This window comes from Paenibacillus sp. JNUCC 35 (assembly GCF_058269095.1).
Map to the genome: position 1 here is coordinate 4,023,255 of NZ_CM177771.1, position 57,671 is coordinate 4,080,925.

Genomic DNA, 57,671 nt, shown 5'->3' on the forward strand with positions numbered 1-57,671 from the left:
CAAGAGTAGGCTCGACGCGTTTGGCTGCCGCTTCCGGATTGAAGCCCTGGTCATTGTTCGTGAAAATGTCGCTGCCGCCCTGGAAGATATCGTTGCCGCCAATCGTAAGCAAAATAAGATCCGCCTGCTTCAGCGCATCTGTCGTCTTTTTGCCGTCCCATTCCTTAAGCAGCGCATCGGTCGTGGCACCGGGAATAGCCAGATTATTCAGCACGTAAACGGGTTTGCCTGTCTGTTCCTCCAGCTTTTCCCGGAATCGTCCCACATATCCTTTGCCCGTACCGTCTCCGGTGCCCGCCGTAAGCGAATCACCCAGGGATACGAGCTGAATTTTATTTTTCCGGTCCAGTTCGTTCACGGCCGGCGTTTCTTTCGGAGCCGCTGTCAACTGCCCCCCGCCGGAACCCGGAGACAGAACATCCTTGACCGCATATCCGAAGCCTCCGGCAAACAACAGCGTGGAAATCAGGCCGGTCGTGCCGACAACAAACCATAACGTTCGCGATTTCATAGGTATAGAGGCCCCCTTGTCTTGTCCGTTCGTTCCTACTTAAAAGAGTATCCGTTCGTCCGTCTATTTGCAAATGGGGGAGCGGACAGGACAAAGCTTCGCACTGACATGATTTCTCTATTATAGAACACACGTTCTCAAATTTCAAAGGATATTTCGACCCCTCATGAACTATCCCTGGCAATGTTTTGAAAAATATGGTAATTTGATAAAGGTTTATTTCGTTTTTTATCTCTGATAGTAAAGGAAGAACCCATTTATGCATCTCGTAAAAGTACGGAACCGATTGACGGGCTTGTTGATGCTGGCTTTGCTGACAGGCGGCTGCTCCGCTCCAACTGTTTCGCCTCCGTCCGAAAGTCCTTCCCCGTCCCCTTATGCAGAAGGCCCCGAACAATTGATTGTGGAGCCGGCCGATCTTTTCGCGGGAGACGCCGCCAAATTCAGCCCTTTCCTCGGCAGCTACGCGGGCAGTGTATCGGTGCGCTACAAAGGCGTCAAAAAGCAGTTAAGTATCTCCTACAAGGTATGGGAAAACGGAAAGACATCCGAGACTCTGGTCTCTCAAATTTCGCTGCCTATGGGGGCCAGTAATGTAAATCCTCAAAAGGACTACAACGGCGAGTTCATCGTTTCGGTTCATCAGGTTACAGACGATAAAGATGCGGACGTCCTTCAATCCTATACCGTCACGGCCAGCCTTAAGGACTCGGGAGGCTCTTCGACTTCAAGCTTTAACGTACCCGTGAACCGCAAGCACTTTACCCAGTCCCATCTGTTAAAGCTCTATGAGAAAATTACGATTCCCGACTCCACCCCGACTGCCGTCTGGGGATTTGCGGCTTCGAACGCCGATGCCGTCACGTTTACTTCCGGAAAATCGCCGGAGGAGGAAGCCTCAAAAGCACCCTACGCTTTTGTGATGTACCTCACCCTGGAATAAGCGCGTCACGCTCACGCCGGAAAAAGAAAATCACGCCCGTTTGGACGTGATTTTCTTGGCCGGACCCTAGCCGTTCATCGGAACGTTGCCGGGCGAGGCTGGTTTGCTTTTGCCAGGCTTTAATGCGCGTGCCGCTTTGCGGTAAAGAACGGCGGCCAGCAGCGAGCCTAGCAAAGCGCTCAGGAAGCTGAGCAGCACATAGAGATTGTAAGCCGCCATACCGCCCGGCGCGGAAATTTTCAGCTTAAACGCCGTTAAAATCAGCGGGTGCATCAAATAAATGCCGAACGAGTAGGAGCCGAGCGGCAGCAGCCATTTCGCGGCGGACGGCAGTTTGTCCAGCAGCCATTTGCCGACTCCGAGCAGGACCACAGAGATAGAAGTCGCGTAGAACAGCATGGCGATAACATACCAGGTATTCTCGAACATCCGGTTATCGTACCGGTTAAGCAGGAACATCTCCACGTACGTTCCGCCGGACACCAACATAACGAGCAGGGCCCACGATACGACGCTTTTCATTTTTTGACGGAAGAAATCGTAATACAGTCCTATAAACCCGCCCGTCAGGAAGAAACTGAAATAGGTCGGCGACAGCGAAGGGTAATGATCGATAACCGCTACCCAATGGTTATAGGAATAGAAGCCCAACTGGATCAAAATACCGAGCGGAACCATCGAAACTCGAAACCATTTATACTTGGCGAGGAACATCAGCACCGGAAAAATCACATAAAACTGCAGGATAATGATCATAAAATAAAGATGATACCCCGTATCCGCCCACTGAATGTCCCCCAGAAACTCCCTCGCGTCCAGTTCTACGGGCTGTCCGGAAATCCACGGGTTGTATATATAATAAAAAAGAGACCAGATCAGATAAGGGACGACAACGCTCCATAACCGGCGTTTGTAAAATTGCACGGCCGTCTTCACGCTCCAGCTTCCCGAATACCGGTAGAACAGGACAAGTCCGCTGATCAGAATGAAGACAGGTACCGCAAATTGGCAGGCACGATTAAGGGTGAACAAAATGATCTGGGACCAACTTCCCTCGTCCGGAACGACCTGCCCTTCCCACGGATACACGGCCGCTTCGGTTGTCGAGTGGATGAGTACTACGGCCATAATGGCGACGGCACGCACGATGTCCATTTCAAAAATTTTCAGTTTACTCGTTTTTGTAGTTATCTGGCGGTTCAAACAAATCCTCCTTCACTCGTGTTCCATCCAATTAATTACCCTATCACGATTTGCCCCTTTCTGTCGAGAGAGAACGGTTAACATTCTTTCCCTCGAACAAAAAGAACTCCCGAAGGAGTTCCCTTGATTCATCTTCATGCATGCAGGCTCGTTAAATCGCATCCTGCAAAAATTTATATTGAGCCTGAATCAGCCCGTAATAAATGCCCTGATGCTTCATCAGCTCATCGTGATCGCCGGTTTCCATAATTGTCCCGTGATCGAGAACGATAATCTTATCCGCACCGCGGATCGTGGACAACCGGTGGGCTACCATGAAGGAAGTTCGGCCTTTCAAGAGCGTTTTTAACGCTTCCTGGATACGCAGCTCCGTCTCGGTGTCGATGCTTGCGGTTGCTTCGTCCAGAATGAGGATAGCAGGGTCCGCGAGCAGCGCCCGGGCAAACGAGATCAGCTGCCGCTGCCCCATCGAGAGCGCGTTCCCCCGTTCCTGAACCTCCGTATCGTAGCCGAAGGGCAGCTTCAGGATGAAGTCATGCGCATGAACCGCTTTGGCGGCCGCTTCGACCTCTTCATCCGTCGCGTCGAGCCGCCCGAAACGGATATTGTCGCGGATCGTTCCCGAGAAAATGAACGTATCCTGCAGGACGATTCCAATCTGGGACCGCAGACTTTGCAGCTTAACATCGCGTATATCCTTCCCGTCAATACGTACGCAGCCTTCCGTCGGATCATAGAAGCGGCAGAGCAGGTTAATGATGGTGCTCTTGCCCGAACCCGTATGACCGACAAGAGCAATGTTCTGCCCCGGCTGAACGTCCACATTGATATGGTTCAGGGCGGTCCGGCCTTTCTCATATTCGAATACGATATTCTCGAAGCTGACCTGCCCCCGGATCGGCGGAAGTTCGGCAGCGTTTTCTTTCTCGCCGACGGTCGGCTGCTCATCCATAAATTCGAAGATGCGCTCGGCCGAAGCCATGGCCACGAGAAGCTGCGAATACATTTGGACCATCCGGTTGATCGGCTCCCAGAAGTTCCCGATGTAGCTTGCGAAAGCAACCAGGAGACCGACCGTAATTTCCTCGGACTGAATCAGGCTCGCTCCGTACCAGAACAGGATAAAATACCCGATCGCGCCCGTAATCTCAATGATCGGCCCGAAGCTTTGGTTCAGCTTGGAAGCCCGGTTCCACGCCTGTTTGTTGTCCTCGTTCATCTGTTCGAAGAAGCGGATATTTTCCTTCTCCTGCGTATATGCCTGCGTGACCCGGATTCCTTGAATACATTCGTTGAGATGGGCGTTCAGACGGGACTGCTTGATATTAACCGTCTGCCACGAGCGTCTGACCCGTTTGCGAAGCTGGGACGAAACGATAAACATGAGCGGAACCGTAATAATAATCGCGGCTCCCAGTTTGAAATTGATCGTCAGCAGAATAATCACGATCCCGACAAGCTGGACACAGTCGATCATCATGTTGACGACACCGTTCGTGAACAAATCCTGAAGGGAGTTCACGTAGTTCGTTACACGCACAAGCACCGATCCCGCCGGCCGCTTATCGAAAAATTCGAAGGACAGCCGCTGAATGTGCCGGAACAGGTCGTGCCTGAGGTCGTAAATCACGCGCTGGCCGATTACACTCGTATACTTGATGCGGTATTTATTCGCCAGCCACTGGATGATATACACCCCGAGCATTAAAGCGACCATGCCGAATAAAAATTTAGCGTCCCCGCCGACATGAAGCGACGAATCGATCGTCGTACTGATGATAAGCGGGATCGACAGCTTCGTTACCGCTCCGACGATCATCATGACGATTACGATCGGAATAATCTGCTTGCTGTAAGGTTTCATGTAAACGGCAAGTCGTTTAAACTGCCCCCAGTCAAACGATTTCTCTAGCATCTCGTCGTCTTGGTAGACGAACCGTTCGCCGCTCCCGGCTCCTTTGCCGTTCACTTTCTCTTCGGACTGCCGCTGCCGGTTACTCATGGACTGCCGCCCTCCTTTGCTGCGCATCCGCCGCTCCCGCGACATCGGGATGATCCGAATATTGGATGCGGTACGTTTCCAGATAAGGGCCTTCTTGGCGGATCAGCTCCGAGTGAGTCCCTCTTTGCACGACGCGCCCTTTATCCAGCACGATAATTTCGTCGGCGTGTTTGAGTGAAGAAATACGGTGGGCGATAATAAACGTTGTCCTGCCCCGCATCACTTCCTTGAATCCCGCCTGGATTTCCTGTTCCGTCTCCATATCGACCGCGCTGGTCGCATCGTCCAGAATAAGAATTTTAGGATCTTTAATCAGAGCGCGAGCGATGGCGATTCTCTGTTTTTGTCCGCCCGAGAGGCCCATTCCCCGCTCACCCACGACCGTGTCGTAGCCAAGGGGCATCTCCATAATAAAATCATGCGCTTTCACAAGCTTGGCGGCGCGGATAATCTCGTCCATCGTAACGTCTTTGCGCCCGTACGCGATGTTGCCCTTGATCGTCGAGGAGAACAAGAACGTTTCCTGGAAAACCGTCGCGATCTGGCTTCGGAGACTTTCCAGCCGGATGTCCTTAATATCCATTCCATCCAGTGTGATCTGTCCGGTTTTCACGTTGTATGCCCGCATGAGCAGGGAAATAATCGTCGATTTCCCGGACCCCGTTCCGCCCAGAAAACCGATGACGGTTCCGGGAGGCGCGTTCAGACTGAGATCATGGATAGCGGCCTCCGCATCCGGATAAGCGAAAGTCACCCGGTCGAAGCAAACATGCCCTTTTACGGTATCGGGGTTCAGTTCGACTGCGTGCTCCCCGTCCTTCACATGAACGTACTGATGGAGAATTTCGAGAATTTTCTCACCCGACGCTTTGGATTGCGTATAGTTATTAATGTGAAATCCGATTCCCCACATAGGCCCGATGATATACCAGACGAGGCTGAAAAAAGCGACGAGTTCTCCCACGGACAGCGATCCAAGGATCACCATGTAACCGCCCACACCGAGCAGAATAACGGCACTCAGGTTCGCGATCAGCTCCATCACCGGGAAATACTTGGACCAGATCTCCGAAGTAATGACGTTGTTCGCCCGGTATTCCTCGTTGCGGAGCGTAAATTTCTCGACTTCGTAAGGTTCGCGGGCAAAAGATTTCACCGTCCGCACCCCTGTAATATTTTCCTGCACAGCCGTCGTCATATTGCTCATGGAAGCCCGGAGCGAACGAAAGGCCGGATGGATTTTTCCTTCAAAACGAATGGCCGCAAAAGCCAGAAAAGGCATCGTCAGCATCGTCAGAAGCGTCAGTTTCCAGCTGATTGAGAACATCATGACCATTCCGAAAAGGACCATCAAAAACACGTTCAGAATTTGCGCGAAACCGAAGCCGATGAAATTCCGGATCGCTTCAAGATCGGCCGTAAGACGGGACATCAGATCCCCGGTTCGGGCTTTGTCGTAGTACTGGAAAGACAAGTACTGGAGCTTCTCGTACATCGCCTCCCGCATGTTATACGCGACCCGGTTGCCGAGCCGCCCCCCGCTGAACCCGTGCAGAAACTGGAACAGCGCTTTCACCGCAATCACCCCTACTACGAATAGAGCGAGTACAGGGACCTGATCGTAGCGCTTCACCGCGATAACGTCATCAATGAGATAACGCAGCAGGTTCGGGTACACAAGCCCCAGGGCCGTCGTGCAGATCAAGCAAAAAATAGAAGCGAAAAGCAGCTTCCGTTCGGGCCAATAAAACCGTTTGAGCCCCTTAAAGACTTCCATAGCATCCTCCTGGACATGGGCCAAGTTCACCGAATTTTGAGCAAGGCTTTACCTAGCAAACCTTAATGAATCTTAACACCATCCCCGTAGGGCGGCAACGAGTGGAAAGAGGCTGAATTCCCCTTAACCCTTCATTTGTTCACGATTTAGACACCTGAGAGTTGCTATCCTTGTAAATCATCAAATTTCCCATCAATGAAAGCGGTATCATAACAAACCTAACTAAACCCGGATTTTTCTCTAATTCGTCTTTAAATGCGTGCCGTTACTTCTCCTTTTTATTGTAAAAAAAGAAAGACCTTCACCCGAAATTCGGTGAAGGTCTTTGTCTCTTACGATATGGCCGAGGGCGGACTGAGGACGGCAGAAGCTCTCTGACCGCCTAATACGCCTGCCTCAAGGCCGGTTTGCCTGCTTGCGGTACAATGCGGCCGGAAAAACCCTCCCTGGAGAAGGACAGGACGACCGTCGCAGTCGTTCGCCCCGTAACGCCCGGCCCGGCGTATCCGGACAAGCCAACCTCCTCCGTTCCCTGAAAGAGCAGAGCCGCGCTGAGCAGGACTCCTTTAAACACGTGCCTGCCTCAAGTCGAAAGCAGCCAAAGACGCCGGGCGATCCCGTTTCCTGTTAATGCCCGGCCGAAGCTTCTCCGCTCCGCGACGGAATCCATTTGGCGAGCTCGTCGCGCTTCGAAGCCAGCACACCGACATCCGTCCGCATTTGGAGCGCGTCTCTCATGCCTTCCAGATGCTCGCGGTAGCTCTCAAGATGTCTTTCTTCCAGCACCGCGAACGTTTCCGACAGATGTCCCGCATACAATTCCTTCAGCATCGCTACGGCGCTTTCTACAAACCGAGCGACCGGATCGTTCAGTCTGCCTTCAAGCTCCGCCCTGAGCTTGCTTTTTCCTTCGCCTTCGAAGAAATACTTGGCGTTCTTGAAATGAGCGGCAAGCACTTTGTCCGTTACATCGGGAGCTTCCAGAGGCAGCTTGTTATCCGGCGTGTCGAAAGAAACGGATTCGTACGCTTCGAATTCGTAGCTTTCCAGCAGTTTGCGGAGTCCGGTTCCCCACGATTCGTAAGTCCCTTTCGCAAGCTTGTTCAGAAACTGCTCGATCCGCAGACTGGTCGCCAGCACTTCCTGCTGAAGATCGAATTCGATCATCCGAAGGAGGTCGCGCCAGCTTTCGCGCAGGGCGGCTTTGGGGTCCCCGCCCCCTTCCCGGAAGGAAGCCGGGTTGAAGGAGGCGTTGTACAGCTCGCCGAACCGGTACATCGTCCGCTGCTTCACGTAATAGAGCAGCTCCTGGATTTCCTTGGCCAGTTCGCGCTGCACAGGCGCAGAGTCCGTATCCTTCAGGAGACGAACGGCCGCTTCCTCCGCACGCTCCAGCGCCTGTAAACGCGCTTTGCGAGCCTCTTCCCCCTGCTGCGCTCCTTCGATACGCTCCTGGAGAACATGCAGCGCCCGTTCAAGCTCCTGGTCGGCGGAGCGCAGCGAAATATCCGTCAGCTCCTCCAGCGTGAAGCGGATAAAGTCCTGTTCGAACGGAACAATGCCGGAAGCCCCCAGCTTTTTGTCGTCCCCGGACAACTTCCCTTCGGCGGCCAGATGGCTCGACACCGGGTAAATTCTCGGATGACGGATTCCGTGCTGGAGCAGGTTCGTTTCAATGTGACGGACAACGCCCTGCAGCTCTTCCTCGCTTGCGGCCAAATCCGCGGCATTGACAAGAAAGAACATTTTATCCAGTTCAAAGCTGTCTTTAACCCTTCCGAGCTGCAGCAAAAACTCACGGTCTGCCTGGGAAAAGGCATGGTTATAGTAGGTCACGAACAAAATCGCGTCCGCGTTCTTGATATAGTCGAAGGCGACGCCCGTGTGGCGCGCATTGATCGAATCCGCTCCCGGCGTGTCCACGAATACGATTCCCTGCTCCGTGAGCGGCGTGGAATAATGCAGCTCGATGTACTCGACGAAGCACGACTTGGATTCTTCCGCCACATAGCCGGCGAATGCATCCTCTCCGACTCTCTGCTGCGTTCCGAGAAGCGGGGCGGCATCGGGCCAGCCTTTGGCAACCGCTTTGAGGAACGTAAAGTGCGGCTTGCCCTTGGCCGTCACGCTTTCCGGCGTAAGCCCCCGGATCGCGGCCAGCGCCTCTTCCATGGCGGATGCCCGGACGCCCAGCACATCCAGGGAGAACAGCACGTCCTGGAGCATCACTTCCGCCGACTTCATCTGCACCTTGGCCGTTCCATGCGGCCAATCGGCCGTAGGCGGCACGATTTTGTTAATCGCCGCCGTCGTCGGATTCGGCGACACGGGCAGTACGCGCTTGCCGATCAGCGCGTTGGTGAAGGACGACTTGCCGGCGCTGAAAGCGCCGAACAAGGCGACCGTGAACGTCTTATGCCGCAGACGTTCGGCCTTCTCGCGCAGCGAGCGCACAATCGATCTCATCGACGGCATATCGCCGAGGAGATCCGCCGCTGCCGCGAGATCCTGCGCGCGGCGCTCCGCGCGCTTCGCGCCGCCGAGCTGCAGCCCGCCCGCGGCCGCCGCCGTGGCGCCGGAGGCGGCGTTGCCGCTCGCCGGGGCTGCGGACGCTCCGACAGCCGGAGCGTTCTGCGGCGCAGCGGCCGTGCCGCTTTCCCCGTCCGCGAGGCTGTCGCGATCCCCCGGCGCGGTATGCGCCGCACGCAGGATCGTCTCCATCTCGGACGTGTGCAGCACGCCGCTTACCGCGGCCTCTTCGCCGCGGTAAGCGGCAAGATCCGGCAGCTCGTACGCCTTCGCGTGCGGCCAGGAGGCCAGCGCACGCAGAGACTCCTCGCGGGCCGCCTCCTCGCTCTCGAAGCGATTCAGCTCGCGCAGGGCGCCAAGCCGCTCTTCCAGCTGCCGCAGATCGGGCGCCAGCTCGGAATCGAGCTGGACCGAGCAGCTGCCGGCAAGGCCGGCGAGCCGGTCGATCATGGCGAGCGCCGCGCGCCGCGCGGCCGTTTTCAGCTCCGCGGCCGTCTGGCGCATATACGTCATCGTGTATTCGTTTCCGAACACGGCTTCCGTGTTGACCTGCGAAGCGAGCCACGGAGACGTGATTTCCACGCTGAACGCGTCGATATCGGCCAGCAGTTTCTCGTCGGTCATGCCAATGCCGCTGTATGCTCTGCGAAGCGCATCCCTCAGATGCCAGTCCATCTGGGCGTGAACCTGCTCGGCGTAATCCTCGCGGAATACGTCCAGACGCCGCTCCACCTCCGCGGCCGTCTTTGCGGCCGCTCCGAAGAAGCCGACCTTGAAACCCGGCTTCCGGCTGAGCAAATATTCATGCGCTTTGTCGCGGGTTAGCGCGGGCGTTACATTCGCATTGTCGATGATCGCCGCAATCTCTTTCCTCAGCGAGTCCGTCAGCTGGCCGGGCAGCGACTGCGCTTCGTTCAGGCGGCGGGTCAGTTCCTCGTACTCGGCCAGTACTCCGGCCGACTCCTCTTCGTCCACACGCTCGCGCAGAACCGCTTTCTGCGGTTCGCTTTGCTCCCTCAGCCACTGGATATGCTCGCCGATCAGATGATCCGCCGCCGCGTCCACACTCGCTTCGCGAAGCTCCAGCTGCATGCCGATCAATCGGGACAGCAGCCATTTGAGCTTGCCGGACTCGTTGCGGGGATGGTCCGGCTGCTTCATCGTCACGAAGAACATTCCGTCCGGGTAAATGCCCCAGCTGCGGAATGCTTCCAGTGCGCTTTCTTTGTACGTGTCGAAAGAAAGCTCCTCTTCCCGGTGTTTATCGATTTGATTCACGATCAGATAAAGCGGCTTGCCGCGCTCTTTCATCTGTTTCGTGAAGGCCAGGTTTACTTCCGATTGAACATGGTTATAGTCCATGACATAGAAAACCGCATCGGCCAGATGCAGCGCCGACTCCGTAGCCATGTGGTGAGCCCCGTCCGTGGAATCGATTCCGGGAGTATCCAGAAGCACGGCGTGCTCCCCGAGAAAAGGCAGCGGATACGAAATACGAACTTCCTCGATATCCGTTCCGTTAACGCAGTAAGCGTCCAGTTCGCTCAGCGGAATCCGACGTATTCTCGCCTCTTCCTCGCCTTCGCTCCTCTGAACGACTTCCGCCCCTTCTTCCCCGCTCTCGATGCTTACGATATTCGCGCTCGTCGGAATCGGGCTGGAAGGCAGAAGCCGGTGCCCGCATAACGTATTGATCAATGTGGATTTGCCCGCCGAGAAATGTCCGCAGAACGCGAGGACGGTTTTCTCGCCGCCGAGCTTGTCTTCCAGTTGAATCAGCTTGCGTACCCGCGCGCCGTCGCCGGCCCCCTTCATTTCTTCCCGAAGGCGGCCGAATGCGCGGAGAACCTCGTCCTTTCTTTGCTCCATAAGTACATTCATTGAGTTTCTAATCTCCTTCTAATCTCCCATGCCATTGATATCGGTTTAAGTGTAATCCCGGGTGTTCCGGAAGTCAATTTCTGTTTATACGCAAAAACCCGTCCGTCGCGCACGGTAAACAACGCCGAAATATCGGCGTGTCCCTGGCGGACAGACGGGTAACCTGCTTGGAAGCCCGGTTGGTGCGGAGCTGAGCGGTTTAGGAAACCACTGCGCTCTCTTTTTCTTCCGGAAGGAAGATTTCAAAAACGTCGCCGTGTTGAAGGATGGTAATGTCGCCTTCTTTCACTTTCATGACAACCACTTCCGGTTTCGTTCTCATTTTTTCGAGATAGTTCTCAGGCACTTCGCCGGATTCGCTGACGATAACGCCTTGAATTTCTTTTTCTTCATTTTCGGAGAGCGGTGTGTTCATGATTGTCTCGTACAAATCGGAAAATAGTTCAAAATCTTTCGTGTAAACAGCTATGCATTTCATTTCTACTCATCCCTCACTACACATTCTTTTTAACTAGTTTTGCTTACTTTCTTGATTTTCATACGTTTTTTTCCTTCCGGGCAGATATCAAGCAGCGGGCAAATATCGCATTTCGGCGACTGCGCCTTGCAGTGGTACCTTCCGAAAAAAATAAGCCGGTGATGCGTCAAGGTCCATTCCTCGCGAGGCACTTTTCGCATCAATTTCTTCTCGACTTCGAGTACGGAGTCGTCCTTGCCCGCCAGCCCAAGCCGCTTCGACACCCGCTCCACGTGAGTATCGACGGCGATTGCAGGGACTCCGAAAGCATTGGAGACGACTACGTTAGCCGTTTTACGGCCTACACCGGGCAGTTCCACCAGCTGTTCGTGCGTGGTCGGAATCTGGCCGTCGTAGCGTTCGAGAATGAGTTGACACAGCTTCTGAATGTTCTTCGCCTTGTTGCGGTACAAACCGATGCGTCGGATGTCCTGCTCAAGCTCCTCCAGAGGGACGGCTAAATAATCTTCCGGCGTCTTATATTTTTGAAACAGCGTCTGGGTGACTTTATTCACGGTTTCATCTGTACACTGGGCGGAAAGAAGCACCGCAATGGTTAACTCGAACGGATTCGAATGGTTCAATTCGCAGTGCGCGTCTGGAAACATTTCACCAATCGTGTCCAAAATGTGCCTTACCTTCTGATTCATGAGTACCTCTTCTTCAATTCCCCGTTTTCCTTTTACAAGTGTAGCGGAATGTTTGTCAGGTTGCAATGGAAGGATGCAAACAAATGCGAACATTTTTCAAAAAGTTTTGGACAAAGAAAAAACCGCCCTCACGGAGAGGACGGTCAGGCAATCCTTACTTTTCCATTTCGATGATTTTGTTATCTACGATGTAAACCGTTACCGTCTCCCCTTTGTTGAAAGAGGAAGCGGTGAGGGTTTCGGAACCTTTGTGATAGTAGGCGCTGCGGTGGATATTGTAGCGCTCGGTAGAGCCGCTCGCATCGAACTGGATTTGGTTCACCGCGTACTCGTAGCTGCTGAACGTCTTGGTCATCGCAGCGGCTAACTGTACGTTGATTTTTCCGTTCGACTGCTTAATCACTTGGACGCGATCTCCGGCTTTTACCGCATTCAGGCCGATCAGGGTTGTCCCGTTCTTAACCACTGCATCCGTGCCGATGGTATACAGCTGGATTTTGCCCGTAGGCTCCTGAATGGTCAGCGTGCCGTTAACGGAATCCACATTCGTCACTTTTCCGCGGGAAGGAGCTACAATCTCCGCTCTCACGACGCTTCCGCCTTTATACGTCAAGTACAGATAGTCATCGGGCAAAATGTCCGTGGCTGTCGCCGACGTACCGTCGCTTCTGACAATCTTGGTGTCTTTCAGCGTAAACGTTACGCCGTTGTTGAGCTCGTCTACGGCCGTAACCTGCTGGGAGCTGTTTACATACTGAACCTTCACGAGCGTGGAACGGTCGACGACTACTTTCGTTACGCCCGCTTGACTATAATCGAGAGATGCCGTTACCAGATCCCCGATTTTAAGATCCGCGAGGGTTGCGCCGCTTTTGTTCGGAATTTCTACGGCCGGCGAGTACATTTTGAATGTAAACGACTGTCCGTTGTTCGCACGGATCGACATTTCGTTGGCCACCGTGCTGATTTGCGTGATCGTGCCGCTGACGTCAAGAGAAAGCTGAATCGCCGTCACCTTGTTCTTCGATACTTTCAGGTCGACTTTCTTGCCCTCCGTGAAGAGAGAAGCGAAGCCCGGATAGTTTTTAAACGACATCGACGTCCCGCCGTACGTAACGACCGTATTATCCGAGATCGTGTACGCACCCGGCGTCCCGTCCGCATGCTGAACGTTCAGCTGATTGTATTTCGAATCGAAACGGATAAACGTTGCGAACAAAAGATTGGAAATCGAGCGGTTCGTCACGGTGATTTTCACGATCTGGTCGTTCGCGATATCCATCGTCAGCTCATCATTTTCATACAGGTCATACAGACTCGGGGAACCTACGCCGTCGATCACCACTTGTACGTTGGCGGATAGTTTACCGGCGCCGAAGCTGCCGTCCGTTTCCTTGTAGAAGATACCCGTTTTATCACTGCTCAGGCTAGAAAAAGTACCTTTAACCGTTTTGCTGACGCCGGTTCTCGTTTTGATTTTGACCTGCGTGATTTGGCTGTTCTCAATCGTGTAGGAGATGGCGTCTCCCGCTTTGATCGCGGTTTTGTCCACGAGGCGGCTATCCGCATCTACGATCGTCGGATTTTTGGCCAGCGTGTACGACTCCGATTGTCCGCTCGTCAAGTCCACGACCGCTACGGTGTCTCCGTTCACGCTCTGAACCGTACCTTCGGACGTTTTGTTCACGGGCACTTCACGGACGACGACTTGGCTGTATTCCTTGCTTCCCGTGATGGAGTTGCGGCGGAGTTCCAGCTTGCTGCCCACCACGAGCGAAGACAGGCTGATTTCCTGGCCTTTGGCATCAAGCACCAAAGCTCCGCTGCCGATTTCGTACGCTTCGAAATTGTCCAGCGTAAGTTTGCGGTCCTTCACGTTAAGCAGCGTACCCGTAATCTTCTCGGAGCGGTCTTCGTCTTTGAGGACCTCGGCGTAATAAGCCGTTCCGCCCTGTTGGACGAGGGAAACCTGGTACGTGTACTTAAGCTCCGAAGAATTGATCGGGATGTCGTTCTTGTTTCCGTAGAAAACGGATTCCGGTGTCAATTTGTAAGAAGTGGTTTTCCCCTTCTCGTCGAAGATGCTGATTTTATCCGCGCTGACATGATTCACATAACCGCGAACGACGCGGGTCGACAAGTTCTTGCTGTGACGCTCGGCCCGGCTGAGGAACGTGGCCATCTGTGCGCGGGTGACTTCCCCTTTCGGACGGAAGGTTCCGTCCTCGAAGCCGTCTACGATTCCCAGAACGGTTGCCGCGCTAATGTAAGGCTTAGCCCAGCTGGAAATGTTCTTCAGATCGGTAAACGCCGGTGTGTCGTCCGTGAGACCGTTAGCCGTTTCCTGCTGTCCGATCGCCCGGATCGTCAGCTTCGCCACCCATTCGCGGGAAGCGGGCTTGCTGCCCCAGTTTTTCGAGCCGTCCTTTTCTTCATCCACGGAAATCAGCTTCTTCTCAATCGCGGCCGCTACATATTTCTGGGCGTAAGTGTCCACTTTCAGCGGGAGATTGTAAGACGTATTCTCACTAATGCTGGATTCAAGTCCCAGTGTACGGACAGCCATAATAATGACATCCTGCTGGGAGACGGAAGCTTCCGGACGGTAATTGCCTTTCTCGTCGCCCTCAACAATGCCTTCAAGCGCGAGTTTAGTAATATGTCTCAGTGCCCAGTGAGTGTTCACCACGTCCGGAAAATTCTTTTTAAGCTCCGCTGCAAGGGTAGCTTGTGTCGATGTCGAAGTGTCGGTCGTCTTGTTGTCCGCATAAGCCGGACTTAAAGAAATGCTGGAGGCGATCAAAGCGCCTGCCAGCAACATTGCGGTTTTATTCGTTTTCATACTTGCCCGTGTTCTCCTCTCGATTGCACGTTCTCTCTTTATTTGCGTTTAATCGGGTAAGGCAGATCCATATGGCCCATCAGGGATTCCACCTGTCCGCCGTCTTTCGTAATGTAGATGGCTTTCACTTCCGGGAACTGGAACACCGTTTTCTTCAGGGCATCCAGGAAAAACTGTTCCCCGCCAGAGCCGAGCTGTGCGCCTTCGCCCAATTTCAGGTCGAGCTTGAGCTCATCCTTCTCGAACTTAACCGACTGGAACGTCACGTCTTTAAAAAGCGGTACGGCTTGGGCATCGTCGCTTTTCTTCAAAGCTTCCAGGGCCGATTTATACTTGTCCCCTTCGGTTTTATAAGAAATTTTGACGTTCTTCTCTACCAGCTTCGTAAGATCCGGATCGCTGTAATAAGCTTTAATCTCAGTTTGTTTAGCCTCCGGTGAAGGAGATGGTGACGGCTTTACGGAAGTAGTCGGCTCAGGTGAAGGGCTGACGGTTTGCACCGGCGCCGGTGTGGAACCTCCGTTATTGCTTGCCAGAGGCTGCTGCTTCTGGCCGCAGCCTGAAGCGACCGCCAACACCAGAGACCCTACCACGATTCCCTGTACCCATAGTTTTTTCTTCATGCTACACCCACTCCTTGCTTATTACGAAATCTTCAAATACTCTTTGATGGCAGCTACGAAAGAGGCCGCGACTTTGTCCTGGAAAGCGGACGTGTACATAAGGGCTTCCTCCTGCGCGTTGGACAAAAATCCGACTTCGGCAAGCGCTGCCGGCATCTTCGTTTCTCTTACGACGTGCAGGTCGCCTTCTTTAACGCCCCGGTCTTTAAAGCCGGTTGCTTCGAGCAAATGCTTCTGAACGACGCTCGCGAAGGCTTTGCTGTCCGCACGCTCGTAATAGAAGGTCTCGGTACCGCCGGCTGTCGGAGTCGCCTTGTTAGCGTGGATCGAAAGGAACAGGTCGGCATCCAGGTTATTGGCAAATTCGGAACGGCCTTTCAGTGTGACAAAAGTGTCCGTGGAACGTGTCATATAGGTCTGGATGTTCGGTTCTTGCTCCAGCAGCTTCGCTACTTTATTCGCTACGGCCAGTACAAAATCCTTTTCTTTCTTATTGGTCAGGGAAACCGCGCCTGAATCGGTTCCGCCGTGACCGGCGTCAATAACGACTTTGTATTTGGTTTTACCCGGTTCCGGAGCTTTCAAAACTCCAACGAGCAGGTTGGCCTGTCCCGCTGCGGCGCTGATCGCAAGATCCGCTTTCGCTTTCATGTCAAGCGTAATTCTTACGGTAGCCGGATCGTTGTTGAAATTCGAAAATCTTACCTTCTCCACCATCGGATGCAGGGAAGGGACTTCTCCGACATTGTTGACGAGTTTGGCGGCGAGCGAGGCGTCAAGCTCCGTACCCGGCAGATCGATGACGATCCGGTCCGGCGAGGTAAGCTTGAATACGTTCGCCTGGGGGGACTTCTTGTCCGTTCCGACCAAAAGCTGATCCTTGGTCAGTTGGATCGTTTTCACAAGCACCTTATCCGATACCTGGCCGGGATTCGGCGTTGGCGTTGGTGTTGGCGTCGGCGTTGTGGGCGGTGTTCCCGCACCGGAGCCTTGTCCGCTCTTCGGGAAAATTTGTACTGTGCTGGTTTCTTGAACCCATTTGAAATCGTAGCCGATTTTCTGTCCGACGAACCTAACGGGAACGAGCACATTGCCCTTCACGTTCATCGGGGCGACCTCAAGTTGTTCAGCCCTGCTTCCGTTAACGACCGGAATGCGGTCACCGACTGTAAGCTGGATCTTCATGCTGTCACGAACAATAGTCGCGGTCTGCTTCGACTGATCCCAGGTCACCTTGGCGCCGAGTTTCTCGAAAATTTGCCGAATCGGAACCAACACATTACCATCCACGTTGAGCGGGTCCACTTCGGTTGTCAGCGTCTTGCCGTCCAGCACGATTTTAGCGGTTGGGGGGGACGTTGCACCGAAAGCCAATGAGGGCAGGAGCAGAGCGATCATGAGCAGCGTGGCGACAGTGGACCAAAGTTTCATCATACACCTCTTACACTTATTTTTCAGCGTTCGTCTCTTCTCGCCGAGTTGTCCGCCTCATCTCTATTCTACCAAATTATGCTACGGTCGGACAACGAGAGCATAGATTCGACGGCGCCGAACATAGAGTTAGACGCAGGTTTAATGCCAAAAGTTGCACTATTTCGCCTAATAACCTTGAAAATCGGCTTTTTTGAGGTAGTTTGATAGATTTAAAGAGATATATTGGAAAAGGGGGAAAACGGCGAAAAACCGTTCCCTGTGGAAGGGAACGGCTATTGGAAAAGAGGCGGACACGCCGTTTACAGATTCAGTGCAAGGCGTTCTTGATGCTGCGCTTCGTAAGCGGAAATTTTATCCGCGTGCTGCAGCGTCAGCCCGATATCGTCAAGCCCTTGAAGAAGGAATTGGCGGCGGTGCTCGTCAAGATCGAAATCAATCTTCAGACCGTGCTCGTCGGTCAGCGTCTTGTTTTCCAAATCGATATTGAGCTTGTAGCCCTCGTGTTTCGCCGTGCGCTGGAACAATTCTTCCACCTGTTCTTCGCTCAGCTTAATCGGCAGAATGCCGTTTTTGAAACAGTTGTTGTAGAAAATATCCGCGTAAGAAGGCGCGATGACGACTTTGAAGCCGTAATCGAGAATCGCCCATGGCGCATGTTCACGGGAAGATCCGCAGCCGAAGTTAGCGCGCGAAATGAGCACAGATGCTCCCTGGTAACGCGGCTTATTCAGATCAAAGGTCGGGATCACCTGGCCGTCCTCGGTGAATCTCCACTCGAAGAACAGAAATTGTCCGAAGCCGGTGCGCTCGATACGTTTCAAAAATTGTTTAGGAATGATAGCGTCTGTATCTACGTTGACACGGTCAACCGGTCCGACGAGTCCGGTGTGTTGTTTGAATGCTTCCATGATTGATTTCCTCGCTTCCTGTTATCTCGTTCTGGTTACGCTTCCTGCGGCACTTTGTACGTCCAGCCGCGCACGTCCGTGAAGCGGCCTTCGATCGCCGCTGCGGCGGCCATCTCCGGAGAAACAAGGTGCGTTCTGCCTCCGCGGCCCTGACGGCCTTCGAAGTTGCGGTTCGATGTGGATGCGCAGCGCTCACCCGGGCTGAGAACGTCCGGATTCATGGCGAGACACATGCTGCAGCCCGCATCGCGCCATTCGAAACCCGCATCGATAAAGATTTTATCGAGGCCTTCTTTCTCGGCCTGCAGCTTAACGCGGCCCGAACCGGGAACGACGATGGCGTTGACGTTCGCATTGACTTTGTAGCCGCTCGCCACGGCCGCTGCACGACGCAGATCCTCGATGCGGCCGTTCGTGCAGGAGCCGATGAATACGCGGTCGACGGTAAGCTCCGTCATCGGTGTTCCGGGCTCAAGGCCCATATATTCAAGCGCCTTCTCGGCCGCTTTACGATCGTTCTCCGTCGTCATTTCCTGCGGGTTAGGCACGCTGTTCGTGACGCCCGTGCCCATGCCCGGACTTGTGCCCCAGGTAACCTGCGGCACGAGGGAAGCGGCGTCGAAATCAACGACAAGGTCGTAGGACGCGCCTTCGTCCGTGGTCAGCAGCTTCCAGGCTTCGATCGCCTGGTCGAACGCCGCATCCTGCGGTACATACTGGCGGCCGCGCAGGTATTCGAACGTCGTCTCGTCCGGAGCGATCAGTCCCGCTCTCGCACCGGCCTCGATCGACATGTTGCAGACGGTCATGCGCTCTTCCATGGACAATTCGCGGATCGCCTCGCCCGTGTATTCGATGACGTAGCCTGTCGCAAAGTCCGTTCCGTACTGGGCAATGATGCCCAGAATAAGATCCTTTGCGGTCACGCCTACGGGCAGGGCGCCGTTCACGCGGACTTCCAGCGTCTTCGGCTTCGCCTGCTGCAGCGTTTGGGTAGCAAGCACGTGCTCGACTTCGCTTGTGCCGATCCCGAACGCCAGGGCGCCGAAAGCACCGTGCGTGGACGTATGGCTGTCGCCGCAAACGATCGTCTTGCCCGGATGAGTCAAGCCGAGTTCAGGCCCCATAACGTGGACAACGCCTTGATCCACATGGTTCAGGTCGAACAGGGTAACGCCGAAATCGCGGCAGTTCTGCGAAAGCGTGTCGATCTGCTGTTTGGAAATCGGGTCCTTGATGTTGAAACGGTCCTTCGTAGGCACGTTGTGGTCCATCGTGGCAAAAGTCAGCTCCGGACGGCGCACCGGGCGCCCGCTGAGACGGAGTCCTTCGAAAGCCTGCGGAGAAGTTACCTCATGTACGAGATGAAGATCGATGTACAGAATGCTCGGTTTTCCTTCTTCCTGGTAAATCACGTGGTTATTCCAAATTTTTTCGAATAATGTTTTTTTGCTCATGTCGCTCACCCCAGATAAAGATTCCGTTAATGAAATTGATAATCTTATGCTATCATTTCTTTCTTCATTGTTCCAAGATATAATAACTATAACCTTCATAGGTAAAACCAATAATAAGAGGAGCCTTCATATGGAACTTCGCCAACTGCAATACGCCGTACAAATCGCCCTGGAGCGCAACTTCTCACGGGCGGCTGAAAAGCTTCATATCGCCCAGCCTTCGCTCAGCCAGCAGTTATCCAAGCTCGAACGCGAAATCGGCGTTCTGCTTTTCCAGCGCAGCACCAACTCGGTAGAGCTGACCCACGCCGGTTCTATTTTTGTAGATAAAGCCCAGGCCATTCTCGATTCGCTCGAGCAGTTGAAACAGGAGATGGAAGATATCTCCCAGATGAAGAAGGGCAAGCTCGTTGTCGGAAGCATGCCGATCACCGGCTCTACGATCATGCCCTATGTGCTGCCCGTCTTCCAGGCCGCCTACCCGGATATCGAGGTCGTTCTCGTCGAAGAGACTTCCGCCAACTTGGAGAAATTGACGACCAGCGGCCAGACGGACATTTCCCTGCTCGCTCTTCCCATGCAGGAAGATTCGCTTGTCTACTCCCACCTTATGGAGGAAGAAATCGTCATCGCCTTTCCGCCAAGCCATCCTCTTGCCAAGCGGCACATGGAAAACGGGGAGCCTGTCACGATCTCCGAGCTGGAAAACGAAGCGTTTATCGCCCTCAAGAAAGGCCAGGGGTTCCGTAAAATCAACGTCGCCCTGTGTCAGGAAGCCGGCTTCACCCCGAATATCGTCTTCGAGAGTTCCAATATGGAGACAGTCCAATCTCTTGTCGCCGCCGGAATGGGCATCTCCTTCGTACCTTATCTGATCGCCAAAAGAACCCGCAGCGAGCTGTCTCCCGTTCACCTTCCGCTCCGGAATCATCCCTCCCGGACGCTGGTTATCGCCCATAGGCGGGGGCGTTACCTGTCGAAGGCGGCGGACGCCTTTATCGAGACGATTCAGGCGGTCATGAAGGATCAGGGCAGCTTCGAATAAGCCGACAAACGGAAGTCGTTCAAACTCCATTTGTTTCATCTCGTTCGCTGCCGGGTAGAAAAAAGTACGGCAGAATCAACAAGATAAAGGGGAGTGGAACCATGATAGGCTTCATTATTACCATTATAATGGCCGTAGTCATCGGGATTATCGGCGACGCGATCGTCAGAAGCAATATGCCCGGAGGCATACTGGGATCCATGCTGGCCGGTTTTGTCGGAGCGTGGCTCGGTTCTTTGCTTCTCGGCAGCTGGGGTCCCGAAATCGGCGGTTTCTCTATCATTCCGGCTATTATCGGAGCGGCGTTATTCGTTTTCCTGATCGGCCTTGCCAGCCGCGCTTTTCACCGCGCCAATGCTTAACCCGCGGAAACACTTCACATTTCTATAAATGTATCTTGTGTTTTAAAAAAATGATTTCAGGTAAAGGAGATGGATCATATGTCTAACGAATCCAAAGGTAATGGCGTATTGCTTGGTACTCTGGTAGGTGCAGGTGTAGGCGCGATCACCGCCCTTCTTCTTGCCCCTAAAACAGGCCGTGAAATGAGGGAAGACCTCTCGGTCAAATATTCCGAATGGATGGCGAAAGGTCAAGAACTTGCATCCGACGCCAAAACGAAAGTTGCGGATGTTGCCAGCCGTGTGAACGAACAGACCAGCAATCTGGTTGACCGTTCGAAAGATTTGGTCAGCAGCGCAGCGAATTCCACGAACCGCGCTCTCGACAATGTGAAAGAAATGAAAGAAGAGCGTACGGACCAAATGCTGAACAGCATGGACCCGTCCAATAAACCGATGAACTAAACCGCTTCGGGAACACCCATTGGAATTGTTCCGAGCATCGGCAGCCAGCTTCTCTGCGGAGAGCTGGCTGTTTTGGCGAAAGCCGCCCAGGAGCCGTTCAAACTGACTGAAAGAGGTGCATTCCGTATGAGACATTCTTCTCCCACCCGTGAGCGCCGAGTCCCTGGAGAGGTACCGATTCCTTCCCAGGAACCGAGCCGGAAGGAATTGGCGCTGGAACGCCTTGCTACCATCCTGGAACGCTCCGAGTATAAAGATGTGATCGAAAATTATCTCAATCCGCGCAAACGGGTTATCACGAATTTCACTGCCGGCCTGGCCAGAGGCTTGGGGCTGACGATCGGTACGACGGTTGTAGTCGCTCTGCTCGGCTGGATCGTTTCCCAGTTCCTATCCATGCCGATCATCGGAGAATTTATCGCGAAACTCGTATCCTACGTGGATATGTATAAATAAAACGAAGACTGCCAAGCCGGCTACCGGCTCAGGGCGGTCTTTTTATTTACGGCTATATCGTATAGACACCCATCCTTCCTTCCCTTTACACCCTAAAAAAAACAGCCCGGAAGCAGATGGCTCTGCCCCGGACTGTCGTTATTTTTATTACGCAAAGAGTGCATTCACTTGTTCCCTCTGCATCTCTTCGTTCAGAATTTTGCTGACCGGAATCGGATGTTTATCCGGCTTTACCAGGAAAGTCTCCTGCAGGTAAAACCCGTTTTCTTTCGCCTTGGCGTAGGTTTCACAAAAATGATCGGCTGCACGGACCGCACGGTAGAATTCTGAATACGTTTCCAAAATATTCCCATTGCCAAGCGGGTTCGTACTAGCACGTATACAAAGCTGATAAGTCGCTCCGTCAACTTCACGAACCAGAATCTCGCTGCCTTCACAGTCGATCGTATATTTGACTGTCATAAGACTCACCGCCTCCATTATAGTGGGAATTCATTTTAATTGGGTATGGTGATTATTTACCCATGTTCCCCTCTACTTGAAACGATTTCTTCCGACAACCGCCCGTCATCCAAAATGCGGATTCGCCCCTAACGGGGCGCGGCCGTTTATTTCAGATTGGAATTTTTGCTTTTCCCCTTGATAATGTCGCCCGTCCAGCCCTTCCAATGCAGCCAGCCGAGGACGACGATCGGCAAAGCCACAATGAGACCGAGAGCCAGATAATAGCCAGCCGTCCACTTCAGCTCCGGCATATTCTCGAAGTTCATGCCCCATATCCCCGCCAGCATCGTAGGCGGCGCAAATACAGCCGTAAAGACCGTCAAGGTCTTCGTAATCTCATTCCCCCGGTAGTTCGCAATACTCGTATCCAGAGCCAGCAGAGCCTCTACCTCTTCCGTATACAGCTTCAGTCGCGTCATAATCCTCTCGATTTTGATGCACGTTCTGCGGTGTTCCAATCCTTCTTCCATATTCTCGACAAACAACTCTTTGGTCGTCATCATCGTGTCTTTGAGCGGACGCACCCATTTAGTCATATCGAGCAGCTCGTGCCGGCGGTCAAGGATGCGGTCCAGCAGCTTGGAATTGTTTCTTTTTCTCATATGCTCCCCGACCTGGCGCATTCTTTTCTCATAATCCGTCAGAACATGGAGCAGCCGCTCCGCAATATAGCCCAGGATAACGAAAAGACCTTCAAGCGCATTCTTGGCACTCAATGCCTGTTCCCGGATCAAGTCCGGATCAAAGGGAGCCAACAGCTCTTCTTTGAAATTAATCGTAACCAGATGATCCTCGTTGACTAGAAAATGAAAGATCGGAGTGCCTTCCCGGCATTCGGAGTCAAAATCGTAATAGAAAGCTCCCTCCAGCAGCTCACTTCCTTTATTACGATATAAACGGGCCTCGAACGGTTCCGCTGCGGCCTGTTTCACGAGCGGCTTCAACTCTTCGGGCAGCTTATCGATCGCTACATGGATATCTCCGTCCTTATCATGCAGGTCGTGCCAAACCCAATTCGATGAAGATTCCAGCTCTTTATCTTCCATGTGCACCCTTCCTTTACTGGTATGATGTCATTAAAAAAGAACACGCTGTAACAACGTGTTCTTTTCTGCAGGTTCTATTGCTGCATGAACGAGTCAAGCTCCTTCACCCGGCTTGTTCTTCTCGAAATATTTGCGCAGCTTATCCAGCGCCCTGCGCTGAATACGGGATACGCTCATTTGAGAAACGCCAAGATCCTGGGCGATGGTTCTTTGCGAATATCCATCCACGTAAGCCAGCATCAGGACTTTCTGCTCCTCAGGCTTGAGGTGGCTCAGCGCCTCCTGCAAATCGAGTTTATTGTCGACATTGAGATACTCATCCACTTGAGTACCCAGTACATCGCCAATCGTCGACCCGTTCTCTTCCGTTGAAAGCGGCATGTCCAAGGACACATAATGATAGCATTCACGTCCGGCCAAAATTTCAATCGTTTCCTCGACAGTCAGACTCAGCTCTTCCGCAATCTCATTCACATTGGGGGATCGCTCCAGCCGCATCGTCAGATGATCGATCGCCTGCTGGATCTGAAATCCTTTTTCTTTAATCCGTCTCGGAACCTGAATATACCAGGACTTGTCACGAAGATAATTCTTCATGTGGCCGATAATGCTCTTCATCATATAAGCATCAAACTGCACACCGTGAGAAGGGTCAAACTGCTTAAACAGCTTCAACAGGGAGATTTGCCCGATTTGGATCAGATCTTCATACAGATCCGGACGGTTGCGGGACATCTTCGCTGCGGCCATTTTCACAGTAGACTCGTATTGAATAAGCAAAGAGGTAGCGATATCATTGCATTCGGTCTCCTGATACTGTCGAATCAGATCATGGATATGCTCCATCTCTTTCCTCTCGGATTGTAATTTCATACCATTTCCTCACTTTTGCTGACCAGCTTCGTTAAGATAACAACAGTCCCATGATCCCCTTTCACCTCTACATCGTCCATCAGGGCTTGCATGAGATATAATCCGAGGCCGCCGCTGCTCACTTCATCGAGTGATTTGTTGTGCAAAGAGTCGGCGGAACCCACTTTCGTGACATGATCAAAGCTGAGACCCTGATCCTGCACGATAATTTTAATGCCGCCGTCCACCTCTTCGAAATGAACTTCCATTTTGCCGCCCTGGCCCGGCTCGTAAGCGTGAACCACAACGTTGTTGCAAGCCTCCGAAACGGCGACTTTCATATCTTCGATATCTTCATAAGAGAAACCCATCTTGGAGCTGATTCCATAGAGCGTCAAACGGACGAGATCGATGTATTCAGCTTCAGCAGGCAGCGTTAAACTCACAGTACGATTTTTGGATTCCATAGACCCTTTTCTTTCCTTTCTTAGTTCACAGTATTCGCTACAGCCGACAAAAAAGGTGTTAGCCCCGTAAGGTCAAACAACTTCTGGACCTTGGGAGGGATATTCTCAACCGCAAAAGGCGCTTTTAAAGCGTGACGGGTTTTGATGATCGTAAGGATAACTCCGATTCCCGTGCTGTCGATGTATGTCAGTTCTTTAAGATTGAGAATAAGTTTGCGTCCCACATCTTGCACAAACGGGTCCACGTTTGTATTAAACTCGGAAGCCTTGGAAAGATCCAGCTCCCCGATCAGAGAAATAATGTTATCATCATCTGTAATTTGTTTTTCCATTCGGAATTTGTTTTCTTGCACCATTTATTTGTCCTCCTTAGTCAATGACCCACCATTTATAATACCTGCACATACTACTTACTTTACCCGCCCTAATTCCAAGTGAAACAGCTTTTTTATCTTTCTTGTTTTTACCAGCCCGCTTCGGGCTATTCTTTGTAAGAAGCCGTCTTACTTGACGGCTACGCTTTTGCTGTTCGTCGTGCGGCTCTGCTTCAATCTCTTCCACATATCGACCGCTACCGGAACCAGAGGCGCGATTCGGTTCACGATGCTTTTCGGAGAGTTCAGCTCTTTCTCCACTTTGTTTCTCATTGTATTCGTTACGGTAGCCGAGGTTTGGCGCACGGAAGTCGTAATCTCGCTTACCACATCCCCGACATTTTTAATGGTATAAAAGGTTTTGTCGAGCGCATGCAGCTTGTTGCGCACGTCCAGGCTAACCTCATTGGTATGACGAAGCAGTTCGTTTGCTTCCTGGCTTACCACCGTCACCTGCTGCTGAACTTGCTGAATGGTCTGGTTGGTCTGGGCAACGAGATCGGTAACCGACCGGAGTGTCTTCACCAGAAAAACGACGAGCACCACAAAGGCAATCGCAATAACCGCTAAGCTAATTTGCCATATCATAAGCTATCCCCTCCCTTATACGTGAACCCTGCTCATGAACCTGCCGAATCGACCGGCTTATCTCAGTTTTACCACCTGCCGGGCACTTTGAAACACCGGATATTCCGCTATAATTTGCCTTGTTTCGCCGGGGGTAGCTGCGGGTAATGAGCTTGTAGACACGACTATTCAGAGTTAAAGGGAGGAAATAAACATGGCTAAAACATCTACAGCTAAAGAAAAACAAACCGTAACTTTACTTAATAAACAAGTGGCAAATTGGGGTGTCATGTACGTCAAGCTGCATCAGTTCCATTGGTACCTCAAGGGCCCTTCGTTCTTCGTTCTCCATGTAAAATTCGAAGAGCTCTATAAAGAAGCCGATCTTTACCTCGACACGATTGCCGAGCGTATCCTTGGACTTCAGGGAAGCCCGCTTTCCACAACGAAAGAATTCCAAACGAATTCTTCTATCACAGAAGTTTCTCCGGAACGCAATGCCGGCCAAATGGTAGAAGCGCTAATCCAGGACTTCCGCACCATTACGGAAGAATCCAAGGAAGCGATCGAAACCGCCGAGAACGAAGGCGACCACGGTACGGCGGATATGCTGACTGAAATTTGCACCAACCTTGAAAAACACATCTGGATGCTGGAGTCTTACATAAACGATTAAGACTACCGCAATTGATCTGGTGAAGGAAGGAGGATTACCCATGGATCAAGACAAGAATGTCGACATCGAGCAGAGGCATATTGAGAAAAGATCGGATTCGAGCGCCGTCGCTTCAACTTTTATCAAATATGCGGCCTATCTCATCATTTTCTTTGGTTTCCTTTACTTCCTCGTTAAATATGTATTCCCTAAATTTTAATAGATCTCCTTCAATCAGCCTTCTTGCAAGGCTGATTTTTTGTGTCTCGTTACACGGGCTCTATCTTCGCCGTTCAGGTGTCTGACTTACCGACATGCGACGCTGCATCACGCCGGAGCTGTACGAAGTGCGATGCGGGCGTTATAACTCTCTGCTAGCTTTATCAGGAGTAGTTATTGGAACATCTCGATGACATAAAGAGTCTTACGCCTACTCCGGACGGGCTTCAATTGCCTTTTACTTCTCCCGTTCCTGTCACCGCCAGCCGCTGCGTTATCTGGTCCGGCAGCAGGATTGAGCTTAATCCAGTCAGGAAAATCGGCTCCAAATGGAAACAACAAAAAAACCCGCTTGGCGCGGGCCCGTTTCTACTACTTGGATTTCGATTAGATGAACCCTTATTCCGTAACGCTGGAGAAGAAATGAACCGATTTTAACTGACCGCTGTCAGGGTCTACAAACAATTTCAGCGCTTGACTATCCTGCTTATAGACCAGACCGTCCTCGGCCACCCAGTAGGGCTCTCCCAGCGTCTTTTCGAGCGCTTGCAAATTATTCGCCACCGGCTTGCCGTCGATATTAATCTGTTTGTGATCCGGGGTAACTTCTACATATTCAACCCCATATTCACCTACGGCAACGCTGCAATCCGGATACTCAAGAATTTTCGTTTCACCGAAAAATTCATCCTTCCGGATGGATTTCGGCTCTCCCTTCCGCTTCACAATCGTATTCACATCGTCGGATAAAGAGATGCCGTTTACGCGTTCCAGTTTGATGGAGCCGGAAGCCCTTACAGGCGTTTCTTCGGCCGGAACCACCGCCGGCTTTGCCGTGACCGTACCGTTAGCGTTAGCCGTCTTGTATCCCGCTATCTCCGTAATGGCGCCTCCAGCGCCAAGAACCAAAGGAGGTGCTGTCTTAGAAATGAGTCCGTCGTCCGCACCTGCGGACGCAGGCACCTCAAGTCCATGAGCGCCGCTGAAAAGCAGCGCACCGCCAAGCAGCGCCATCGTCAATGATTTCTTGTTCATCTGGAGTCCCTCCTAAGACGTATTGGGGTCATGAGCGGCTAAGGGATATTACAGAGTTATTGGCCCGCGACAGAAGCTTCAATCGCTTGATCCGCATAACTGGCATCATAGGCATAAACAAACTGACTGGGAACCGCCACGACCACAATGCGCCCCCGCGAAATTTCCTCTTCATAATAAGGAATCGCACTTCCCGCCAGCCCCAGCGAGATGAGCTTGGAGCGCATCGCCCTGCCGCTGCCGCGGAAAATAGTCGCCATCGTATAGGCCATTTGCTCTGCGGAGAAGCCGATACGGCTTGTATAACGCGGTCTCAGCATTTCCTCCGTGTCTACCGCTTCATCGGACAGCACGTGAATGCAGTGCGGTTCGCACCCGGCGGTTTGAAGCTGACGAATGACATCGCAGATTTCCTTCTCGCTGTCGACGACAATAATGGAATGGTTCACCTGAATATCCCCCTTAACCGATTCGCTGCTCGAGACGAGGCAGGTAAATTTTCGGAGCTTTGTCGTTGATCTTGTAAAGCACCTCATGATCTCCGACCACACTAATCGTTTGGGTCTCCGTCTTGCCTACCGTTACACCGTCGCACAATACGCTTCCCTCGCCGATAATGGCTTTATGGAGCTTTACGTTGTTCCCTATCCGGACATTCGGCATGATCACGCAGTCCGTCAGAACGCTGCCTTTTCCTATGTAAACTCCATGAGAGATTACCGAGTTCTGAACGTGACCGTACACGGCGCAGTTCTCGCTGATCAGGGAACGGTCCACTTTGGCCGTACGGTCGACGTGCGGCTTTGCGTTGGCAATCCGGGCCGTATACATCGGCCATTCCAGCTCGCTCATCAGCGGAGAACCGTTCAGCAGGTCCATCTGTGCCTGCCACAGGCTGTCGATGGTGCCGACATCTTTCCAATAGCCCTCATAGGAGAAGGAATGAACGCGAACACCTTCCTCGACCATCATCGGGATGACATCCTTACCGAAATCGTGGGAAGAATCCGCAGACATATCGTCGCGCTCCAGCACTTTTTTCAGGAAATCCCAGTTGAATACGTAAATTCCCATCGAAGCCAGATTGCTTTTCGGCTGTGCCGGTTTCTCTTCAAACTCGACAATGCGGCCTTCCTCGTCCGTGTTCATAATTCCGAAGCGGCTCGCTTCGTCCCAGCCTACCGGCTTAACCGCGATCGTCGCGACCGAACCGAGCTTTTGATGCTGTTCGATCATTTTGCTGTAATCCATTTGGTAAATGTGGTCGCCCGAAAGCACCAATACATAGTCCGGATCGTGCTTTTCGATAAAATGGCGGTTCTGATAAACCGCGTTAGCCGTTCCCGTAAATTCGTTGCCGATTACATGCTCCTGGTTCGAGCAAAGCATTTCGACGCATCCTTTGTCCGTTTCACTGAGCCAAGCTTCACCTGTTCCGATGTGCTGATGAAGGGATTCCGGTTTGTATTGGGTGACAACACCGATCGTGTCGACGCCGGAGTTGCGGCAGTTGCTGAGCGCGTAATCGATCATACGGTAGCGGCCCGCGAAATGAACCGCCGGTTTCGCCGTATTTTGGGTAAGAGCGCCCAGTCGGCGGCCTTCACCTCCTGCTAGTAGTAAAGCTACACTCTGTTTTCTCATCTCTGTCACCTGATCCTTTCGTAGTTGTCTATTTTCTTTTTTATTTTTTCTATAAGAAAGAGTTCTTGTTTATATCGTCCAAGTAAAACTTGTCTACCTTTAAATACCCCGTGCGGAGATTTCATAATCAACTTAATTTGATTTGTTCGCTTTTATTTGCACAATCTGTAAAACTATTGCTGTCATGGGAGTCAGCCCGTTTTAGGTCGCTTCTCTCTTATTCCCACCCGCCTCTATATCTCAGTAATACCAGTTCTTACACCGCCCCCCATCCCTTTGAAACCATAAAAAAGACAACAAAAAAAAGCCCCGCAAACCGCATTCTGCGCGTGTTTACGAAGCTTTGATCAAGCTCGGAGTTCTTCCGCCTGTATGGTAAAAACAAATTCGGTGCCTTGGCCCTCTTGTGAGTAGACTTCCACTTTGCCGGACATGAGCTCCACAAGATTTTGGCAAATGACAAGCCCTAAGCCGGTTCCTCCGTATTTCCGCGTCATGGAGGAGTCCACCTGTGTAAAAGGCTGGAACAGCCGGTTTCTTTTCTCGGCCGGAATGCCGATTCCCGTATCGCGGACCCGGAATTGAAGAATAATCCGGCTGCCGTTCCCGGTTTTTCCCAGATTCGTCACTTTAACCTTAATGCCGCCCGTTTCCGTGAATTTAACCGCGTTGCCGATCAGATTAATGAGCACCTGACGAAGCTTCAGCTCATCCCCGATGAGATGGGTCGGAACATTCTCCGCAAGTTCCCGTTCCAGTTTGAGGTCCTTCTTGCGGCATTCGCCGTAGAACAGATCCATCGTTTCTTCCATGCAGACGTCCAGATCGAACGGCTCGGTGTTCATCTCCATTTTGGAAGATTCGAGTTTGGTGAAATCGAGAATCTGATTGATAATATGCAGCAGCGCGGCACCGCTCCGCGAAATGGTATCGGCATATTCCCGCTGTTCATCCGAAAGCTCCGTTTCCAGGAGCAGATCGGTCATCGCCATGACCCCGTTCATGGGCGTGCGGATTTCATGGCTCATGAGCGCAAGAAACTCGGATTTGGCCCGGTTGGCGGATTCCGCCGCTTCTTTAGCCGTCAGCAGTTCCTGTGTCCGCATATTCAGCAGTTCCGACTGGTGCTGGAGCTTTTTTTGAACGAGATACAGGTTCACGAAGCCTTCGATCTTGGCTTTCAGCGTGTGAGGCACGAACGGTTTAACGATATAATCAATGGCACCGACGGAATAAGCCGCGAAAACATGCTCCTTCTCATGGGAAGCCGCTGTAATGAAAATAATCGGGATATCCTTCGATTTCTCCCGTGATTTGATCCAACGGGCCGTCTCGAAACCGTCCATGCCCGGCATCTGAACGTCCAGAACAATCACGGCGAAATCGTCGTGCAATAAACATCGAAGGGCCTCTTCACCCGAGCCCGCTTTTACCAGATGGTAGTTCTCTTCCGCAAGAACGGCTTCAAGCGCCAGCAAATTCTCGGGCTGATCGTCTACCATCAGTATTTTAATCGGTTCATCCAAGTTCACTTCGAGAAACCCCTTCCTCCAACTCGTCTCCTCATCTTATGCAGCGTCACTGCACCTTGCGGTAAATTTTGTCGGCTGTACTGACGGCTTCGTAAGCGGACGCGTGCTTGGTGAAAGTGATCGTCTCTTTATCGCCCAAAATCAGAAAACCGGACGGTCCCAGGCTTTCGTATATGAGTGTATGCACCTGGTTCTGGAGCTGCGTATTGAAATATATCAAGACATTCCGGCACAAAATCACATGGAACTCGTTAAACGAACGATCCGTAACCAGGTTATGCTGGGCAAAAACAATATTATCACGCAAAAAGGAATGAAGCGTAACGGAATCCTTCGAAGCCGTATAATACTTCGAGAAAGCTTCCTTGCCTCCGGACTGCAGGTAGTTTCTCGTATAGTCTTTCATGTTGCGCAGCGGATAGATTCCTTTCTCCGCCTTTTTAAGCACATCCTCGTTTATATCCGTCGCATAAATCCGGGTGCGGTCGTATAGCCCCTCTTCGTGCAGCAGGATCGCCATGGAGTATACTTCCTCTCCGGTGGCGCAGCCCGCATGCCAGATGCGGATCGCCGGATACTGGCGGAGCAGGGGAACCACCTTCTGGCGGAAGGTGAGGAACACCTCGGGATCGCGGAACATCTCGGTGACGTGAATCACCAGGTCCGACAGCAGGCGCTCCAGGCACTCCCGGTCGTGCAGAACTCTCTCCTGCAAGCCGGAGACCGTCGTCAGCTTCTCCGACAGAATGCGGTGCCAAATCCTGCGCCGGATAGACGGGTACGAATAATTGCGGAAGTCATATCCGTAAATGCGGTAAATGCCCTCGAGCAACAGACTGATCTCGATGCGTTCATGCTCGGCCTGCAGGCCGGAAAAAGTCGGCAGTTGATCTATAGGGTGAAAATTCGAATCCAATTGTCTCTCTCCTTCTCCTCCGAATCGATCCTGTGGCACGTCTTTTGATGTTTCTCATCAGAGGGTTCGCATTTGCTCCTTCTCTTACTTAAACAACCAAACGCGAATTAGAGACATTAACTGATCATTATTTATCGGTTTTGTTATATAATCCGACGCGCCGGCCTGTATACACTTCTCCCGGTCATCCCGCATGGCCTTCGCGGTCAGGGCGATAATCGGCAGATTATCGAATTGCGGCATGCTGCGGATCTCTTTCATAGCCTCATAACCGTCCATTTCCGGCATCATGATATCCATCAGAACGAGATCAAGATCCGGTTCCTTTGCAAGAATGGACAAAGCCTGACGTCCGGTCTCCGCAAACAGCACCTTCATATTGTACCCTTCCAGCAGGTTGGATAGTGCAAACACGTTGCGGATATCGTCATCGACGAGAAGTACCTTCTTGCCTGCAAACACCGCTTCGCTGCTGTGAAGACGCTGTAGAATCCGCTTCTTCTCCTCCGGCAGGGTTTCTTCCACCCGGTGCAGGAACAGCGCCGTTTCGTCAAGCAGCCGTTCCGGCGATTTCACGTTCTTGATGATGATGGACTCCGCGTATTTCTTAAGTCTCATCTCGTCTTTCTTATCGTATTCTTTTTCCGTGTAAATAACAATCGGCAGACGGCGAAGCTCTTCCTCGGCTTTGATCCGCTCCAGCAGATCGAATGCGGACTGATCCGCCAAGCCGATATCGAGAACCATGCAGTCGAAATGCCGCTCTCTGAGCTTCACGATCGCTTCATCCGCCGTTGTTGCCACTTCGATAAGGACATCGTCGTGGCGGATAAGTTCGATCAGATTGTTCATCTGGACGGGATCATCCTCTACAAGCAGGAGTTTCCGCAGATTTTGATCGATGAACCCTTCCAGCTCGATAAAGGCTTGCTCCAGCACATCCTTGCTGGAAGGCTTGCGCATGTAGGCTATCGCGCCCATAGAGAGCCCCTGATGGACTTCGTCGACGACCGACATCACGTGTACCGGGATATGCCGGGTCTCGGCATTGTTCTTGAGCTGGACGAGAATCGACCAGCCGTCGACGATCGGCAGCTGGATATCCAGGATGATGCCGTCCGGTTTATACTCTTTCGCCATCTGAAGGCCGATATCCCCCTGCAACGCGACCAGAGCCTTAAATCCGCGGCTGCGGGCCATGTCGACGAGCACGTTCATAAAGTGCACATCGTCTTCCACGATCAGCAGCACTTTATCGTTCTCGGTGATGCTGTCCCGATCGTCCTCCACCTCGCGCTGGACGGACTTCGGAGCCGGTTTAACCGGTACGGGCGCAGGTGCCGGAAGCTGCGGTACTGCGGACGAAGCGTCAGAGAGCGGCAGGGCCTGCTGCTCCTGTCCCGCGGCAGCCGCCTCGGCCGATCCTCCCACGCGCTCGGAATACTGCCGGTGCGGGATGAACAGCGTGAACGTGCTGCCTTCCCCTTCCCGGCTGCAGATTTCGATCGTACCGCCGAGGAGGCTCGCGAGCTGCTTGGAAATGGACAGCCCGAGTCCCGTTCCGCCGAATTGCCGGCTCGTCGTCCCGTCGGCCTGCTGGAACGCTTCGAAGATAATCTGCTGCTTCTCTTCGGCAATCCCGATTCCCGTATCCTTGACGGAGAAAGCAATTTGCGACTCTCCCTCCTTGACGGGATAGACATGCAAATGTACGGAGCCCTGGGACGTGAATTTAAAGGCGTTGGACAGCAGGTTCCGCAGAATCTGCTCCAGCCGCATACTGTCCGTATAAAGCATCCGTGGCACGCCGTTGTCGATCGTAATTTCAAAGCCCAGCGCCTTCTTGCGCGCGACTTGTTCAAACGAACGCTGGATCGTTTCCATGATATCGGGCACGAGAACATACTCGGCCTGGACCTCCACTTTCCCGGCTTCTACCTTCGAGAGGTCGAGGACATCATTGATCAATTTGAGCAAATCTGAGCCGGAAGAATGAATCGTCTCCGCGTATTCCACCTGCTTGTCGTACAGGTTGCTGTCTTTATTCTCCGCAAGCATCTGCGAAAGAATAAGCATACTGTTAAGAGGTGTACGCAGTTCATGCGACATATTGGCCAAAAATTCGGATTTGTATTTCGAAGCCATGGCCAGCTCGAACGCCTGCTTTTCCAGCGCTTCCTTGGCTTCCTCGATCTGGCGGTTAGCCAGCTCCGTCTCTTGAACCTGGGTCTGGAGCTGCTTCGTTTTGCGGAGCAGCTCTTCGTTATTCTGCTCCAGCTCCTCCTGCTGGGACTGCAGCAGCTCTTCGGACGCTTTCAGCGCCTTCGTCTGCTCCTCCAGCTTCTCATTGGAGGTACGCAGCTCTTCCTGCTGGGAAATGAGCTCTTCGGACTGGCTTTGCAGTTCTTCCGTCAATGCCTGCGACATGCGGAGGAGCTCCTCGACCCGTTCACGGGAACGGATACGGCCAATAGAGACAGCGAGATTCTCCGTCAACTGCTCCAGCAGATCCAGTTCTATCTCGCTGAGCATTTTCAGTCCGGCGAATTCAACGACGGCTCCGATTTCTTCCTCGGATACGACCGGCTCGACAACGAGATATTTCGCGTCCAACTGGCCGAAGGAGGAATGGATAGTCAAATACTTATCCACATCGTCTTGGACCATAATCCGCCGGCCGTCGGCGGCCGCCTGGCCGACAAGACCCTGACCGAGCGCGAATTCGGGAAGAAGATTGCCCTCGGGGTCTTTATCGAAAGCGTAAGCCGAGGACAGGACAAGCCTCGTCCTCATGCCCTCCCGCTCCAACAGATACACCGCTCCGAACGCGGCGCCGATCATACGGGACGCTTCCGAGATAAAGCTGTTCGTCAGGTCGTGCATGTTGGTCTGATCCTGCAGCAGCATGCTCATGTTCGCTACATTCGATTTCAGCCATGCCTGGTCTTCGTTCAGCTTATTGAAGGTCCGTTCGTTGTGCATCAGTTCTTCCAGGTCGTCGGCCATCGTATTGAAGACATCGGCAACTTTGCCGAACTCGTCGGTCGTCGTCACCTCCACGCGATAGCCTGGATCGAACCGGCCGTTGGCGAAACCTTTAATCATGCCGGTCAGCAGGGCGAGCCCTCTGGACAAGCTGCGCATGATCCAGTACATGATCCCGAGGCCGATGATCAGAGCGGCAACCGTCAGCACAATCGTCAAGAGCAGCGTTTTGCTGTTGGAAGCTTTAAATTCGTTAATCCCTTTTTGTACGTTATCGTCCAGATATTGCGTTAAATGATCCACGCTCTCCGTTACCTGATCCTGATAAGTCACGCCGATATCGGTTCTCAGTTTGTTCGCTTCCGCTACCTTGCCGTTTTCGTAAAGCTCGATCGCCTGATTCAGATAGGTCATAAAATTTTCGGTGCTTTTGACCGTCTCATAGGTAAGCTGCTTCTCCACATCCGAATCGGCGGATTTTTGGAGAGCGGTCACCCCTTCTTTCAGCTTCTCTTTGTAAGTGTTCGCTTTAGCCAGGTTTTCCTTGGCTCCCGGCTGATTAGGGTCTGAGTTAAGCAGCAGATTCGCCATATATTTGGCGATCGAATTGACGTCCGAGCGGGCCGTGTAGGCCAACCGTGTCTTGTTAAAGCGGTTGACAAACGCGCTGTCGAGGCTCTCGTCGATACTGCTTATCCGAGTCGTCCCGATTCCCGCCAGCACGAACATCAAGATAAACAAAAGCCCGAAGCCCGCCATGAGCTTTGTCGATATTTTCATAAAAGACTTCCCTCTCCCCTTTATAACTGTCTCTAGCAACCGGCCCTTTCTCAGGGAATATCGATCCAGATCAGACAAATATCATCCATATGATTGTTTTGGACTTCTTCGTCCAGCAGTTCATCCACTACCGCGTGAAGCCCCATATCCCCTTTTTGCTGAACCGCCGTGATAAGCCGCGTCGGCAGCTCCGTGTCGGCCTCTTCTATTTCCTCGAGAAGTCCGTCGGTATAAAGCAGAATCCGCGATTTTCCCGTGTAAGTGATCCGGCCGGGCTTGATATCCATTTCCTCGAAAAATCCGACCGCACAGGTTCCGTTCGTAAGGGGGACCGCCTCACCGCTGTCGTTCATAAGAAAGCCCGGCGGGTGACCGGCATTTACGTAGTCGATGGTTTTGTTCTTCGTATCTACCAGCATATAAATCGCCGTGAAATAATAGTTCAAATGATTCTGGTCGTTATGCAGCCGGTTCATATACCGGTTCAGTTCGGCAATTACAAGCTCCGGCGTCACAAATTTGGTAATCGTATCCCGGAGGACCGAGGAGATAAACATGCAGACAAGCGACGAAGAAATGCCGTGTCCCATAATGTCGAGCAGCATAACCCCGTAACGGTCGTCGTCGATGGGATACCAGTTGTACAAATCCCCCGCGAGCTCATAAGAAGGGTTATAGTACGCTTCGATTCGGATTTTCTCGGTTTCGATCGGCAGGCTGAGTACGCTGCTTTGAACGTTTTTGGCCAATTGCAGCTCGGAACGGATCCGGTTGTCGTTCTCTTTGTGCCAGTCTTTCTCGTATTTGAGCCGCAGGGCGGATTTAATCCGGGCTACCAGCTCGATTTTGTTGATAGGCTTGGTTACGTAATCGATCGCTCCCGCTTCCAGAGCCTCCGCCAGTTTAATGGAATCTCCCATGGCCGTGATGATAATAATCGGAATGTCTTTCAGTTCCTCGATCTGCTGCAATTTTTTGCAGGCTTCGATCCCGTCGATTTCCGGCATCATCAGGTCCATCAAAATTAAATCGATTTGTAAATCCGAGGAACTCGGATTGTCGATTTTCAGCATTTCAAACAGTTCCATAGCAGAAGAAGCGCGGTGCATATTGGAGTAGCCCGCGCTTTTCAATATTTTTTCGATCACAATAAGATTGACCGGATTATCGTCTACAATCATGATGCTCATTCCATGTTCTCCTTTTATAGTGGAATTCTTCTGTCTGTGATTCCTTGATCTACTTGGGAGTATTTTGTAACCAAAGCCGTCAGCGTCCACTTTCTTTCCGCACTATCGGGTAAAGCCGAAACGCGTCGGTCTGGGGGAATAAATCTACTACTACCGCACACTTTGTCTCCCGTGAGTATCGCCAGAGATTGCCGTGCGCCTGGAAACAAAGGCAGCTGCATATCTATCCTATTATATAAAATATCCTATTTAAAAGTAACCCAGAAAACGACTCTTGAATCAGGAAAGATTTGATAGTTCCTATGCAGGCGAATTTGTCAATAGCTTTGTTTCAACGAAAAGGCGGACGGTTAATAAGAGTCATGAACGACAGGCAAACAACCTGAACAACGAAGTCGCCGCGGCAAAAGCCAGAAGACAAGAAAGCTGCGGCTTAAACGATAAGGAGGAGAATGAACATGGAAACCAAAGTGAGACTTGCAGCTAACGAAGAACAAGCCCTGCGCGAGGTAAAAAATTTGCAGGCGGAAGGCTTTAATCTCGATGAAATTTACGTAATGACGCACGATAACGACCGTACCGAAGGCGTGGCGGAAATGACGAACACGAATGAAGTCGGTGTAGCGGAAGAAGGTCTAATGACGGCAGCCGCCAACTTGTTCCGTTCGAAAGGCGATAAGCTCCGCGCCAAAATGGAATCGCTCGGCCTGAGCTCTTCCGAAGCGGATACCTATGAGAAAGAACTTGACCGCGGAAAAATCCTTGTGATCGCATATGCGGACCGCGACGGTGACGGCTATCCTCACGACGGACGTCTTCGCGAAGATGAAACGACGCTCCCGCCTACGGGCATTTACATGAGCGGCCGCGATAACCAGAACAGCAATCTGTTCTAATCAAGGCATGCAGAATGTGGCCGTGAGGCCATATCGTACAGCCAATAACGACTTTCACACGACCGTACCAATAAAAAAAGACTATCGCTTAAAGGAGGGTTTCTCATGTTAAAATGGGCTATGATTTTTCTGATCATCGCAATCGTAGCGGGTATTTTCGGATTCTTCGGAATCGTCAGCGCCGCTGCCGGTATCGCCAAAGTCCTTTTCTTCCTGTTCCTCATCCTGTTCGTCATCACGCTGATAACAGGCCGAAGATCTTCCGTCTGACACCGGATTCCGGCTTTCATCCAACAACCGTCTCCCTTTAAAAGGGAACGATAAAAACGCAGTCCTTCATCTTGAAGGGCTGCGTTTTTTGGCGTTCGCTTTATTCGTAAACGGCAGGACGGCGGTCGGCGAATACGGGAATTTTACCGCGTACGGAGGCCACTTCGGCCAAATCGACTTCAGCGAAAATGATTTCTTCTTCTTCTCCGCCCTCGGCCAGCACCTGCCCCCAAGGATCAATCACCATGGAATGACCGAAGAATGAGGTTCCCTTGCTTTCTCCTACGCGGTTGCAGGAAACGACGATCATCTGATTCTCGATGGCGCGCGCCATCAGCAGTGTACGCCAGTGATGAAGCCGCGGATGCGGCCACTCGGCGGGCACGAAGAGCATCTGCGCCCCGTCCAGAGCGAGCTTGCGGGTAAGTTCGGGGAACCGGATGTCGTAACAGATGACGGCTGCGGCCGGAATCCCATCCAGATCGAAACTACCCCTTTGACTGCCAGCGGCAAGGCTCAAATGCTCGTCCATCAGCTGGAACAGATGAATCTTGGAATATTCGAGGATTTCCTCCCCGTTCCGGTTAAAACCGTAGACGGTGTTTTTAACTTCCTCGCCCTTCTTCTCCGCTACGGAGCCTCCGATAATATGTACCCCATGCTCTTTGGCAAAAGAGCCGAGCATCTCCCGGGTTATACGGCCCTCCGGATCGGCAAGTTCATGAATCCGGTCCAGGGCGTAGCCCGTGTTCCACATTTCGGGAAGCACGATAATATCCGGTTTTTGCGCGCCGCCGACCGCTTCCAGAAGAAGCTGCTCTACTTTTCGCCGGTTTACTTCCGGCTCCCCGATTGTAATATCCATCTGAATAAGCGCGAGACGGACTTTGTTCGGAAACGATTGCTGGTTATCCATTCGGGCACCTCCTAGTTTAGTCTGCCGGGTACGTCAGTCTGCTCTTATGATAGAGGATCGCCCCCCATAGATCAATTCTTTTCTTCCTGTCCTGCTTAGGGCATAAAGGGAACCGCACTCTCTTTCGTCAAACCATCGGAAGGAAAATACTGGACCCGCGGCGAAATTCATGTTCAACCATCCAATCAAGTAACGATAAGGAGAGATACCTATGAACTCGTCCCGACCTCTCAGCAGAAGAAAGCTGCTCGCCGCACTCGGCGCGGCTGGTGCCGTTATGGCTGCCGGTTCGCTTCCTTCCGCAGTCAAAGCGCGTGGAGCGGAAACGCTTATCCATAACGTAAAAGAATACGGCGCCCTGGGGCAGGGCTCCTACGGCGACACGGACTCCGCCGGGATTCAGAGCGCCGTTCACGCGGCCGCCCAGACCGGCGGCATCGTCTACATACCCGCAGGCCGGTATATCCTGACCAAGCCGGTTCAGCTGAAAAGCGGCATCCGGATTATGGGCGCGGGGATCAGTCAGACGACTCTGACAGCTACCGCCGGCTGCGCCTTCACCTCCCTGCCGCCCGCATCGGATATCGAAATCGCCAGCCTCTCCTTCCACGGCGGCAGTGCGCCCGGAGCTGTCGCTTCACCTGTCGAAGACAGCATCATTTCTCTGCTGCAAGCGAGCCATGTCAGCATCACGGACTGCCGCTTTTTCACCTTGTCCAGTCCGATCTTGCTCAGAAACTGCCACGCGTGCCGGGTCGATCACTGCGACTTCGAGCTTATTCTGGGCAATATACCGGGTAAACCGCATTACGGCACCGGCATTTACTGCAGCGGAGGCGAAGGCCACACCTTTTTCCGTAACACATTCAAAAGCGTAACGAACACAGCCGTGTATCTGGACGGAGGTTGTTCCCGGTCGGTGATCCAGTCTAATGACGTCACCTACATCGATCAGTACGCGTTCCTCGTCCAATCGGATCAGGCAGCCGAGCCTGCCGCCCGGAATGATATTATTTACAACCGGATCACCAATCTGGATGCCGCCAAATCGGGAATAACCGCCATTCTGCTGAAACGCAATGTCTCCGGCTGTGCCGTTTCCCACAATGAGATCACCGGTCTCGACGGGGACGGCATCAGGTTAGAAGGCGATCAGGAGTCCGGCAAGCTCCAGCCCGCGGACCATACCCTCCAGGGCAATGTGCTGAAAGGAATCAAAGGAAACGGAGTCGTGATCAGCAACGCGGTCCGTACATCGGTTCACGGCGGAACGTTCCGCAATCTGGGCGCAAGCGGCATCCACATCGAATCGAGGGGAGAAACCGGTTCTCGCGAAACCGCGGCCAGCGGCAATCTGTTCAGCGGCTGCAAAACAGCCGCCATCCGGATTTCCGGCAAGAAAAGCACGGGCAGCCTGCTCTTCGGCAACGGAGGAACCGGCAACGGGCAGAACGTTCTCGACGAAGGAACGGGAACCGTTAAAGACAGCTTTTAAACGGACAATTCCGAGTGGTATACATCCTTTTGAAATCATGATAAAGTAGGGGTAAATTTAGGATCATACCGGGTCTATCCCTAACGGATCAGCATGATGGAGGCAGTAAAATCATGAACGAAAACCTACAAACCGGCCGTTCCCCGCAGCCGGATCATAGCCAGTCCCCCTTAACGAACGCGCCTGTAAGGCCTTTGCAAATCGAAGCGGCGAGCCGCATGGCAAGCCTGCCTTCGCAATTTTTTGCGGGACTCGTCAAAAAAGCGAATGCCCAAATCGCTCAGGGGCACGATGTCATCAATCTCGGGCAAGGAAATCCGGATCGTCCTACCCCTTCCCATATCGTAAAATCTCTTCAGGAATCCGCGGAGAACCCGCTGTACCACAAGTACCCGCCCTTCAGCGGATACGGCTTCCTGAAAGAAGCGATTGCTACACGCTACCGGGAGGATTACGGCGTCACCCTGGACCCGGAGACGGAAGTGGCGATCCTGTTCGGCGGCAAAACCGGACTCGTCGAAATCAGCCAATGCCTGCTGAATCCGGGAGACGTCTGCCTTGTGCCGGACCCGGGCTATCCCGATTACTGGTCGGGCGTGGCGCTCGCCGGCGCCGAAATGGCCTTCATGCCTTTGCGTGAAGACAACGCCTTCCTGCCGGATTACGGCTCGTTGTCCGAGAACGACGTACGCCGGGCCAAGCTTATGTTCATCAACTATCCGAACAATCCGACCGCTTCTACGGCTTCCGAAGCCTTCTACGACGAAACGATCGCATTTGCCGCGAAGAACGGGATTGTCGTGGCCAGCGATTTCGCTTACGGCGCGATCGGATTCGACGGCAACAGGCCCGTCAGTTTCCTCGAACGGCCGGGCGCCAAGGAAGTCGGCGTAGAGTTTTATACGCTTTCCAAAACCTACAACATGGCCGGGTGGAGAGTCGGGTTCGCGCTGGGCAACCCGGACATTATCCGCATCATCAATCTGATGCAGGATCATATGTATGTCTCCCTGTTCGGCGGGATACAAGCCGCTGCCGCCACCGCTTTGACCGCTCCCCAGGACTGCGTGCACGAGCTCAGAGCCGTCTACGAAAGCCGCCGCAATGCGCTATTCGGCGCTCTGGACGAAATTGGCTGGGAAGCCAAGCCTTCACAGGGGTCCTTCTTCGCCTGGCTTCCCGTGCCCCGCAAATACAGTTCGGCTGAATTTGCCGATCTGCTGCTGAACGAAGCCAAAGTCGTCGTGGCGCCCGGCATCGGGTTCGGCACCCACGGAGAAGGGTACGTACGTCTCGGACTGCTTACAGGCGAGGAACGTCTGCGAGAAGCCGTCCGGCGCATCGGCAACCTGCATCTGTTCGACAAGTAATCCGCCGAAGCGGATCGGGCTCTCCTTCCGGAGAGCCCTTCTTTACAACCGGCGGCACGCGTGCTATCCTAGTAAGAAAACATCGAACGTTGTGATGGGAATAGTAAGGATAACCCGCTTTGCTTCAGAGAAAAGCTCCCCGGCTGAAAGAGCTTTGCAGCAGTTTTCCCGAACCCGCCCCGGAACGGTCAGCGACGAGCTGAACAGTCCCCTGCTGTTATCAGGGACAGAGATGGATGTGCATCTCGATTGGACCTTGTTTAGGTATGGCCCCTGTTCTCAAATGGTGCCGGCAGGTCCGTTCAGACGGCGCATCAACCGAAGGTGGTACCGCGGAAGCCCAGGCTTTCGTCCTTACGAGGACGAGAGCCTTTTTTGCATTCTTCCGTTCAGCTCTCCCTGCCATCCGGCCCGCGTTCTTTGAAGAAATTAAAGCAAGGCCAGAACCAATTGTATACTACACGGTCGTACAGACCGTTTTCTTAAGGAAGTGAACATATGCAGCAGCGAATCGTTGTGAAAATAGGAAGCAGCTCGCTTACCTCGGATGCCGGAGGATTAAACCCGGCTCCTATCGCCTATTTTGCCGCCGAGCTGGCCCGGCTTCAACAAAACGGCTTCGAAGTCGTACTCGTCACATCCGGGGCCGTAGCGGCAGGCTTCTCTTTTCTCGGCTACAAATCGAGGCCGAAGCTGCTTCACGAGAAGCAGGCGGCCGCTTCCGTCGGTCAGGCGCTGCTCATGCGCGCTTATCAGGAAGCTTTTCACCAATATGGTATCGGTGCAGCCCAGATCCTGCTCACACGGGACGATTTCACCAGCCGCAAGCGGGTCTCCAACGCGACCGCAACGATGGAAGAGCTGCTCCGCCGCGGCTTTATTCCGATTATCAACGAGAACGACACCGTGTCGGTCGATGAGATCAAATTCGGAGATAACGATACGTTGTCGGCTCTCGTAGCCAATCTGCTCAAAGCGGGTCAACTGATCATCATTACGGATACAGATGGCTTGTACACGGACGATCCCCGCAAAAATAAAGACGCGCGCCGGATCGAGCGTGTCGATGAAATCAACGATGAGCTTTACCGGATCGCAGGCGGGTCCGGCAGCTCCGTAGGCACCGGCGGCATGCGCTCCAAAATCGAAGCGGCCCGCATCGCCATGCGCGGGGGTATTCCCGTCTTCGTCGGACGCGCCACGGAACCGCATGATCTGAGGCTGGCCGCGGAGGGGAACGGACGGGGAACGTATTTCTCCGCCGCCGACCATACGCTGTCCATCAAAAAGCAGTGGGTCGGGTTTCACTCCGTTCCCCAGGGAAAAGTCACCGTCGATCAAGGCGCGGAGAACGCTCTCCTGTCCGGCGGCAAAAGCCTTCTGCCTGCCGGCGTTACCGCCGTCGAAGGCGACTTTCACCCCGGCGACGTGATCGAGGTGTGCGGCGAAGACGGCTCCGTGATCGGACGCGGCGTCGCCAATTACGTGGCCTGGCAGCTTCAGGCCGTAATGGGACTGGGCACCGGGGAAATCCAGCGCAGAGTCGAGGTTCCCCGCATCGAGGTCATTCACCGGGACGAGTGGGTCACTCTTCAAGCTTACCGCGCTTCGCAAAATACGTGACACCTGCGGCGGCCCCGTCCCCATCATATTGTGGACGCTGACGGGTTCGAACCGCCGTCCCTCTGTTACCGGACACATGCTCTCTCAGCCGAGTTGCTTCCGCGTTTTTCACGGACGCTTCCGCTGTTAGCCGTTAAATCCCGGAACGCCGGATTTCAGAATTCGGCTCCGTTATTTTTATTGAAAATGAAATCCAATCCTATTAGCCAAGGAGTGAGCCCCATGAGTGAAGTCAGACAAAAAGCAACCATCGCGAAAGAAGCTTCTTCCCGTCTCGGCAACTTAACTACCGGTCAGAAGAATACCGCCCTCTTAAGAATGGCTGAGTCCCTGGTCGCCGAACAAGACTCCATTATCGCAGCCAACGCCGAGGATCTGAAGCGGGGCGCCGATACCGGCCTCGGCACTTCCCTGCTGGACCGGCTGGCCCTCACGCCCGAGCGGATCGAAAGCATGGCCGAAGGGCTCCGTCAGATCATCGAGCTTCCCGACCCTATCGGCGATCAGCTCGAATCGTTTGCCCGGCCCAACGGCCTGCGCGTCGAAAAAATCCGCGTGCCGATCGGTGTAATCGGCATTATTTACGAAGCCCGTCCGAATGTGACCGTCGACGCCGCCGGACTTTGCCTGAAAACGGGAAATGCGGTCGTTTTGCGCGGTGGCTCTTCAGCGCTGCGCTCCAATGAACGGATCGTTGAAGTGCTGCAAGCCGCTCTGGCAGGCACGGACGTTCCTCCGGGCGCCCTGCAGCTTATTTCCGATCCCGACCGGGCCTCGGTTGATGAAATGCTGAAGCTGAACGGTCTGCTTGACGTGCTGATTCCCCGCGGCGGAGCTTCCCTCATTCAAAACGTGGTCAAAAACGCGACGGTGCCCGTTATTGAAACCGGAGCCGGGATCTGCCACACGTTCGTCGACGAATCGGCAAAACCCGAGATGGCCGAGAAAATTGCCATCAACGCGAAAGTGCAGCGCCCCTCTGTCTGCAATTCGATGGAAACGCTGCTCGTACACCGCAGCCACGCCGAGAAACATCTGTCCGACTTAGCCGGAAAGCTGTCCGCTCTGGGTGTCGAGCTGTACGGCTGCCCGCGGTCCCGCGAGCTGGCCCCTCAATTCAAAACGGCGGCCGACGAGGCTTGGGATACCGAATACAACGACTATGTCCTGAATGTCAAAGTCGTGGATTCCCTGGACGAGGCTCTCGCGCATATCCGTCGACACGGAACCATGCACTCCGAGTGTATCGTGACGGAGAATGAAGCTCACGCTTCCCGCTTCTTGCAGGAAGTCGATGCGGCGGCCGTTTATCACAACGCCTCCACCCGCTTCACGGACGGTTTCGAATTCGGCTTCGGCGCGGAAATCGGCATCAGCACACAAAAACTTCATGCGAGAGGCCCGATGGGACTTCCCGCGTTGACTTCCACCAAATACAGAATTTATGGCGACGGCCAAATCCGGGAATAATTCCTTGAATAAAGAGATCCGTTCCGTGAAGGAACGGGTCTTCCATAAACAGGAGAGTGAGACTTGTGAACAGCATAATTCATACTAAACGCATCGCATTTGTCGGTGCAGGTTCCATGGCTGAGGCTGTTTTACGCGGCCTCATCGAACGGGGAATCACGGCGCCCGGGCAAGTTTTTGCATCCAACCGGCAAAATGAAGAACGGCTGCAAGAGCTTAGAGAGCGGTACGGCGTCGAAGCGAGCTGTGACCCGGCGATCAAAAGAGAACGTATCTCGTCCGCCGACATCGTCGTGCTCTGCATGAAGCCCAAAGACGTGGAAGCTTCGTTCGACGAGCTTAAACCGATGCTTAACGGCAGCCAGCTGCTCGTGTCCGTCATCGCCGGGCTGACGATCCGCAAAATCGAAATTTTGCTGGATACCAAAATGCCGGTCGTACGGACCATGCCTAACACTTCGTCGACCATCGGCCTTGGCGCAACCGGCATGAGCTTCTCCGAAAGCGTGTCCGAGGAGCAGCAGGAGCTCGCGACAAAAATGTTCGAAGCCGTCGGAATGGTGACGGCCGTTCCCGAAGATTACCTTGAAATCGTAACCGGACTTTCCGGAAGTGGTCCCGCTTATGTATACTATTTTATGGAGGCCTTAATTCAGGCGGGCATCGCGGGCGGACTCGAAGAGAACGAAGCGCGCCGGCTCACCATGCAGACACTGCTCGGAGCCGTTCACATGGTGGAACGTACGGGAGAAGAGCCTGCGGAGCTCAGACGCAAAGTGACTTCCCCGAACGGTTCGACCTTGGCCGCTCTGCAGACGCTGGACCGCTACAAGTTCCCGGAAGCCGTAGCCGCCGCTGTTTTCAGCTCCGCAAAACGCGCAAAAGAAATGGGCGCCGAGATTGCTCCCCATATCCGTTAAGGCGTTCTGCCTCCTATTCTTCTCTTAAGCAGGTGATATGTTGTGAGTTCCTACTGTTTGGCGACTTACCGCTGTTATGACGATACAGCCGATTTTAACAAAAAAGCGCAGGGGATCGCGGTCGGTCTGACCGTCGGAAGCTGGACCGATCTGCCGGAAACCCGCAAAGCCCAGATGCAGCAGCATCTGGGTCATGTGGTCTCCGTCGACGTCCACGAGGCCGGGGAAGCTTCGCCCGAATCCAGGCGTTACGCGGATATCCGGATCGCATATCCGGATGTGAATTTCAGCCGGGATCTTCCGGCTCTGCTGGTCACCGTTTTCGGCAAGCTGTCCATGGACGGGAAAATCAAATTGACCGATCTGTCCTTTTCGGAGTCTTTTCTTTCGGCTTTTGCCGGACCCAAGTTCGGTCTTCAAGGCGTAAGGGATCTGCTTGGCGTACACGACCGGCCGCTTCTGATGAGCATTTTCAAATCCGTCATCGGCCAGGATCTAGAGGGGCTCGGGGAACAGTTCTACGCGCAGGCGGCAGGCGGCGTCGATCTCATTAAAGACGACGAGATCTTGTTCGAGAATCCGCTTACCCCTATCGAGAAAAGGGTAGCCGTCTGCATGGAAGCGTCACGCCGCGCATACGACGTGACGGGGCAGAAGCTGCTCTACGCCACGAATCTGACCGGCTCGACGTCCAAGCTGGCCGATCAGGCGAAGAAAGCGATCGAGGCCGGAGCGAACGCGCTTCTGTTCAATGTGCTCGCTTACGGATTCGATACGCTGTGCGAGCTCAGCGCCGACCCGGGTATCTCCGTGCCGATTATGGCGCATCCCGCTATGGCCGGTGCGCTTTATCCTTCCGCAGAGTACGGCATTTCCGCCTCCCTGCTGCTCGGCAAGCTGATGCGGGTAGCCGGGGCCGATCTCGTCCTGTTCCCTTCCCCGTACGGCTCCGTCGTAATGCCGCGTGAAGAGAACCTGGCGATCAAACAGGTCCTGCTAACGGAGAACTTGGAGCAGGACTATCTTTATCGGCATTCCGCGGCGGAAGGCCCTGAACATCAGCCGTCCGCTTCCGCAAACGTAAGCGCAGCGCTTAAAACAAGCTTCCCTGTCCCTTCGGCCGGAATCCATCCCGGACTTGTCCCGCTCATCCTGCGTGATTTCGGCACGGATGTCGTGGTTAACGCCGGCGGCGGGATTCATGGCCATCCCATGGGCGCCATTGCCGGCGGACAAGCTTTCCGGCAGGCGATTCAGGCAACGCTAGAACAGAAACCGCTTCAAGAAGCCGCTCAGCAGCATCCGGAATTGAAAGCCGCAATCGAAGCCTGGGGGGTTAAATCTTGAGTACCCGACAAAAGATCGTGTTCTGTGATTTCGACGGCACGATTACCGTTAGCGACAACATCGTAGCGATTATGAAACATTTCGATCCGCCCGGCTGGGAAGCGATCGTGAAGCGTCTCGTGGAAGAAAGGGCGATCTCCGTCAGACACGCGGTCGGTGAAATGTTCCGGCTGCTCCCTTCTTCCCGTCAGCATGAAGTGATCGAATTTGCCATCTCCAATGCGGTTATCCGCGAAGGTTTCGCCGATTTCGTTGCCTATTGCAGACAAAACGGCATCAAACTGCTCGTGACAAGCGGCGGAATCGACTTTTTCGTCTATCCGCTCCTGGAATCTTTCGATATTCCCCGTAAGCATATTTACTGCAACGGAAGTTCATTCGAAGGCGAGACCATCGAAATCCTGTGGCCGCACGCCTGTGACGAGCACTGCGGAGCGGACTGCGGAATGTGCAAAACATCGATTATCCGCTCGTATCCCGCAGACGACTACGAACGCATCCTGATCGGAGACAGCGTAACGGATTTTCAGGGAGCGAAGCTGGTAGAGAACGTTTATGCCCGCTCTCATCTGATCGAGCTTTGCGAGGAACTGAAGCTCCCTTACGTCCCTTTCGAAACATTCCACGATATTATCCGTGACCTGGAGGCGAAGATACAAGCATGACCGAATTGACCTTGGAGCAAAAACAGCACGCGTACGACGAACTGCGCGAGATTAAAGCAAATCTGGCCGCCCGCGGCTGGTTTCCTGCTACCAGCGGAAATCTATCCGTTCGCGTCGGCGAATTCACCCCGGAGAACTTCACGTTTGCCGTGACATCCAGCGGAAAGGACAAGTCTCTGCAATCGCCGGAAGACTTCCTTCTCGTCAATGAAAAGGGAACACCGGTCGAAGCGACCCGTTTGAAACCTTCCGCCGAAACCCTGATCCACTGTGAAATTTACAAGTATACGGGAGCAGGCGCCATTTTACATGTGCATACCATGTTTAACAACCTGGCCTCCGAGCTGTACGGCGAGGAAGGTTTTATCCCGGTAGAGGGAATTGAAATCATCAAAGCGCTCAACATCTGGGAAGAGGATGCCACAATCCGCATTCCCGTCCTGCCGAACTATGCCGACATTCCGAAAATCGCCGAGCTGGTGCAGGGAGCCATTGTTCCGCGCATTCCGGGGATCGTGCTGCGCAAGCACGGGATTTACGCCTGGGGCGCAAACGTGGCCGAAGCCAAGCGGCATCTGGAGGCGTTCGAATTCATGTTCGAATATGTATACCGCTGGCACCTTCTCAAGAAATAAGACGTGATTTCCGGCAGATAGGCCCTTTCTCCTGATTTGCCGAACGCGTCTGATGTTGCTTTTACAAGCGGGATGATATACTTCCCTAACAACACACAAAAACCCCCCGAAGGAATCTCATGAGAGACTCCAATCGGGGGTTTCTTGTTAGCGGGCTGCTTCAAGTGAAGCGGCGCGGACTAGCGGTTGCCTCTGAATTTTTGTGTAAATTCTTTCGCCTGCTCCACTGTCGTAATCCGGTTCCGGCTCCATTCCAGCAAAATGCGGTCCACATAGCGGAAATGGACTTTGCCCGCGAAAACGGCTTCTTTGAGAGCGGCCAGCACAAGCTCTTCCTTGTAGCCGTCACGGTCCAGCCAGCTCGTTATCGTTTCAAGCTCCATCGGAGTCAGCGGCCGGGCAAATTCCGCTTCGAAGATCGAATAGACGTCCTTTTCCCGTCCAGGCTGGGCTTCGGACTTCTGGGCCTCCGCCTGTCTGGCCGCTTTTTGAAGGAGATCCTCCGCATAGCAGCTCGCGATTTTTTCGTACATCGGCCTCAAATTGTACCGCTCGTACTGGATATCCGACACGCTGTCGATTTCCTGCTCAATCCGGAGCACGCCGCTGTTCACAAGCTTTTGAATCGCTTCGATCACTTGATCCTGCGGGGCTGTCATCCGGTCTTGAATCTCATCGTGCGTCGGGAAATCTTTCTTTTCATTCTCCTGGAAAGCCAGGATATGAATAAGCAGCATGACTTCAAGTTCGGACAGCTTCATCCGGTGATAATACCTCAAAAGCAGATGCGGAACGGCCACGGTTCCTGCTGTCATTCCTGCAAGGAGAGCCCGCTCTACCCGCTTGCGATCGTTATCGTTCGGTTTCAAATCCATCCTCCTCTTTCTAGCTCGGCCGGTGTGACCGGCCACCCCGTACGTAAAGGCTGCATGCCTTCCGTATTACGGGTACAGACGGTAAAGCAGACGCGGGAACGGAATCGTCTCACGCACATGCTCCAGACCGCAGATCCAGGCGACGGTGCGCTCCAGACCGAGTCCGAATCCGGAATGCGGAACCGTGCCGTATTTGCGCAGATCCATATACCACTGGTACGCTTCGGAAGACAGCTCATGTTCCTTGAAGCGCTCTTCCATCAGCTCGGGATCGTCGATCCGCTGGCTTCCCCCGATAATCTCGCCGTACCCTTCAGGCGCGATCATATCGGCGCAGAGTACGACTTCCGGACGGTTCGGGTCGGGTTTCATGTAGAAGGCTTTAATGCCCGTCGGATAATGCGTAATGAAGACCGGCTTCTCGTACTTCTCGGCGATAGCCGTTTCATGAGGAGCGCCGAAGTCTTCTCCCCAAGGGAATTCATGGCCCGTATCCTGCAGGAACTGAACCGCTTCATCGTACGTGATGCGAGGGAACGGAGCCTGAATTTTCTCCAGCTTGGAGATATCGCGGCCCAACGTTTCAAGCTCGCTGCGGCAGTTTTTCAGAACGGTTTGGACCACATGGGAAACGAACTGCTCCTGCACGCGAAGGCTCTCTTCGTGATCGACAAACGCCATTTCAGGCTCGATCATCCAGAACTCGATCAGGTGGCGGCGCGTTTTGGACTTCTCCGCACGGAAAGTCGGCCCGAAGGAATACACTTTCCCCAGCGCCATGGCGGCGGCTTCCATGTAAAGCTGACCGCTTTGGGTCAAATAAGCGTCTTCATCGAAATATTTCGTATGAAATAAATTCGTCGTCCCCTCGCAGGAGGATGGCGTCAAAATCGGCGGGTCGACAAGCTGAAAGCCCTTGTCATCGAAAAACTGCTGAATCGCACGGATAATCTCCGCGCGGATAACGAGAATGGCGCGCTGACGCGGAGCACGCAGCCACAGGTGGCGGTGATCCATCAGGAAATCGACGCCGTGTTCCTTCGGCGTAATCGGATAATCCTGGGTAATCTGAATAATTTCCACGCCTTCAACCGTCAGTTCATACCCGCTCTTGCTGCGCGGTTCTTCGCGAACCGAGCCCGTCACATAAAGCGAGCTTTCCTGGGTTAATTTCGAAGCGGCTTCCCAGACGTCTTCGCTCACTTCGCTTTTTACGACAACCGCCTGAATAAAGCCGGTTCCGTCACGCAGCTGCAAAAATTGAATTTTGCCGCTCTTGCGCTTGTTGTGCAGCCAGCATCCGATTCTTACGGATTCGCCGACATGGTCCTTGACTTCATGAATCGTACTCACACTGCTCATCTAACGTCTTCCTCCTTGGGTTGACATGGAAAGACGGCTCTATGGCCGTCTTCTCCCATCCACCTATTGTACTATAAACCAGTGGTAAAAAAAATCATTTTACCGCTTCGCTTCATGCAGCTGGTTCACCAGTTCAAACGTATCCCGCGCGATCATCCACTCTTCGTTCGTCGGAATGACCAGCACCTCTACCTTCGAATCGTCCGTCGAGATTCGCTTCTCGATTCCCCATCCGTTAATGTTGCGCTGGGAGTCGAGTTCAAGACCGAGATACGACAATCCCTCACATACCGCTTTGCGCAAAATAACGGAGTTTTCGCCTACGCCGGCGGTAAAAATCAATACATCGATGCCGTTCATCGCCGCCGCATAAGAGCCGATAAATTTACGCAGCCTGTACGTATACATATCGAAAGCCAGCTTCGCGTTTTTATCGCCACTGTCCATCGCTTCCGTAATTTCACGCATATCGCTGCTCAATCCGGAAATAGCCTGCAGCCCGCTGTGCTTGTTCAGCATGGAGTTCACTTCATTGAGGGACAAGTCCTCTTTGCCCATCGCAAATGTGACGACTGCCGGGTCGATATCCCCGCTCCGGGTTCCCATCATCAGGCCTTCAAGCGGGGTAAGTCCCATACTCGTATCCACGGATTTGCCGCCTTGAATAGCCGTGCAGCTTGCGCCGTTCCCGATATGGGCCGACACGATTTTAAGCTCTTCCAGCGGACGGTCCAGGAACCGGGCGGCACGCTCGCTCACATATTGGTGTGAGGTGCCGTGGAAGCCGTAGCGCCGGACTTTATGTTTGCTGTACCAGATTTTCGGGATCGCGTACATGTAGGCGTGAGACGGCATCGTCTGGTGGAAAGCCGTGTCGAAAACGACGACCTGAGGTACATCGCCCATATTCGCCTCGACCGCGTTAATTCCCAGCATGTGAGCAGGGTTATGGAGAGGCGCCAAGTCGAACAAGCGCTTGATCTCCTTCTTCACTTCTTCCGTGACGACAACCGAGGAAGAAAACGCTTCCCCTCCATGTACGATGCGGTGACCCACCGCATCGATTTCATGCACCGATTGTAAAACCCCGTGCTCTTTATGAACGAGCTTATCCAGCACTTTTTTGATCGCCGTCGTATGCTCGAGAATTTCGCTGACCTCACGGACCTCGGTCTTTCCTTCCGGCTCGTGGGTAAGAATGGCCGAATCCAGCCCGATCCGCTCTACGCGGCCTTTAGCGAGCACGGTCTCATCCTTCATGTTGTACAGCTGATATTTGACCGATGAGCTTCCTGCATTAATGACGAGAATATTCACATTCTGTCACCTTCCTTATCGTACCGGAAAAATCCTTCCCCGGTTTTAACGCCCAAATGTCCGGCATGCACCATCTGCTTCAGCAGGAAGGAAGGCCGGTATTTCAATTCGCCGAATTCGCGGAACATCCGGTCCAGTGCGGCCAGCACCGAGTCCAGTCCGAAGCGGTCCGCCATCTCGAGAGGCCCGTGCCGGAACTCGTAGCCTTTGCGCATCGCCAGATCGATATCTTCCGCAGAAGCCACACGCTCCGCGAGCGTATGAACCGCTTCGTTAATGAGCAGACAGATAAGCCGGGACGTGACAAAGCCGGGCGACTCATATACCTTGATCGCCGTTTTCTGAATCACATCTTCCACGAAGCGGCGTGTCAACATGTACGTATCTTCCGAGGTTTTCAGACCGCGGATAATTTCGACAAGGTCAATTTTAGCAACCGGATGTATAAAATGAAGACCGATCACCCGCTCCGGATGCTTAGTCGATGCGCCCAATTCCGTAAGACTGAGTGTGGAGGTATTGGAAGCCAGAATCAGATCCGGGCCGCAGATTTCGTCCAGCTTCCGGAACAAGCTCTTCTTAAGATCCAGATCCTCGGAAATCGTCTCAATCACCATATGGCAGGAAGGAAGCTCTTTCAGATCCGTCGTTTTATGAATGCGAGAAAGAATCAGCTTCTTTTCCGCGCCGGTAATAGCCCATTTCTCCAACTGTTTATCCAAACTCAGCTCGATCATGGCCCAGGAATGTTCCATTCTTTCAATATCTTTCTCAACCAGGACAACCTCCAGGCCTTTAGCCGCCAACATCTCGGCTATCCCCTGCCCCATCGTTCCTCCACCGATAACACCTATCTTTTTATATTGCATCCCTATTCTCCTCTTCGTCCGTTAATCTAGGGGTGTCGATTTTTATATCTCTTTTCAAGTCCATCATACACCGTTTTCATGCCTTTTTCATTAGTATACACAAAACTTTCAAAAGCAACTGAGCGATTTCGACAACTTTCGCAAGTTGTGAAAAAGGACACAGACAATCACGCTCCATTATACGGCTTCTTACCCGTTTAGAAATAGTGGAAATCTGGAAACTTTCAAACATACTATAAAGGAAAGTTGCTAGTTCATGCGTACAAAAATAGTTTTAAGATAGACTATTGCCCGGGCAATGGCAGCTTCATCTTTATAAATAATCGGCAGCGGATAGAGCACGCAATGCGGCACATATCCTTTCAAATTTATTCCAGACTAAAAAACCAGCCTAGCTGTAAAAGCCTAGACTGGTTCTCATTTGTATGCGGTTATTCGTAGGCCTTAAGCCAACACCGGCTCCAGATGTCTCTTGCTTCCTTCAAGAAGATCACGGAACTGCTGCCCGGAAATGACCTCTTCCTTGAGCAGAATATCGAGCGATTGCTCGAATACGATCCGGTGCTTCGTCAGAAGCTCTTTTGTACGGGCCATCAACTCATCAAGGATGGCATTGTTCGCTTCCATCAGCTTCTGCTGCGGAACCATTTTCAGATCGACGATGCCGAGAGACGTCAGGCCCGAAGAAATCATCGTGCGGACCATGTCGATGGACTTCTCGAAGTCGTTGCTCGATCCCGTGCTCCGGCCGCCGTAAATAATTTCTTCCGCAGCCGCTCCAGCCAGCGCGATCATAATCTGATCTTCGATCGCTTCCTTGGAGTACAGGTACTGGTCCTGCGGCGGGTTATGGCGCACATAACCGAGCGCTTTGCCACGGGGCCGCAGGGAAACCTGGGCTACGGAATCCGGACGCACCAGCTCCGCGATAATGGCATGGCCGAGTTCGTGATAGGCAACCCGGATTTTCTCTTCCTGGGTCGCTTCACGGTCCGTCTGTTCGCCCATCATGACTTTATCGATGGCCGCAAGCAGATCTTTCTGCATGACGGCATCCTGCTGGCCGCGCAAGGCGTAAATGGCCGCTTCGTTCAGCACGCTTTCAAGCTGCGCTCCGGAAAATCCGAAGGTCTGCTCCGCGATTTTCTCCAGATCCGCCGCTTCGTCCAGCGGTTTGTTCTGGGCATGAATTTTAAGAATGGACAGGCGTCCCTTCTTGTCCGGCAGCTCGACGTCGATATGACGGTCAAACCGTCCCGGACGGAGCAGAGCCGGGTCCAGCATTTCTTTGCGGTTGGTCGCCGCAATGATAAGAATGCGCGGCGTTGTATTTGTATGAATGCCGTCCATTTCGGTCAGGAGCTGGTTCAGCGTCTGGTCGTACTCGCGCTGCTGTCCGCCGTCGCGTTTGCCCCCGATCACGTCGATTTCATCGATAAAAATAACGGCGTTTTGTTTGTTTTCCTTCTGGGCTTTCGTTCTGGCTTCCTGAAAAAGGGTGCGGATCCGCGAAGCCCCTACACCGACATACATCTCCACGAATTCACTGCCGGAAGCGGCAAGGTAGACGGAATTCGTATGGTGTGCGGCCGCTTTGGCCATCAGCGTTTTCCCTGTTCCGGGAGGACCAGTCAGCAGGATGCCTTTCAGAGGGCGGATACCGAGCTTCTTCGTTTCTTCCTGTTTCACGAGAAAATCAAGCGCTTCGACAAGCTCTTTCTTGGCGCGTTCCTGACCGCCGATCTGATCGAAGCTGAGGTAGGAAGGCTGCCGGGATTTGCCGCGCGTACCGGCTCCCGCGCCGATTCCGATGCCGGAACCTCCGCGGCTTTTCATCATATAAAGAGCGGCTGTAATGAGGGCCGCTGTAAACAGCAAAGGGATAATGTTGACTTTAATAAAGGCAAGAAAAATGAAAAGTACCGGAGCAGCGCCAATCGCTATCTCTTTTCCGTATTTGCTCATTTAAACACCCCAACTTTTTCGGCATTTCGCGGCAGCACCACGTATTTGTGCTGATCCCCTTTTTGCAGATGAACGTAAACGTTCTGCTCGTCCATTTCGGTTTTCACGACCAAATTGCTGTCTTTGTCCGTTTTGTGCTTGTCCAGTGCCGTAGGTATATCGGCATAGTGACGGGTTTCCATCGCCTGGGCGACGTCGAACAACGCTTGCGCCCACCATTTATCTAGATCCGGAGATTCTTTTGTATTGACCGACAGTTTCACGTCACGGGAACCGATTGTCGAGGCTCCTTCTTTTGTAATGCGGCCGTACACTTCTCTTAAACTAGTGTCAGGTTTGAGGGACAGACGAATCGAAACTTCTTTATCATTATATGTGACCTGGGATTGCTCAACCCCCGGTGTTTCTTTCACGATATTGCCTAGCGGTTTTCCGATGGCGTAGGTCTGATAAGCGAACCAGCCGCCAAAAAGGAAAAAAGCGGTGATGACGACACTTAACAGGACGGGCAAGAGACGTATTTTACGCAACTTACGTCCCCCTTTCTATATCATTCGTATTTAGCAAATGCTATACGAATAGTATATCACAGTCCGTAACCCATGGGCAAAAAAAAAGGATGGAGTCTTTGACAAATTAACGAAATAAGCGAAAAGCCCACCCTATTGTAGGCTGAGCTTAAACGTATCTTCTAGTGCACCCGTCTTTAAATTATAATAATCGTAGAACGCCCGGTCCTGTTCGTCTTTATAAAAGACTTCCCAGACATACTTCCCCTTGAATTCGCCGGCGTTTACACGCAGAATATCCAGCTTAGGGTTTTTCTTCGCCATAATTCCGCGTACGGCTTCTTCCGTGATGTTCTCGGCCGTCATTTCCGTATGAATCTCGTCGATGGCCAGACCGGTGCCGTCCTGCTTGAGCGGCACCCAGACGATCAGCCCGTTGCCGAGCTTGTCCTCCCCGTATACGACTTCATAGGAGCGGGCTCCATGAAAAGCTTCCACCCGGTTAGCCTTGGTCATCGTCGTCTTCTCGTAAGCCGCCTGTACCGCCTGGGAGTTTGTTTCCCAATAGTTCGCCTGCACGTTCACGTAAAAGCGGTTAATGCCGAACCCCGAAGTCAGCACGACAAACAGCCCGATCCAAATGGCTTTTTTAAGCATTCCGTTCTCTCCTTCCTCCTGCTGAAGACTAGCTGCTCGTCAAACGGGCGAAGCACGATTCGAATTCCCGTTTAATCTTCTCTTCGTCAAGTGTCAGGCATTCGCGGCCGCGTACGATCCAGCTGCCGTCCACGCACACATCTACCACATCATGGGCGGATGCCGAATAGATGATGTGGGAAACATAATCCGTACGAGGCAGAAAATGAGGCTGGTCGATATCGAGCGCGATAAAATCGGCCTTCATGCCCGGCTGGAGCATACCGATATCGTCAAGCCAGATGGAGCGCGCGCCCATCGATGTGCCCATGCTTAAAGCGGCGGCGGCCGGCACGGCGGTCGGATCGCCGGATACGCCTTTGTGGATCAGGGCGGCAAGCCGCATTTCCTCGAACATGTCGAGGTTGTTGTTGCTGGCCGCTCCGTCCGTGCCTAGAGACACGTTTATGCCGGCTCTGAGCAGCTCAGGCACGCGGGCAACACCGCTCGCAAGCTTTAGGTTGCTCCCCGGATTGTGCGAAACCCCGACGTTGTATTTGGCAAGGACGGCGATTTCTTCGTCCGTCAGATGAACGCCGTGCGCAACCAGTGTCGGCCGCGTGAAAACGCCCAGTTTTTCCAGATGCTCGACTGGCCGTGCACCATACTGCTCCGCGTTGGCTTCTACTTCTTTTAACGTCTCGGACATATGGGTATGAATAGGCAGATCCAGATCGTGTGCGGCCTGGACAAAACGTTCAATGTAATCCGGCGGGCACGTGTAAGGAGCGTGCGGGGCCATCATCGTCGTAATGCGCCCGTTCGCGGCGCCGTTCCAGTCCTTGGCGAAAGCGATCGCTTCCCGGAGCTTGGCTTCCTGAACGTCGGCCGGACACAGTCCGATGACACCGCGGGTCAGGCGTGCACGCATACCCGAGTCGGATACGGCCTGGGCCACTTCATTCATATGGTCGTACATGTCGACAAATGTCGTCGTGCCGCCCTTGATCATTTCCAGGATGGCCAGAAGCGTTCCGTAACGCACGTCCTGCGCCGTGAATTTGCCTTCCATCGGCCACATTTTCTCCTCCAGCCATACCTGGAGGGCCAGATCGTCTCCGTAGCCGCGCAGCAAAGTCATCGCCGCATGGCCGTGCGTATTGACGAGTCCGGGCATGTAGAGCTTACGGTCCCCGCGAATGACTTCGTCATAAGTTTCCAGCGGATGCGGCGCATCCTTTCCTATATATGTAAGCTGATTTCCTTCCATAACCATACAGCCTTCGATTACGGGCGCGGCCGCGTCCCCTGTTACGAACAAACCGTTTATGATAATTGTTTTTTTCATCCGATAGCCCTCATTCCGTATAAAGTGCCGAAATCGGCAGTTATTCTTATCTTTTCAATGTACAACGTCACTTGTTTAAAATCAAGCCGAGCAAACAATTGAAAAAACGCTCAACCAGTGATTGCTTTCTGGGGAAATATTATGATATTTTTAAGTTTGTGAGTTTAAGCTACAAAATTCTACATACATTAAACTTAACTTCACGGAATCTTTACAATCGAATCACTAGGAGGAACCGTAATGGCATCGCTTTTTAGCAGTAAAAGAGGAGACGTCGATTTTTTAAACCTGCTCATACGGGCGGCAGAAAACACACTCCATGCATCCCAGATGTTCAGAAACGCGATGATGGGAGATAAAATTCCGGAAAACTTTTTCCAGATGATCAAAGACATCGAGAGCAAAGGCGATCAGATCACCCACGAAATCTTTAAAGAGCTGAACAAAGTCTTTATCACTCCGCTAGACCGTGAAGATATTATGGAGCTGGCTTCCAAGCTCGACGACGTACTGGACGGCATTGAAGCGACAGCAGCACGTTTTGACTATCTCAACATCAGCCAGACGGACAAGGTTATGCAGGAATTCTCCGCCGTGATCGTGTCCAGCTGCCAACATATGCTCGATGCCTTCAAGCTTCTTTCCAAAAAGAAGTACATGCAGATTCCTCAACATACGGTTGAAATCAATGCGCTTGAAAACGAAGCCGACCGCCTGATGCGCGAAGGCATCCGTGAAATTTTTATCACCAAACGCGATCCTTACGAAGATTTCAAGCTCAAAGAACTTTATGAACGTCTCGAACAGACCACCGATGCATGTGAAGACGTTGC

At 53.0% G+C, this 57,671-nt stretch carries 53 protein-coding genes (2 of these 53 cut by a window edge); 18 read left to right on the forward strand and 35 right to left on the reverse strand.

Going from position 1 to position 57,671, the window contains the following annotated elements; genetic code table 11:
• Nucleotides 1-511, reverse strand: the 5' portion of a protein-coding gene (locus tag AC2TF6_RS17960) for a GDSL-type esterase/lipase family protein (protein WP_326054922.1). The gene continues 299 nt to the left of window position 1, outside the view; 511 of the gene's 810 nt are visible here — the first part of the coding sequence; its start codon is at nt 509-511; its stop codon lies off the left edge, out of view.
• A 259-nt stretch (nt 512-770) separates the two neighbouring features.
• Between AC2TF6_RS17960 and AC2TF6_RS17965 the strand changes: the two genes are divergently transcribed.
• The gene (locus tag AC2TF6_RS17965; protein WP_491307918.1) at nt 771-1,454 is read left to right on the forward strand and encodes a hypothetical protein; all 684 of its coding nucleotides are present in this window, start codon (nt 771-773) and stop codon (nt 1,452-1,454) included.
• A gap of 66 nt (nt 1,455-1,520) precedes the next feature.
• On the opposite strand, the gene AC2TF6_RS17970 is transcribed toward AC2TF6_RS17965, so the two are convergent.
• The 12 genes from AC2TF6_RS17970 to leuC form a co-directional block, all read right to left on the reverse strand.
• On the reverse strand, nt 1,521-2,657 hold the full coding sequence (locus tag AC2TF6_RS17970) for an acyltransferase (RefSeq protein ID WP_491307919.1): 1,137 nt from the start codon (nt 2,655-2,657) through the stop codon (nt 1,521-1,523).
• Nucleotides 2,658-2,808: 151 nt separating this feature from the next.
• Nucleotides 2,809-4,659: an ABC transporter ATP-binding protein gene (locus tag AC2TF6_RS17975; RefSeq protein WP_491307920.1), complete on the reverse strand. Its 1,851-nt coding sequence runs from the start codon at nt 4,657-4,659 to the stop codon at nt 2,809-2,811.
• Nucleotides 4,652-6,436: an ABC transporter ATP-binding protein gene (locus AC2TF6_RS17980; protein ID WP_491307921.1), complete on the reverse strand. Its 1,785-nt coding sequence runs from the start codon at nt 6,434-6,436 to the stop codon at nt 4,652-4,654. The genes AC2TF6_RS17975 and AC2TF6_RS17980 overlap by 8 nt, the downstream gene beginning before the upstream one ends.
• A gap of 382 nt (nt 6,437-6,818) precedes the next feature.
• Nucleotides 6,819-7,010, reverse strand: coding sequence for a hypothetical protein (locus tag AC2TF6_RS17985; protein WP_491307922.1), 192 nt, complete (start codon nt 7,008-7,010; stop codon nt 6,819-6,821).
• Between the two features lie 53 nt (nt 7,011-7,063).
• A complete protein-coding gene (locus tag AC2TF6_RS17990; protein WP_491307923.1) occupies nt 7,064-10,846 on the reverse strand; it encodes a dynamin family protein in 3,783 nt (1,260 codons plus the stop codon).
• Between the two features lie 199 nt (nt 10,847-11,045).
• Nucleotides 11,046-11,324 carry a hypothetical protein gene (locus AC2TF6_RS17995; protein WP_009675599.1) on the reverse strand — a complete coding sequence of 93 codons (279 nt, stop codon included), beginning with the start codon at nt 11,322-11,324 and terminating at the stop codon, nt 11,046-11,048.
• Nucleotides 11,325-11,353: 29 nt separating this feature from the next.
• Nucleotides 11,354-12,013 carry an endonuclease III gene (gene nth / locus AC2TF6_RS18000; protein ID WP_042228337.1) on the reverse strand — a complete coding sequence of 220 codons (660 nt, stop codon included), beginning with the start codon at nt 12,011-12,013 and terminating at the stop codon, nt 11,354-11,356.
• Nucleotides 12,014-12,167: 154 nt separating this feature from the next.
• Complete coding sequence (locus tag AC2TF6_RS18005) at nt 12,168-14,855, reverse strand: S-layer homology domain-containing protein (protein WP_491307924.1); 2,688 nt, start codon at nt 14,853-14,855, stop codon at nt 12,168-12,170.
• 38 nt (nt 14,856-14,893) lie between these two features.
• Complete coding sequence (locus AC2TF6_RS18010; protein WP_009675537.1) at nt 14,894-15,478, reverse strand: GerMN domain-containing protein; 585 nt, start codon at nt 15,476-15,478, stop codon at nt 14,894-14,896.
• A gap of 21 nt (nt 15,479-15,499) precedes the next feature.
• Nucleotides 15,500-16,909, reverse strand: coding sequence for an N-acetylmuramoyl-L-alanine amidase family protein (locus AC2TF6_RS18015; RefSeq protein ID WP_491307925.1), 1,410 nt, complete (start codon nt 16,907-16,909; stop codon nt 15,500-15,502).
• 302 nt (nt 16,910-17,211) lie between these two features.
• A complete protein-coding gene (leuD, locus tag AC2TF6_RS18020; protein ID WP_491307926.1) occupies nt 17,212-17,820 on the reverse strand; it encodes a 3-isopropylmalate dehydratase small subunit in 609 nt (202 codons plus the stop codon).
• A gap of 35 nt (nt 17,821-17,855) precedes the next feature.
• Nucleotides 17,856-19,277, reverse strand: coding sequence for a 3-isopropylmalate dehydratase large subunit (leuC, locus tag AC2TF6_RS18025; protein ID WP_491307927.1), 1,422 nt, complete (start codon nt 19,275-19,277; stop codon nt 17,856-17,858).
• A gap of 130 nt (nt 19,278-19,407) precedes the next feature.
• Here leuC and AC2TF6_RS18030 point away from each other — a divergent pair, with 130 nt between their 5' ends.
• From AC2TF6_RS18030 to AC2TF6_RS18045, 4 genes are all read left to right on the forward strand, one after another.
• A complete protein-coding gene (locus AC2TF6_RS18030) occupies nt 19,408-20,322 on the forward strand; it encodes a LysR family transcriptional regulator (RefSeq protein WP_491307928.1) in 915 nt (304 codons plus the stop codon).
• A gap of 101 nt (nt 20,323-20,423) precedes the next feature.
• Nucleotides 20,424-20,684 (forward strand): GlsB/YeaQ/YmgE family stress response membrane protein, encoded by a 261-nt coding sequence (locus AC2TF6_RS18035; RefSeq protein WP_491307929.1) that lies wholly within the window; start codon nt 20,424-20,426, stop codon nt 20,682-20,684.
• Nucleotides 20,685-20,762: 78 nt separating this feature from the next.
• The gene (locus AC2TF6_RS18040) at nt 20,763-21,128 is read left to right on the forward strand and encodes a YtxH domain-containing protein (RefSeq protein WP_009675571.1); all 366 of its coding nucleotides are present in this window, start codon (nt 20,763-20,765) and stop codon (nt 21,126-21,128) included.
• A 126-nt stretch (nt 21,129-21,254) separates the two neighbouring features.
• On the forward strand, nt 21,255-21,584 hold the full coding sequence (locus AC2TF6_RS18045; RefSeq protein WP_491307930.1) for a DUF5665 domain-containing protein: 330 nt from the start codon (nt 21,255-21,257) through the stop codon (nt 21,582-21,584).
• A gap of 147 nt (nt 21,585-21,731) precedes the next feature.
• Here the strand turns inward: AC2TF6_RS18045 and AC2TF6_RS18050 are convergent, their stop codons facing one another.
• From AC2TF6_RS18050 to AC2TF6_RS18075, 6 genes are all read right to left on the reverse strand, one after another.
• The gene (locus tag AC2TF6_RS18050; RefSeq protein ID WP_009675559.1) at nt 21,732-22,046 is read right to left on the reverse strand and encodes a hypothetical protein; all 315 of its coding nucleotides are present in this window, start codon (nt 22,044-22,046) and stop codon (nt 21,732-21,734) included.
• A 146-nt stretch (nt 22,047-22,192) separates the two neighbouring features.
• Nucleotides 22,193-23,134, reverse strand: a complete 942-nt coding sequence (locus AC2TF6_RS18055; protein ID WP_491307931.1) for a magnesium transporter CorA family protein — start codon at nt 23,132-23,134, stop codon at nt 22,193-22,195.
• Nucleotides 23,135-23,227: 93 nt separating this feature from the next.
• Nucleotides 23,228-24,007: a sigma-70 family RNA polymerase sigma factor gene (locus AC2TF6_RS18060; RefSeq protein ID WP_103995048.1), complete on the reverse strand. Its 780-nt coding sequence runs from the start codon at nt 24,005-24,007 to the stop codon at nt 23,228-23,230.
• On the reverse strand, nt 24,004-24,453 hold the full coding sequence (rsbW, locus tag AC2TF6_RS18065; protein WP_218229859.1) for an anti-sigma B factor RsbW: 450 nt from the start codon (nt 24,451-24,453) through the stop codon (nt 24,004-24,006). Before rsbW ends, AC2TF6_RS18060 begins: the two co-directional genes overlap by 4 nt.
• 20 nt (nt 24,454-24,473) lie before the next feature.
• Nucleotides 24,474-24,809 carry an STAS domain-containing protein gene (locus AC2TF6_RS18070; protein ID WP_009675595.1) on the reverse strand — a complete coding sequence of 112 codons (336 nt, stop codon included), beginning with the start codon at nt 24,807-24,809 and terminating at the stop codon, nt 24,474-24,476.
• 147 nt (nt 24,810-24,956) lie between these two features.
• Nucleotides 24,957-25,415, reverse strand: coding sequence for a DUF948 domain-containing protein (locus tag AC2TF6_RS18075; protein ID WP_009675468.1), 459 nt, complete (start codon nt 25,413-25,415; stop codon nt 24,957-24,959).
• A 193-nt stretch (nt 25,416-25,608) separates the two neighbouring features.
• On the opposite strand from AC2TF6_RS18075, the gene AC2TF6_RS18080 reads away from it, so the two are divergent.
• Nucleotides 25,609-26,070, forward strand: coding sequence for a Dps family protein (locus AC2TF6_RS18080; protein WP_491307932.1), 462 nt, complete (start codon nt 25,609-25,611; stop codon nt 26,068-26,070).
• 40 nt (nt 26,071-26,110) lie between these two features.
• Entirely contained in the window at nt 26,111-26,269 is a 159-nt protein-coding gene (locus tag AC2TF6_RS18085; protein WP_009675476.1) for a hypothetical protein, read from the forward strand.
• A gap of 398 nt (nt 26,270-26,667) precedes the next feature.
• On the opposite strand, the gene AC2TF6_RS18090 is transcribed toward AC2TF6_RS18085, so the two are convergent.
• The 7 genes from AC2TF6_RS18090 to AC2TF6_RS18120 all read right to left on the reverse strand — a co-directional run bounded on the left by AC2TF6_RS18090 (nt 26,668) and on the right by AC2TF6_RS18120 (nt 36,350).
• Entirely contained in the window at nt 26,668-27,303 is a 636-nt protein-coding gene (locus tag AC2TF6_RS18090) for a hypothetical protein (RefSeq protein ID WP_491307933.1), read from the reverse strand.
• A gap of 56 nt (nt 27,304-27,359) precedes the next feature.
• Nucleotides 27,360-27,752 carry a general stress protein gene (locus tag AC2TF6_RS18095; protein ID WP_491307934.1) on the reverse strand — a complete coding sequence of 131 codons (393 nt, stop codon included), beginning with the start codon at nt 27,750-27,752 and terminating at the stop codon, nt 27,360-27,362.
• A 13-nt stretch (nt 27,753-27,765) separates the two neighbouring features.
• On the reverse strand, nt 27,766-28,947 hold the full coding sequence (locus AC2TF6_RS18100) for a glucose-1-phosphate adenylyltransferase (RefSeq protein WP_491307935.1): 1,182 nt from the start codon (nt 28,945-28,947) through the stop codon (nt 27,766-27,768).
• Between the two features lie 347 nt (nt 28,948-29,294).
• Nucleotides 29,295-30,479 carry a response regulator gene (locus AC2TF6_RS18105; protein ID WP_491307936.1) on the reverse strand — a complete coding sequence of 395 codons (1,185 nt, stop codon included), beginning with the start codon at nt 30,477-30,479 and terminating at the stop codon, nt 29,295-29,297.
• Between the two features lie 46 nt (nt 30,480-30,525).
• Entirely contained in the window at nt 30,526-31,395 is an 870-nt protein-coding gene (locus AC2TF6_RS18110) for a CheR family methyltransferase (RefSeq protein ID WP_218229856.1), read from the reverse strand.
• A gap of 84 nt (nt 31,396-31,479) precedes the next feature.
• Complete coding sequence (locus AC2TF6_RS18115; RefSeq protein ID WP_491307937.1) at nt 31,480-35,160, reverse strand: response regulator; 3,681 nt, start codon at nt 35,158-35,160, stop codon at nt 31,480-31,482.
• Nucleotides 35,161-35,210: 50 nt separating this feature from the next.
• Entirely contained in the window at nt 35,211-36,350 is a 1,140-nt protein-coding gene (locus AC2TF6_RS18120) for a SpoIIE family protein phosphatase (protein ID WP_491307938.1), read from the reverse strand.
• A 458-nt stretch (nt 36,351-36,808) separates the two neighbouring features.
• Between AC2TF6_RS18120 and AC2TF6_RS18125 the strand changes: the two genes are divergently transcribed.
• Together AC2TF6_RS18125 and AC2TF6_RS18130 are read left to right on the forward strand one after the other, a co-directional pair.
• A complete protein-coding gene (locus AC2TF6_RS18125; protein ID WP_009675603.1) occupies nt 36,809-37,246 on the forward strand; it encodes a YflT domain-containing protein in 438 nt (145 codons plus the stop codon).
• Between the two features lie 105 nt (nt 37,247-37,351).
• Nucleotides 37,352-37,516 carry a DUF1328 domain-containing protein gene (locus AC2TF6_RS18130; protein WP_042228371.1) on the forward strand — a complete coding sequence of 55 codons (165 nt, stop codon included), beginning with the start codon at nt 37,352-37,354 and terminating at the stop codon, nt 37,514-37,516.
• Nucleotides 37,517-37,616: 100 nt separating this feature from the next.
• Here AC2TF6_RS18130 and AC2TF6_RS18135 read toward each other — a convergent pair whose 3' ends face one another.
• Nucleotides 37,617-38,432, reverse strand: a complete 816-nt coding sequence (locus AC2TF6_RS18135; protein ID WP_491307939.1) for a carbon-nitrogen family hydrolase — start codon at nt 38,430-38,432, stop codon at nt 37,617-37,619.
• Between the two features lie 211 nt (nt 38,433-38,643).
• Between AC2TF6_RS18135 and AC2TF6_RS18140 the strand changes: the two genes are divergently transcribed.
• From AC2TF6_RS18140 to mtnB, 8 genes are all read left to right on the forward strand, one after another.
• Nucleotides 38,644-39,927 (forward strand): right-handed parallel beta-helix repeat-containing protein, encoded by a 1,284-nt coding sequence (locus AC2TF6_RS18140; RefSeq protein WP_491307940.1) that lies wholly within the window; start codon nt 38,644-38,646, stop codon nt 39,925-39,927.
• A 113-nt stretch (nt 39,928-40,040) separates the two neighbouring features.
• A complete protein-coding gene (locus AC2TF6_RS18145; RefSeq protein WP_491307941.1) occupies nt 40,041-41,297 on the forward strand; it encodes a pyridoxal phosphate-dependent aminotransferase in 1,257 nt (418 codons plus the stop codon).
• A 498-nt stretch (nt 41,298-41,795) separates the two neighbouring features.
• Nucleotides 41,796-42,920 (forward strand): glutamate 5-kinase, encoded by a 1,125-nt coding sequence (proB, locus tag AC2TF6_RS18150; protein ID WP_491307942.1) that lies wholly within the window; start codon nt 41,796-41,798, stop codon nt 42,918-42,920.
• Nucleotides 42,921-43,142: 222 nt separating this feature from the next.
• Nucleotides 43,143-44,390, forward strand: a complete 1,248-nt coding sequence (locus AC2TF6_RS18155; RefSeq protein ID WP_491307943.1) for a glutamate-5-semialdehyde dehydrogenase — start codon at nt 43,143-43,145, stop codon at nt 44,388-44,390.
• Between the two features lie 65 nt (nt 44,391-44,455).
• Nucleotides 44,456-45,310, forward strand: a complete 855-nt coding sequence (gene proC, locus AC2TF6_RS18160; RefSeq protein WP_491307944.1) for a pyrroline-5-carboxylate reductase — start codon at nt 44,456-44,458, stop codon at nt 45,308-45,310.
• Nucleotides 45,311-45,352: 42 nt separating this feature from the next.
• Nucleotides 45,353-46,657: a 2,3-diketo-5-methylthiopentyl-1-phosphate enolase gene (locus tag AC2TF6_RS18165; RefSeq protein ID WP_491307945.1), complete on the forward strand. Its 1,305-nt coding sequence runs from the start codon at nt 45,353-45,355 to the stop codon at nt 46,655-46,657.
• On the forward strand, nt 46,654-47,322 hold the full coding sequence (locus AC2TF6_RS18170) for a 2-hydroxy-3-keto-5-methylthiopentenyl-1-phosphate phosphatase (RefSeq protein WP_491307946.1): 669 nt from the start codon (nt 46,654-46,656) through the stop codon (nt 47,320-47,322). Before AC2TF6_RS18165 ends, AC2TF6_RS18170 begins: the two co-directional genes overlap by 4 nt.
• Nucleotides 47,319-47,957 (forward strand): methylthioribulose 1-phosphate dehydratase, encoded by a 639-nt coding sequence (mtnB, locus tag AC2TF6_RS18175; RefSeq protein WP_218229848.1) that lies wholly within the window; start codon nt 47,319-47,321, stop codon nt 47,955-47,957. Before AC2TF6_RS18170 ends, mtnB begins: the two co-directional genes overlap by 4 nt.
• Nucleotides 47,958-48,136: 179 nt before the next feature.
• Here the strand turns inward: mtnB and AC2TF6_RS18180 are convergent, their stop codons facing one another.
• From AC2TF6_RS18180 to AC2TF6_RS18215, 8 genes are all read right to left on the reverse strand, one after another.
• Entirely contained in the window at nt 48,137-48,826 is a 690-nt protein-coding gene (locus AC2TF6_RS18180) for a DnaD domain-containing protein (RefSeq protein WP_405079455.1), read from the reverse strand.
• Between the two features lie 72 nt (nt 48,827-48,898).
• Nucleotides 48,899-50,194: an asparagine--tRNA ligase gene (gene asnS, locus AC2TF6_RS18185; protein WP_009675554.1), complete on the reverse strand. Its 1,296-nt coding sequence runs from the start codon at nt 50,192-50,194 to the stop codon at nt 48,899-48,901.
• 99 nt (nt 50,195-50,293) lie between these two features.
• Nucleotides 50,294-51,511, reverse strand: a complete 1,218-nt coding sequence (locus tag AC2TF6_RS18190; protein WP_491307947.1) for an acetate/propionate family kinase — start codon at nt 51,509-51,511, stop codon at nt 50,294-50,296.
• Nucleotides 51,508-52,380, reverse strand: coding sequence for a 3-hydroxyacyl-CoA dehydrogenase family protein (locus AC2TF6_RS18195; protein ID WP_009675546.1), 873 nt, complete (start codon nt 52,378-52,380; stop codon nt 51,508-51,510). Before AC2TF6_RS18195 ends, AC2TF6_RS18190 begins: the two co-directional genes overlap by 4 nt.
• 444 nt (nt 52,381-52,824) lie before the next feature.
• The gene (locus AC2TF6_RS18200) at nt 52,825-54,345 is read right to left on the reverse strand and encodes an AAA family ATPase (protein WP_491307948.1); all 1,521 of its coding nucleotides are present in this window, start codon (nt 54,343-54,345) and stop codon (nt 52,825-52,827) included.
• Complete coding sequence (locus tag AC2TF6_RS18205; RefSeq protein ID WP_491307949.1) at nt 54,342-54,875, reverse strand: hypothetical protein; 534 nt, start codon at nt 54,873-54,875, stop codon at nt 54,342-54,344. Before AC2TF6_RS18205 ends, AC2TF6_RS18200 begins: the two co-directional genes overlap by 4 nt.
• A 132-nt stretch (nt 54,876-55,007) precedes the next feature.
• Nucleotides 55,008-55,511 carry a cell wall elongation regulator TseB-like domain-containing protein gene (locus AC2TF6_RS18210; protein WP_491307950.1) on the reverse strand — a complete coding sequence of 168 codons (504 nt, stop codon included), beginning with the start codon at nt 55,509-55,511 and terminating at the stop codon, nt 55,008-55,010.
• Between the two features lie 28 nt (nt 55,512-55,539).
• Complete coding sequence (locus tag AC2TF6_RS18215) at nt 55,540-56,838, reverse strand: amidohydrolase (protein ID WP_491307951.1); 1,299 nt, start codon at nt 56,836-56,838, stop codon at nt 55,540-55,542.
• A 240-nt stretch (nt 56,839-57,078) separates the two neighbouring features.
• Here AC2TF6_RS18215 and AC2TF6_RS18220 point away from each other — a divergent pair, with 240 nt between their 5' ends.
• Nucleotides 57,079-57,671: the 5' portion of a DUF47 domain-containing protein gene (locus tag AC2TF6_RS18220; RefSeq protein ID WP_009675522.1), read on the forward strand. The gene runs 37 nt beyond the window's last position; only the first 593 of its 630 coding nucleotides appear in the window; the start codon lies at nt 57,079-57,081; its stop codon lies off the right edge, out of view.

Excerpts from the sequence above, each read along its gene's own strand:
- AC2TF6_RS18055 (WP_491307931.1), bottom strand. The coding sequence starts at position 23,134 with ATGGAAGATAAAGAGCTGGAATCTTCATCGAATTGGGTTTGGCACGAC.
- AC2TF6_RS18030 (WP_491307928.1), top strand. The coding sequence starts at position 19,408 with ATGGAACTTCGCCAACTGCAATACGCCGTACAAATCGCCCTGGAGCGC.
- AC2TF6_RS18195 (WP_009675546.1), bottom strand. The coding sequence starts at position 52,380 with ATGCAATATAAAAAGATAGGTGTTATCGGTGGAGGAACGATGGGGCAG.
- AC2TF6_RS18100 (WP_491307935.1), bottom strand. The coding sequence starts at position 28,947 with ATGAGAAAACAGAGTGTAGCTTTACTACTAGCAGGAGGTGAAGGCCGC.
- AC2TF6_RS18075 (WP_009675468.1), bottom strand. The coding sequence starts at position 25,415 with ATGATATGGCAAATTAGCTTAGCGGTTATTGCGATTGCCTTTGTGGTG.
- AC2TF6_RS18145 (WP_491307941.1), top strand. The coding sequence starts at position 40,041 with ATGAACGAAAACCTACAAACCGGCCGTTCCCCGCAGCCGGATCATAGC.
- rsbW (WP_218229859.1), bottom strand. The coding sequence starts at position 24,453 with ATGGAATCCAAAAATCGTACTGTGAGTTTAACGCTGCCTGCTGAAGCT.
- AC2TF6_RS18035 (WP_491307929.1), top strand. The coding sequence starts at position 20,424 with ATGATAGGCTTCATTATTACCATTATAATGGCCGTAGTCATCGGGATT.
- AC2TF6_RS18155 (WP_491307943.1), top strand. The coding sequence starts at position 43,143 with ATGAGTGAAGTCAGACAAAAAGCAACCATCGCGAAAGAAGCTTCTTCC.
- AC2TF6_RS17980 (WP_491307921.1), bottom strand. The coding sequence starts at position 6,436 with ATGGAAGTCTTTAAGGGGCTCAAACGGTTTTATTGGCCCGAACGGAAG.
- AC2TF6_RS18015 (WP_491307925.1), bottom strand. The coding sequence starts at position 16,909 with ATGAAACTTTGGTCCACTGTCGCCACGCTGCTCATGATCGCTCTGCTC.
- AC2TF6_RS18200 (WP_491307948.1), bottom strand. The coding sequence starts at position 54,345 with ATGAGCAAATACGGAAAAGAGATAGCGATTGGCGCTGCTCCGGTACTT.
- AC2TF6_RS18005 (WP_491307924.1), bottom strand. The coding sequence starts at position 14,855 with ATGAAAACGAATAAAACCGCAATGTTGCTGGCAGGCGCTTTGATCGCC.
- AC2TF6_RS17965 (WP_491307918.1), top strand. The coding sequence starts at position 771 with ATGCATCTCGTAAAAGTACGGAACCGATTGACGGGCTTGTTGATGCTG.
- AC2TF6_RS18130 (WP_042228371.1), top strand. The coding sequence starts at position 37,352 with ATGTTAAAATGGGCTATGATTTTTCTGATCATCGCAATCGTAGCGGGT.
- AC2TF6_RS18010 (WP_009675537.1), bottom strand. The coding sequence starts at position 15,478 with ATGAAGAAAAAACTATGGGTACAGGGAATCGTGGTAGGGTCTCTGGTG.
- proB (WP_491307942.1), top strand. The coding sequence starts at position 41,796 with ATGCAGCAGCGAATCGTTGTGAAAATAGGAAGCAGCTCGCTTACCTCG.
- AC2TF6_RS18135 (WP_491307939.1), bottom strand. The coding sequence starts at position 38,432 with ATGGATAACCAGCAATCGTTTCCGAACAAAGTCCGTCTCGCGCTTATT.
- leuD (WP_491307926.1), bottom strand. The coding sequence starts at position 17,820 with ATGGAAGCATTCAAACAACACACCGGACTCGTCGGACCGGTTGACCGT.
- AC2TF6_RS18090 (WP_491307933.1), bottom strand. The coding sequence starts at position 27,303 with ATGAACAAGAAATCATTGACGATGGCGCTGCTTGGCGGTGCGCTGCTT.
- AC2TF6_RS18210 (WP_491307950.1), bottom strand. The coding sequence starts at position 55,511 with ATGCTTAAAAAAGCCATTTGGATCGGGCTGTTTGTCGTGCTGACTTCG.
- AC2TF6_RS18085 (WP_009675476.1), top strand. The coding sequence starts at position 26,111 with ATGGATCAAGACAAGAATGTCGACATCGAGCAGAGGCATATTGAGAAA.
- AC2TF6_RS18045 (WP_491307930.1), top strand. The coding sequence starts at position 21,255 with ATGAGACATTCTTCTCCCACCCGTGAGCGCCGAGTCCCTGGAGAGGTA.
- AC2TF6_RS18060 (WP_103995048.1), bottom strand. The coding sequence starts at position 24,007 with ATGAAATTACAATCCGAGAGGAAAGAGATGGAGCATATCCATGATCTG.
- AC2TF6_RS17995 (WP_009675599.1), bottom strand. The coding sequence starts at position 11,324 with ATGAAATGCATAGCTGTTTACACGAAAGATTTTGAACTATTTTCCGAT.
- AC2TF6_RS18115 (WP_491307937.1), bottom strand. The coding sequence starts at position 35,160 with ATGAAAATATCGACAAAGCTCATGGCGGGCTTCGGGCTTTTGTTTATC.
- AC2TF6_RS17990 (WP_491307923.1), bottom strand. The coding sequence starts at position 10,846 with ATGAATGTACTTATGGAGCAAAGAAAGGACGAGGTTCTCCGCGCATTC.
- AC2TF6_RS18120 (WP_491307938.1), bottom strand. The coding sequence starts at position 36,350 with ATGAGCATCATGATTGTAGACGATAATCCGGTCAATCTTATTGTGATC.
- AC2TF6_RS18050 (WP_009675559.1), bottom strand. The coding sequence starts at position 22,046 with ATGACAGTCAAATATACGATCGACTGTGAAGGCAGCGAGATTCTGGTT.
- AC2TF6_RS18040 (WP_009675571.1), top strand. The coding sequence starts at position 20,763 with ATGTCTAACGAATCCAAAGGTAATGGCGTATTGCTTGGTACTCTGGTA.
- mtnB (WP_218229848.1), top strand. The coding sequence starts at position 47,319 with ATGACCGAATTGACCTTGGAGCAAAAACAGCACGCGTACGACGAACTG.
- leuC (WP_491307927.1), bottom strand. The coding sequence starts at position 19,277 with ATGAGCAAAAAAACATTATTCGAAAAAATTTGGAATAACCACGTGATT.
- AC2TF6_RS18070 (WP_009675595.1), bottom strand. The coding sequence starts at position 24,809 with ATGGTGCAAGAAAACAAATTCCGAATGGAAAAACAAATTACAGATGAT.
- AC2TF6_RS17975 (WP_491307920.1), bottom strand. The coding sequence starts at position 4,659 with ATGAGTAACCGGCAGCGGCAGTCCGAAGAGAAAGTGAACGGCAAAGGA.
- AC2TF6_RS18215 (WP_491307951.1), bottom strand. The coding sequence starts at position 56,838 with ATGAAAAAAACAATTATCATAAACGGTTTGTTCGTAACAGGGGACGCG.
- nth (WP_042228337.1), bottom strand. The coding sequence starts at position 12,013 with ATGAATCAGAAGGTAAGGCACATTTTGGACACGATTGGTGAAATGTTT.
- AC2TF6_RS18125 (WP_009675603.1), top strand. The coding sequence starts at position 36,809 with ATGGAAACCAAAGTGAGACTTGCAGCTAACGAAGAACAAGCCCTGCGC.
- AC2TF6_RS18140 (WP_491307940.1), top strand. The coding sequence starts at position 38,644 with ATGAACTCGTCCCGACCTCTCAGCAGAAGAAAGCTGCTCGCCGCACTC.
- AC2TF6_RS18080 (WP_491307932.1), top strand. The coding sequence starts at position 25,609 with ATGGCTAAAACATCTACAGCTAAAGAAAAACAAACCGTAACTTTACTT.
- asnS (WP_009675554.1), bottom strand. The coding sequence starts at position 50,194 with ATGAGCAGTGTGAGTACGATTCATGAAGTCAAGGACCATGTCGGCGAA.